33 protein-coding genes and 2 pseudogenes are annotated in these 41,148 nt (G+C 39.8%); 26 read left to right on the top strand and 9 right to left on the bottom strand.

Annotation, left to right across the window (positions count from 1 at the left end):
- On the bottom strand, positions 1-746 hold a 746-nt coding region (gene tsaD / locus BN67_RS04630), incomplete at its 3' end, for a tRNA (adenosine(37)-N6)-threonylcarbamoyltransferase complex transferase subunit TsaD (protein WP_019222975.1).
- 384 nt (positions 747-1,130) lie between these two features.
- Between tsaD and BN67_RS12655 the strand changes: the two are divergent.
- The 4 genes and pseudogenes from BN67_RS12655 to BN67_RS04605 all read left to right on the top strand — a co-directional run bounded on the left by BN67_RS12655 (position 1,131) and on the right by BN67_RS04605 (position 6,003).
- A pseudogene (locus BN67_RS12655) lies at positions 1,131-2,316 on the top strand (COG4223 family protein).
- Positions 2,317-2,327: 11 nt separating this feature from the next.
- On the top strand, positions 2,328-3,893 hold the full coding sequence (locus BN67_RS04620; RefSeq protein WP_019222974.1) for a heme biosynthesis protein HemY: 1,566 nt from the start codon (positions 2,328-2,330) through the stop codon (positions 3,891-3,893).
- 141 nt (positions 3,894-4,034) lie between these two features.
- Positions 4,035-4,781 carry a glutamine amidotransferase gene (locus tag BN67_RS04615; protein WP_019222973.1) on the top strand — a complete coding sequence of 249 codons (747 nt, stop codon included), beginning with the start codon at positions 4,035-4,037 and terminating at the stop codon, positions 4,779-4,781.
- 220 nt (positions 4,782-5,001) lie between these two features.
- Positions 5,002-6,003, top strand: coding sequence for a DUF2125 domain-containing protein (locus BN67_RS04605; RefSeq protein ID WP_019222971.1), 1,002 nt, complete (start codon positions 5,002-5,004; stop codon positions 6,001-6,003).
- Positions 6,004-6,551: 548 nt separating this feature from the next.
- Here the strand turns inward: BN67_RS04605 and BN67_RS04600 are convergent.
- On the bottom strand, positions 6,552-11,240 hold the full coding sequence (locus tag BN67_RS04600; RefSeq protein ID WP_019222970.1) for an NAD-glutamate dehydrogenase: 4,689 nt from the start codon (positions 11,238-11,240) through the stop codon (positions 6,552-6,554).
- Between the two features lie 248 nt (positions 11,241-11,488).
- Between BN67_RS04600 and BN67_RS04595 the strand changes: the two genes are divergently transcribed.
- From BN67_RS04595 to rpsP, 4 genes are all read left to right on the top strand, one after another.
- Positions 11,489-12,136: a carbonic anhydrase gene (locus BN67_RS04595; RefSeq protein WP_019222969.1), complete on the top strand. Its 648-nt coding sequence runs from the start codon at positions 11,489-11,491 to the stop codon at positions 12,134-12,136.
- Between the two features lie 226 nt (positions 12,137-12,362).
- A complete protein-coding gene (gene ffh, locus BN67_RS04590; protein ID WP_019222968.1) occupies positions 12,363-13,931 on the top strand; it encodes a signal recognition particle protein in 1,569 nt (522 codons plus the stop codon).
- A gap of 21 nt (positions 13,932-13,952) precedes the next feature.
- Positions 13,953-14,267: a chorismate mutase gene (locus BN67_RS04585; RefSeq protein WP_019222967.1), complete on the top strand. Its 315-nt coding sequence runs from the start codon at positions 13,953-13,955 to the stop codon at positions 14,265-14,267.
- A 32-nt stretch (positions 14,268-14,299) separates the two neighbouring features.
- Positions 14,300-14,674 (top strand): 30S ribosomal protein S16, encoded by a 375-nt coding sequence (gene rpsP / locus BN67_RS04580; RefSeq protein WP_019222966.1) that lies wholly within the window; start codon positions 14,300-14,302, stop codon positions 14,672-14,674.
- Between the two features lie 330 nt (positions 14,675-15,004).
- Here the strand turns inward: rpsP and BN67_RS04570 are convergent, their stop codons facing one another.
- Positions 15,005-15,220 carry a DUF1674 domain-containing protein gene (locus BN67_RS04570; protein WP_019222965.1) on the bottom strand — a complete coding sequence of 72 codons (216 nt, stop codon included), beginning with the start codon at positions 15,218-15,220 and terminating at the stop codon, positions 15,005-15,007.
- Between the two features lie 85 nt (positions 15,221-15,305).
- Here BN67_RS04570 and htpX point away from each other — a divergent pair, with 85 nt between their 5' ends.
- The 6 genes and pseudogenes from htpX to BN67_RS13555 all read left to right on the top strand — a co-directional run bounded on the left by htpX (position 15,306) and on the right by BN67_RS13555 (position 23,676).
- Positions 15,306-16,355, top strand: a complete 1,050-nt coding sequence (gene htpX, locus BN67_RS04565) for a zinc metalloprotease HtpX (RefSeq protein ID WP_019222964.1) — start codon at positions 15,306-15,308, stop codon at positions 16,353-16,355.
- 35 nt (positions 16,356-16,390) lie between these two features.
- On the top strand, positions 16,391-17,758 hold the full coding sequence (locus tag BN67_RS04560) for an RsmB/NOP family class I SAM-dependent RNA methyltransferase (RefSeq protein ID WP_019222963.1): 1,368 nt from the start codon (positions 16,391-16,393) through the stop codon (positions 17,756-17,758).
- A gap of 63 nt (positions 17,759-17,821) precedes the next feature.
- Positions 17,822-19,522, top strand: coding sequence for a heparinase II/III family protein (locus BN67_RS04555; protein ID WP_019222962.1), 1,701 nt, complete (start codon positions 17,822-17,824; stop codon positions 19,520-19,522).
- Between the two features lie 275 nt (positions 19,523-19,797).
- Positions 19,798-20,347, top strand: a pseudogene (locus tag BN67_RS14800) (integrase arm-type DNA-binding domain-containing protein); the annotation flags it as partial.
- Positions 20,348-20,646: 299 nt separating this feature from the next.
- Entirely contained in the window at positions 20,647-22,263 is a 1,617-nt protein-coding gene (gene purH, locus BN67_RS04535; protein WP_019222960.1) for a bifunctional phosphoribosylaminoimidazolecarboxamide formyltransferase/IMP cyclohydrolase, read from the top strand.
- Positions 22,264-23,523: 1,260 nt separating this feature from the next.
- Positions 23,524-23,676 (top strand): DUF1127 domain-containing protein, encoded by a 153-nt coding sequence (locus BN67_RS13555; protein WP_083871974.1) that lies wholly within the window; start codon positions 23,524-23,526, stop codon positions 23,674-23,676.
- A 274-nt stretch (positions 23,677-23,950) separates the two neighbouring features.
- On the opposite strand, the gene BN67_RS04520 is transcribed toward BN67_RS13555, so the two are convergent.
- Positions 23,951-24,727 (bottom strand): SURF1 family protein, encoded by a 777-nt coding sequence (locus BN67_RS04520; protein ID WP_026088169.1) that lies wholly within the window; start codon positions 24,725-24,727, stop codon positions 23,951-23,953.
- A gap of 293 nt (positions 24,728-25,020) precedes the next feature.
- Between BN67_RS04520 and rpmB the strand changes: the two genes are divergently transcribed.
- From rpmB to BN67_RS11585, 4 genes are all read left to right on the top strand, one after another.
- Positions 25,021-25,326, top strand: coding sequence for a 50S ribosomal protein L28 (rpmB, locus tag BN67_RS04515; protein WP_019222956.1), 306 nt, complete (start codon positions 25,021-25,023; stop codon positions 25,324-25,326).
- Between the two features lie 128 nt (positions 25,327-25,454).
- Positions 25,455-26,141, top strand: a complete 687-nt coding sequence (locus BN67_RS04510) for a queuosine precursor transporter (RefSeq protein WP_019222955.1) — start codon at positions 25,455-25,457, stop codon at positions 26,139-26,141.
- Positions 26,142-27,168: 1,027 nt separating this feature from the next.
- A complete protein-coding gene (locus tag BN67_RS04500; RefSeq protein ID WP_019222952.1) occupies positions 27,169-27,546 on the top strand; it encodes a DNA adenine methylase in 378 nt (125 codons plus the stop codon).
- Positions 27,547-27,655: 109 nt separating this feature from the next.
- Positions 27,656-28,450: a HaeIII family restriction endonuclease gene (locus BN67_RS11585; RefSeq protein WP_019222950.1), complete on the top strand. Its 795-nt coding sequence runs from the start codon at positions 27,656-27,658 to the stop codon at positions 28,448-28,450.
- Positions 28,451-28,488: 38 nt separating this feature from the next.
- Here BN67_RS11585 and cobT read toward each other — a convergent pair whose 3' ends face one another.
- The 3 genes from cobT to BN67_RS04475 form a co-directional block, all read right to left on the bottom strand.
- Positions 28,489-30,396 carry a cobaltochelatase subunit CobT gene (gene cobT / locus BN67_RS04485; protein ID WP_019222949.1) on the bottom strand — a complete coding sequence of 636 codons (1,908 nt, stop codon included), beginning with the start codon at positions 30,394-30,396 and terminating at the stop codon, positions 28,489-28,491.
- Positions 30,397-30,410: 14 nt separating this feature from the next.
- The gene (cobS, locus tag BN67_RS04480) at positions 30,411-31,397 is read right to left on the bottom strand and encodes a cobaltochelatase subunit CobS (protein WP_019222948.1); all 987 of its coding nucleotides are present in this window, start codon (positions 31,395-31,397) and stop codon (positions 30,411-30,413) included.
- Between the two features lie 183 nt (positions 31,398-31,580).
- Complete coding sequence (locus BN67_RS04475) at positions 31,581-32,201, bottom strand: J domain-containing protein (protein ID WP_019222947.1); 621 nt, start codon at positions 32,199-32,201, stop codon at positions 31,581-31,583.
- A 110-nt stretch (positions 32,202-32,311) separates the two neighbouring features.
- Between BN67_RS04475 and BN67_RS04470 the strand changes: the two genes are divergently transcribed.
- Positions 32,312-32,590, top strand: a complete 279-nt coding sequence (locus BN67_RS04470) for a BolA family protein (protein WP_019222946.1) — start codon at positions 32,312-32,314, stop codon at positions 32,588-32,590.
- Between the two features lie 15 nt (positions 32,591-32,605).
- On the opposite strand, the gene BN67_RS04465 is transcribed toward BN67_RS04470, so the two are convergent.
- Both BN67_RS04465 and BN67_RS04460 read right to left on the bottom strand, forming a co-directional pair.
- On the bottom strand, positions 32,606-33,574 hold the full coding sequence (locus BN67_RS04465; RefSeq protein WP_019222945.1) for a tyrosine recombinase XerC: 969 nt from the start codon (positions 33,572-33,574) through the stop codon (positions 32,606-32,608).
- A 3-nt stretch (positions 33,575-33,577) separates the two neighbouring features.
- On the bottom strand, positions 33,578-34,414 hold the full coding sequence (locus BN67_RS04460; protein WP_019222944.1) for a SapC family protein: 837 nt from the start codon (positions 34,412-34,414) through the stop codon (positions 33,578-33,580).
- A 130-nt stretch (positions 34,415-34,544) separates the two neighbouring features.
- On the opposite strand from BN67_RS04460, the gene rimM reads away from it, so the two are divergent.
- From rimM to BN67_RS04425, 7 genes are all read left to right on the top strand, one after another.
- Complete coding sequence (gene rimM, locus BN67_RS04455) at positions 34,545-35,111, top strand: ribosome maturation factor RimM (protein WP_019222943.1); 567 nt, start codon at positions 34,545-34,547, stop codon at positions 35,109-35,111.
- A 265-nt stretch (positions 35,112-35,376) separates the two neighbouring features.
- Positions 35,377-36,075, top strand: coding sequence for a tRNA (guanosine(37)-N1)-methyltransferase TrmD (gene trmD, locus BN67_RS04450; RefSeq protein ID WP_019222942.1), 699 nt, complete (start codon positions 35,377-35,379; stop codon positions 36,073-36,075).
- A gap of 215 nt (positions 36,076-36,290) precedes the next feature.
- Positions 36,291-36,731 carry a 50S ribosomal protein L19 gene (gene rplS / locus BN67_RS04445; protein ID WP_019222941.1) on the top strand — a complete coding sequence of 147 codons (441 nt, stop codon included), beginning with the start codon at positions 36,291-36,293 and terminating at the stop codon, positions 36,729-36,731.
- A gap of 493 nt (positions 36,732-37,224) precedes the next feature.
- On the top strand, positions 37,225-37,626 hold the full coding sequence (gene sdhC / locus BN67_RS04440) for a succinate dehydrogenase, cytochrome b556 subunit (RefSeq protein WP_026088168.1): 402 nt from the start codon (positions 37,225-37,227) through the stop codon (positions 37,624-37,626).
- Positions 37,627-37,644: 18 nt separating this feature from the next.
- On the top strand, positions 37,645-38,031 hold the full coding sequence (gene sdhD, locus BN67_RS04435; protein ID WP_019222939.1) for a succinate dehydrogenase, hydrophobic membrane anchor protein: 387 nt from the start codon (positions 37,645-37,647) through the stop codon (positions 38,029-38,031).
- A 4-nt stretch (positions 38,032-38,035) separates the two neighbouring features.
- Positions 38,036-39,880: a succinate dehydrogenase flavoprotein subunit gene (gene sdhA, locus BN67_RS04430; protein ID WP_019222938.1), complete on the top strand. Its 1,845-nt coding sequence runs from the start codon at positions 38,036-38,038 to the stop codon at positions 39,878-39,880.
- 14 nt (positions 39,881-39,894) lie between these two features.
- A complete protein-coding gene (locus tag BN67_RS04425; protein WP_019222937.1) occupies positions 39,895-40,674 on the top strand; it encodes a succinate dehydrogenase iron-sulfur subunit in 780 nt (259 codons plus the stop codon).
- Positions 40,675-41,148: the final 474 nt, after the last annotated feature.

The following is a 41,148-nucleotide window of genomic DNA, read 5'->3' as shown; positions in this document are numbered from 1 at the left end:
TCTGTCACGGCTGCTTGAAAGCTTGCTGCAATGTCAGCTACATCAACTTCTGTAAGAGGAGCCATAGCGGTTGCTGCCTGTCGAACAGCAGTTTTGAGGCCTGAAAAAGAAAAATCCAGCCGTTTTTCGCCTTTTAAAGGGCGAGGAAGAGGGATACGATTTTTATCACCTAATAAAGCAGCTTTTTCAAGGGCTGGACCTCCAGGATAAGGAAGGCCTAAGAGTTTTGCTGTTTTATCAAAAGCCTCTCCCAAGGCATCATCAATGGTGGTTCCTAAGCGTTGGTAGTTTCCCACTCCGTGCACAAGGATTGTTTGGGTATGCCCCCCTGAGACCAAGAGCAGTAAATAAGGAAAATGGACATTATGCGTGAGTACGGCTGTTAAGGCATGTCCTTCTAGGTGATTGACAGCAATAAAAGGCTTTCCTGTGGCAAGAGAGAGCGCCTTTGCACTCATAATACCGACCAAAAGTCCTCCGATCAAACCAGGACCACTTGTGGCTGCAATGGCGTCAATCTCTTTTAACTTCGTGTTTGCTTCTGTCAAAGCTTTCAGAATTAAACTATCAAGAATTTCAACATGGGCACGGGCGGCAATTTCCGGAACAACACCGCCGTAAGGTGCGTGATGATCAATTTGGCTCCAAACAATATTGGAAAGAATACGACTCTTTCCCTCATTGTTGTGTTCAACAACGGCAGCAGCAGTTTCATCACAGCTTGTTTCTATTCCCAACAGGCGCATTTCAAACAAGACCTTACGTTAAAGATTCCTTAACTGGGTACCACGGATAGGTAAGGATGCGAAGAACTTCTCTTGTCATTGATTCCTCTATTAAAAAATGCATCTTAGCATATTCTCTTAAATATAATGGCTCTATTGATGAAAAATGCAGCTGTATTTTTGAGTATAAAAGATTCGTATATTTTAAATTATTTTGCAATAAAGTCTATCATTGCTCTTAATTTGCCGATAAAGATGCTGTGTTAAAAATTTTAGTGATGTTCTATTCTTCGTAAACAGAGTTTAAAATAAACTACGTTATTTGAGAAATTCTTTATTTTTTAAAGCTTTTTTCATTTTGTTATTTTATCGTGGGAAAAAAATTGTGCGCAAAAAGTGGCTAAAATGGTAAATTCTGCAAAAGAAAAAGTAAAATCCCATTATTCTGGTAATCGTCGTAAAAAGCCTGTGATTGAACAGGAAGCTGTGAATCAGGATTCAGAAAAAATAGCGCAAAATTCAGCGAAGTTGGAGGCAATAGAAAAACAGGTTGAGCAAAGCACAAAAAAACAATGTATGCCTCATATGGTTTGGCTTTACTTGCTTCTTTCAGGAATTTTGGGTGCTCTTATTGCTTTAGGCATTTTTATAGGGCTTCAATGGGGGGGGCTTTCTTCCTTCTTCTGTGGAAAATAACGTTGGAGGGGAAAGAGCTTTGCAAATTGCTGAAACAGCAAAAGACCAAAGTAAAGAAACAATGGAGCAATTAGGGCGTGCCCTTCAAGAAATTGAGGCATTGAAAACAAAGCTTTCTTCTTTTTCATCACGACAGCTTGAAACATTGCAAAATGATGAAAAATCGCAAAAAGAGGTGAGAAGATCTTTTACTGTTTTAGAAGAAAAAGTCAGAGATCTTGAAGAATCTGTACAGGCTTTTGTGGAAGTTTCAAAAGAGATAGAAACAGCTTTATCCGTTGGGCAAAACAATGCAAATGCTCTTGCTTTGTTAAAGCAACGGTTAGAGACTATGCAAGAAGAAATGGTTGCGAAAAGCAATGAGAAAAAAGAAACAAATACCGCTCTCTTTATTGCAATTAGTTCGTTGAAAAATGCCATAGAACGTGGTGGGTCTTATAGTGAGGAATTAAAGCTGTTACAGCAACTCTTACCTTCAATGAAGGGGTTTGATTTATTGCAAAAGACAGCCGCTGTAGGTCTTCCAAATTTAGCACAACTTGCAGCGGATTTTGCACATGTTGCAGATACAATCGTTGCTACACAAAATCGTGTTGCCTCAAATGCTGGTTTTTTTGACAAAGTTTTCATGTGGATAAAAGGGCTTGTTGTTTCACGACCAATTGGAAATGTTGAAGGTATGACACTAGGAGCAATTGCGGCACGGATGGAAGTTGCTATCCAAGCAGGGGATTACGAAAAGGCTTTGAGCGAATGGCAAACATTGCCCCAAAATGCAAAAGATGTTTCACAGGGTTTTGTTCATCAGCTTGAAACACATATGGCTATTCATCAGTTTCTTCAGAAATTGTTGGTCTCTGTGCAACAAGAATCTTTTAAGGCAACAAAAATGTAAATAGGCTGAAGATGATACGTGTTTTTATTTATAGTTTTGTTGTATGTGCGCTTGGTTTAGTGTTTGGATGGGTTGCGCATTACAATGGTATTTTGGTCTTAACATTTTTGCACTTTCGGTTTTCGGTTTCATTGCTTACTGTTTTAAGTGTGCTTATTTTGTTTTTGGGAACTTTAGCGCTTTTAGGATGGTTTTTGCATATTCTTTTTTCTGTGCCTCATACTCTTTCCAATTATTTTTATAAGCGCCATAAAAAGCGCGGTTATGAAGCTCTCTCAAAAGGGATTCTTGCCGTTTTTGCAGGCGATGGTGTTGTGGCGCAACAAATGGGTGCGCGCGCCGATAAATATCTTTCAAACACATATGAGCCGTTGGTGAAACTTTTACAAGCGCAAACCTTATCTTTGCAAAATAATTCTGTTTCTGCCATCAACCTTTATGAGGAAATGAGAAAGGAAACATCAACAAAATTAGCTGGGCTTCACGGTTTGTTTCGTGAGGCTATAAAAAACAAAGCCTATGAAGCCGCATGGCAATATGCAGAAGAAGCCTTGGCTTTATCACCAGCACTTTCATGGGCGCATAAAGCTGTGCTTGAGCATTTGAGTGTAAGCGGGCAGTGGGATAAAGCACTTGCTGTTTTTGAACGCGCACAAAAAACTTTACCACGTTCAAAACGTTCAACGGTAGAGTCTCAACATACACAGGCTTTACTGTTAAGTGGGCAAGCCCTGCATTTGTTTGAGACACATCCTGCAAGAGCACGTGCAGATATTTTGAAGGCACAGAAATTAAAGCCTGATTTTGTGCCGATAATCGTGATTGCTGCTGATATCCTTTATAAATTAAATGAAACGCGGAAAGCGGATAAAATGATTATTGCAGCTTGGCAGAAAGAACCTCACCCTGACTTAGGGGTACTTTATCTTGAAAAAGAAGAAGGCGCTGTTTTGCGGTTGAAAAGGGCAAAAACACTTGCTTCTTATAATAAAGACACATTTGAATCGGCTTTTCTTATGGCTAAAGCTGCTCTGGATGCTGGTGAAGTGATACTCGCAAAAGAACAGGCACAAAAAGCACTGCAATATCATCCGCGAGAAAGTGTTTATCTCTTGTTGGCGGATATTGAAGAGGCTCAGGGAAATAATCAGGGGGCAGTGCGTCAATGGCTTTCCTTGGCACTTCGTGCTGAACGTGATCCTGTGTGGATGTGTGATGGTGCCATTTTTCCTTCTTGGTTAGCGGTTTCCCCAATAAGTGGACGTTTGGGTTGCTTTGAATGGAAAGCACCGCCTCGTGTGCCTCCCTTTACATTAGAAGCGACTCATATTACAGAGAGTGCCTATATTGTGCCAAAAAAACGAGATAAAGAGGATAATATGGGGAAAGGCACTGATGTTGAAGATAAGAAGCTTGAAAAAGATCTTCCTATAAAAAATTCTCTTTTACATAATGTGAAGACAGAAAAACAAGATATAAACACGTTAAGGCAGACGCACTTAAATGTTGATGATCCAGGGGTTAAAACAGAAGAAGAGGGGGAAAACGTATCGAAGAAGAAATTTCGACTGTTTTAAAGAGAAGTCTTAATATGAATGATTCGTGGATAGGCAGAATTGTTTTTTAAATTTGAACGAAGTAAATATTGTTTGCCAAAATTCTTTTCTTGCGCTTGAGAGATAAAACTTTACTTGGTTTTCAAAGTGATTGGTTAAAAAATGTTTTTAAATCAAAGATGTTTTGGTAAAAAGCAAATAAAGAGCAAACCAAGAATTGCAGTTGTGACGCATCGCCGGTCTACCTATACGGGTCGTTTGGGAAAAATTTTGCAACAAAGGGGCTTTGTTCTTGATGTGTACCGACCTATTTTGGGACAAAAACTCCCCGATACATTGAAGTATTATGCTGGTGTTGTCATTCTAGGGGGACCGATGAGTGTTAATGACAAAGAAGCATATATTAGTGAAGAAATTGATTGGATTTCTTTGTCGTTGAAAGAGAATAAGCCTTTTTTGGGTATTTGTCTTGGGGCGCAGATGTTAGCACGAAATCTAGGAGGATGTGTTGATACAAGAAGTGATGGAACTGTTGAAGTTGGCTGGTATCCACTTGAAGTTACTCCACAGGGAAAAGCATTGATGCATTGGCCAGAAATGGTGTACCATTTTCATGATGAAGGCATTTATGATCTCCCTAAAGAGGTAGAACTTTTGGCAACAGGTCAAACGTATCCTACACAAGCTTTTCGTTATGGAAAAAATGCATGGGGTTTGCAATTTCATGCAGAGTTCACACGTGCTATGATGAGACGTTTATTGGTACGTTCAGCACATAAATTGACTGAAAAAGGTGCTCAACCCGCTTCCACACATTTAAAAGGTCGTTTAATTTATGATCAGGCTTTGGGCCAATGGTTTGAAAATGCATTGCAACAAATCTTTTGTGTGCCCGTCATCCGTGCGTGAGGGTTAAAAGTTCTCATCATTATCATAAAATAAGGAAAGTTTTCATTTTGTCTCTATCGGCTCCATTGAAATCAATACAGAAAAGTCTTTCTTTGTGCTACCTGCTTTGTGGGTTGTTTTGCCTTTTTCTGGTTTTTATTTATAGCGCATTCTGGTTTTTTTTTCACATAAAATAGAAGACCGTATTTCTGGTCTTTTTGCAAAGGCCTCTGCTTATAATATGACAGTTGTGTGTGAGCAACTCCGCAAGAATGGTTATCCGTTACGTATCGGTATTGCTTGTGATCAATTTCAGTTTTCTTGGCCTTTGCGTGGATTTTCTTTGTCAACGGGGCGTTTGAGGGTTGATGCACCAATTTATGTACCTCGGTGGCTAGAGTTTAATGTTCATTCTCCTGCATCAATTATTTTTTCTGAAAAAAAGCCTATTGTGTTGCATTGGCGCAAGATGGTGATTGAAACAGAACCTTGGAAAATGGGTAAGACATTTAAATTGATGGCTGAAGGGTTTGAAGCTTCTTCCATGGCTTCCTCTCTTGAAGATCAGAAATTTCTAGAAAAATTGGGATCACAGACGAAAAATCAAGAGATAAGGCAAGATAATATTGAAGGGAAAGTATTTTTAAAAAAGACTCCGGACGTGGGGGGAGCTTCGTTAAATAATGCGCGTTTTTTTGGTAAAGAGAATGCGCTGCAAAAAATAGCGGCAGAATTTTTACGGCTTGATCTTAAACAAGAAAAGAATCATTTTTCAGGACATATCATTTTCGATGATTTTGATGCTTCACTGTTTTTTGCGCCTTATTTTATTGATTTTCCGAAAGTTGATGGCAACTTGAAATGGACTTTCAATAATGTGTTTCATCTGTTTAAAAATGGGGGGGAGAGTTGGAAACGGCGTTTATATGGGAAAAGTGGTTTTTTAAAATATAGCGAATTAACTTTTCATACAGGAGGTGGGGTGCGTGTTAGTGGGCCTTTTTCTTTTGATGATGAAGGATATTTGACTGCAGAATTTGAACTTGTCTTGGTACAACACACAAAGTTACTTACGACCATGCAACGCTTTTTCCCAGAGAAAGCTAACAATGTACAAGCTTTATTGTTTGTTTTAGATCTTATGCCTAGAAGTGCAGATGGCTACCCGATTTTACCTTTGTTGATTAACCATGGACAGGTAAAATTAGGTTTCTTAAAACTTGGTCACCTTGCACCACTCTAAGTCTAAAAGATAGGAATATATCAAAGATTGAAGTGTTAAAGTTGTGTCATAAACCCTGCTGCAATATTGTGACAGCTCTTGCACGAAGGGGGTTTATGAGAGGCATATTTCTTTCTATCTTCTATAGTTTTACCTTCACGCTAAGCCCGCTGATAGTGTAAAGCCAAGAGAACAAAATTGACTCAATATAAATAAATTTGAAATGAGAGAATCTTATGGGGATTCGGGGCTATGATTCAGGCTTGATAACGACAAATAATCGTTATTAATTAATATTTGATCCAAAGATAAAACGAGAAATGTTGAGCTCATTTTCAAAAGAGAAAACTGGTGCGGTTTGTTACATTGTTAATCTGGTCTTCTTTCGTTTTCTTTTAAGCTGCGAAGGACTCTTCTTTTTACCTTGTGTGCTATCTTTGAGATGTATTTTGACAATATGCGTGCAAGATTGACACCCGTCTCCCACCCTTGTTCGTTCTATGGGTGGGTGCGGTGTATTTTTTTAATTTGGCTATCTTGTTTCGCTCTAAGTCTCAAAGATTAAAGTGTTAAAGTTGTGCAATCAACCCTGCAGCAAAGGTAAAACGAGAAATGTTGAGATCATTTTCAATGAGAGAACCGATACGGTTTGTTACACTGTCAATCTGATCTTCTTTCGTTTTTTTCCAAGCTGCGAAGGACTCTTCTTTTGTTCCATAATTTTTCAGGATTTTGAGAACAATTGTTCGTAAGCTTTTGGCAATATTTTCTTTTGCTTGGTTTAAGGCCATACTATCATAATAATCAAGGACAGGAACTGTTCGACTTGCTTCATTAAGACGGTTGATACGAATCGTTTGAGCAAGTGAGAAATAGATCTCTGCGGTTTTAATAAGGTCGCTGTTACTCTGTTTTGCAATCAAAGAAATATCACAAATTATTGGAGCAGTTTCTAAGAGAGCCAATTGTTGTGCTAAAGTTTTGGGCGCTCCGTCTTCGCTATAACATATTGTTTTTTCTTTTATTTTTTGATTGATATCGTTATCGTTGGAATATGAGAGTAATTTTTCAATAACTGTACGAGCTTGTTTTATTGTTTTTACAAGTTCTTCTAATGGGACAGAAAGGTCCATATTGCATAACCCCCAATTTGTTGTCTCAAAGAGCATGGAGGTAATGGCTGCGTAGAACTTATTTTGGACAAAACCGGGTATTTTATTATCAAGTTTATCAATTTGATGAGACAGTTTAGCTATTTCAAAACCATCGCACAGCGCAATGAAAACGCGAATAACATCTTCAATTTTTTGCTCTGTTGCATCTTTTAGACGGCTAACAAAAGTAGGTCCCCCGCGATTTACAATATCATTGGCAAGTAGCGTTGCAATAATATGACGACGCAACTGATGATGAATAATTTCTTTCTCAAAGTTTTCTTGAATTTGCGTTGGAAAATAATGCAACAAGAGTGCATCAAAATAATGATCGTCAATAAGAGAGCTGTGGGCGATTTCTTCTTTTAGCGTTAATTTTGCATATGCTAAAATAACGGCAAGCTCTGGACGCAATAACCCCTGACCTTGTGTCATTCTTTGCCGCAAGATTTGCTCATCAGGAAGAATTTCAACTCTACGATCGAGAAGATTTTTCTGTTCTAAATCATGCATAAAGCGCATTTGATAAGGTAAATCAATAATACTTTGGTTTTCAGCTAATGAAAGAGCGAGAGGTTGCAAATAATTGTTACGCAAAACCAATTGTTCAACTTGTGAAGTCATTTTTTTCAAGAGCTCATTGCGTGCTTCACGGGTAAGCGTTTTTGCACGCAGTGCTGAGGCCAGAACGATTTTGATATTGACCTCGATATCTGAACAATTAACACCTGCAGAATTATCAATGGCATCTGTATTGCATCGTCCACCATTTAAGACATATTCAATCCGACCACGTTGTGTAACACCAAGATTAGCGCCTTCACCAATAATTTTGGCACGCACTTGTTCACCAGTAATGCGGATTGCATCATTTGCATGGTCTCTTACTTGGGCATCGGTTTCTGTTGTTGCACGGATATAAGTTCCAATGCCGCCAAACCATAAAAGGTCAACAGGTGCTTTGAGAATTGCAGAAATAATTTCAAAAGGGGTTCCTGTTTGTTTTTCAAAGCCAATGGACTGTGCTGCTTCGGGTGAAAGAGTGATCGTTTTCATTGTGCGTGAAAAAATACCACCGCCCTTTGAGAGTTTTGTTTTGTCGTAATCCTGCCAACTTGAACGGGGAAGTTTAAAGAGGCGCATACGTTCTGCATAGCTTTCAGCTATGTGTGGGTTTGGGTCGATAAAAATGTCACGGTGATCAAAGGCAGCGACAAGTTTTGTTTGTTTGGAAAGAAGCATTCCATTGCCAAAAACATCGCCAGACATGTCACCAACACCCACACAGGTAAAAGGGGTTGTTTGAATATCGTGATTAAATGATTCTCTAAAATGCCTTTTAACGGCTTCCCACGCACCTTTTGCTGTAATGCCAATGGCTTTATGGTCATAGCCCGCTGAACCTCCAGAGGCAAAAGCATCATCAAGCCAAAAGTGGTTCGCTTGGCTGATGGTGTTGGCGGTATCAGAAAATGTTGCTGTACCTTTATCGGCAGCGACAACAAAATAAGGGTCATGTTCATCATGACAGATGATATCGTGAGGAGGGCTTATTTTACCACTCACCAGATTGTCTGTAAGGGAGAGCAAGGCTGTGATAAAGTCAATGTAAGCTTGTCGTGCTGCTTCTATAATGATAGCACGATCGTTGGTTTGGGGAAGGCGATGAGGATAAAATCCACCCTTTGCACCGACAGGAACGATAACAGCATTTTTGACTTGTTGGGCTTTGACTAAGCTGAGCACTTCTGTACGATAATCGAGTGCACGATCAGACCAGCGAATTCCGCCACGGGCGATAGAACCAAAGCGTAAATGAACCCCTTCTACTTCTGGTCCGTAAACAAAAATTTCTCGATAAGGACGTGGTTCAGGCAAGCCTTCAATTTGGCGTGGATCCAACTTGGTTGCTAAAATACGCCGTGGGCTACCATCTGCAAGAGGGATAAAAGCGTTTGTTCGTAAACTTGCCTCGATAAGATTACGATAACGGCGTAAGATGAGATCATCATCTAAACCTGATACCGTTTGTAATTTTTCTTCAATGTGTTTTTCAATGATCTTTTGATTTTCTTTCCGCTCTTTTTCTGTATAGCTTTGATGAAACTTCAAATGAAACAAAGCATAAAGATCTTTAGCAATGTCAGGATAAACATTTAAAGTTTGGGCAACACGGTCTTGTGAATAAGGAATGCCAGCTTGTTGGAGATAGCGTCCATAATGGCGCAAAATAACAATTTCACGCCAATTTAATTCAGCTGTTTGGGTGAGAGCATTAAAGGCATCATTATCAGCATCTTGGGACCAAATTGCCTCAAATGTTTCTGCATGTTTTTGACCGTTTTTATTGAAATCAATGCACAGTTGGAAAGCGCTTTCTAGTTGCATGTCATGAAGATATACAGAATCTCCATTGTCATCTGGCAATTTAAGTGTTTGTTCAGCAATGACTCGGAATCCCATATTTTCTAAGAGTGGTACGCGTTTGGAAAGGGCAAGGGCTTCATGGCGGTGAAAAAGTCGGAGAGAAATATTTTGTTTTTCTTTGTTATGTGTGTTGTCAAAAGTCACAAAAAGCGGTTTTTTATTGTGAAGACTTAGAATATATCCGGCATCTTCAATGGCATTTTCAGCTGAAAATAAATCACGATAGCTGTTGGGAAACTGGCTGGCCAAGCGTGTTTGTTGCTCTGTTATCTTGCGGCTGAGGGCTATGGTTTGAACAGATTCTTCCCAACTTCGTGCAATAGAACGCACATGCTGCTCAAGCGTGGTGCGCTCAATAAGAGGAGCACTTTCACTTCCTTTGCGATGGATGATGTAATGGACCCGCGTAAGGGTGCTTTCCAAAAAGAGCGGATAGGATTCAAAAAAATCACCATTATAGAGCTCAACAAAATATTCACCAACTTTTTCGCGAATGTTGCTGCTATATTGGTCACGGGGGATATAAACAAGGAGAGAGACAAAGCGCCCAAAAGAATCCGTATGAGCAAGTACACGCAAACGTGGACGCTCATCGAGTTGCAGGATCAGTTTGGCATTTTCTGTTAATGTCTCAATGTCAGAGCGAAACATTTCATCTCTTGGATAGGTTTCTAAAACACTAAGGAGTGCTTTTCCAGAATAGTCAGTGCGATTGTATCCGAGTTGTTGAATAATGATTTGGGCTTTTTCTTTTAAAAAAGGGATTTGCAAAATAGAGCGCGTATAAGCTGAGGAGGTAAACAGTCCTACAATGCGTAATTCTCCACACAGCTTGTCTTCTTTATCAAAGATTTTAAAACCAACATAATCAAGCCAAACAGAACGATGCACTTTTGAACGGCTGTTGGCTTTTGTTACAATAAAGAGGTTATCATTTTCCATAAAAGAAAGGATTTCTTTGGGAGGTTCTTCAACGTTCGCATCGGCAATAATACGAATAGAGGCATCGGTGAGAATCCCCAGTTCAATATTGCTTGTTGTAAAGGATTTTGTGGGTTTTTGGTCTTTAATGAAATTATAAGTGCGCATTCCAAGGAAGATGAAATTATCGTTCATCAGCCAATGAAGAAACTCAATGGCTTTTTCGCCCTCTTGTTTGTATTGGGTGGGGAGGCTTGTTTGATAGGTATGAATATGCTTTTTGACTTCTTCAAGCATAGGTTGCCAATCTTGTACAGCGGCATTGACCTGCTCAAGAACCAAATTCAGTTCGTCTTTCAGTTTTTTGATCTGTTGTTTATTTAAGGGCTCAATATGGATTTGCATCAAGCTAATGCGTTGTCCCGAGTCCCGTTCAAGAACAGGGTGTGCAATTAAATAGATGTGGTTTTTATGCTGATTAAAAACATTTAAAATGGAATCAAGAAGGAATGGTTTGTTATCGTTGACAAGCGTAATAACCGTTATAGGCTTGTCACTTCGTGTTAAATTTTGTTCGAAGCAGATGGTTGTTTTGCCTGTCTTATGAAGATTGAAAGCATCAATGGCGGTGGTGGTGGCTTTTTGAAGTTCTTTTTTTTCATAATAGACAATATCTTCTTTATCTGTATGCGCAAAAAGAATTTGTTCTATTTCCTTTTGATTGCTTTTACTCTCTGACTTTTGTTGTTTTAACACAGTGATTGTCCCTTTTTTCTCTTGCTGTTCTTTTTATATTTTATAAAAACAAGTTTTTATGATCTTTTCTTCAATGTAGCACCTTATTTTAGGTGGGAATAGTTATTTATTTTTGGGAGAATAACGTCGTTTCTTTCCTTTTTATAGTCATAATCTACACTTGTGAGGAAATGTCGCGTATCTATGATTCAGGATATTTTTAGTGTTTATGTTAATAGTTTGTTTTTAAAAATGAAAGTAAATAAAGAATGACGCGTTTACCTGCAAGACTTTTAAACGGTTATCAAACCTTTTTAAGAAATAATTTTGCTTATAAAACAGAACGTTATCAGCAATTAGCGATTGAAGGACAAAAGCCTGAAACTTTGGTGATTGCTTGTTGTGATTCGCGGGCAATACCAGAAACAATTTTTGATGCTAAACCAGGTGAAATTTTTACTTTGCGTAATGTGGCAAATTTGGTCCCTCCTTTTTCTCCTGATAATCAATATCATGCAACCTCATCAGCTATTGAATATGCCGTGCAATTGCTTGAAGTTAAGCATATCGTTGTTTTTGGTCATGCCCATTGTGGGGGAGTAAGTGCTGCTTTTAAGGGGGTACACAAGTCTTTATCGTCAAATGATTTTATTGGTCAATGGATTAGCCTTTTAGCGCCGGCAGTGCGAGAAATTGTTGGGAATAAATCCTTGAGTGTGCCAGAACAGCAGGTCGCGTTAGAACAGCTTTCTATCCATCATTCCTTGAGAAATTTAGAAACATTTCCGTGGATCAAGGTACGGAGAGTTCAGGGTATTTTGACATTACATGGGGTTTGGTTTGATATTTCAAGTGGTGAATTATGGAGCTTAGAGCAAGAAACAGGTCGCTTTGTACGTGTTGAGGATGAGAGCTAAAAAGCCTCTTAATTTCTTGTCTTTTTGAAGGTATTGTATGATAAACCTTGACAAAGAGAGGCTTTTATTGTTTGAAAGAGTGAGCTTTCAGTAACAGAATTGACTTGGAGCCGCTGACTGAGACCCCAAAAAGGGTATAAAGAGATCTCAGAGGTCAACACCCGACAACGCGATGCGTCCTCGGGTGCCATTTTGGTTTTTTTGTTATGTAGCAATGAGGTGAGTAATGTTTGAATCCTTACAAGAACGGCTTGGTTCCATACTGGCTCATTTGACAGGGCGTGGTGCTTTGTCAGATCAGGATGTGGCAACGGCGCTACGCGAGATTCGTCGCGCTTTATTGGAAGCCGATGTTGCACTTGATGTTGCACGTTCTTTTACGGATAGGGTTCGTGAAAAAGCCGTTGGGGCTGAAATTGTTAAATCAATTAAACCAGGCCAGATGGTTGTTAAAATTGTCCATGACGAATTGGTGAATATTCTTGGAAATGAAAGCATTCTAAGCGATTTAAAAGCACCAGCGCCTGTTGTTATTATGATGATTGGTTTGCAAGGTTCGGGAAAAACAACGACAACCGCAAAGTTGGCTAAGCGTTTAACAAACAAAAATAATAAAAGAGTTCTCATGGCATCGTTAGATACGCGTCGTCCTGCGGCACAGGAACAACTGCGCCAATTAGGAGAACAAGCAGAACTTGCAAGCTTGCCTATTATTGCTGGGCAGTCTCCTGTCGATATTGCAACACGTGCACTACAAGCGGCCAAATTGGGTGGTTATGATGTGCTGATGCTTGACACCGCAGGGCGCAACCACATTGATGAAGCTTTAATGCTTGAATTGGCTGAAATTAAAGCTTGTGCGAATCCTCATGAAATTATGTTAGTTGCTGATAGTCTTACTGGGCAAGATGCTGTTCATCTTGCGCGTTCTTTTGATGAGCGTGTGGGCATTACAGGAATTATCTTAACACGTATGGATAGTGATGGCCGCGGTGGTGCGGCTCTTTCTATGCGTGCTGTTACAGGAAAGCCCATTAAAGCAATTGGAACTGGTGAAAAAATAGATGCTTTGGAAGAGTTTCACCCCAGTCGTATTGCCGATCGTATCCTTGGAATGGGTGATATTGTTTCTTTGGTTGAAAAAGCTGCTGAAACGATGGATCATGAGAAAGCTGCTGCTTTTGCAAAAAAAATGCAGGCTGGAAAGTTCGATCTGAATGACCTTGCAGAACAATTGCAAAAGATGAAAAAACTTGGAGGAATGGGCAGCATCATGGGAATGATGCCAGGTTTGGGTAAGGTAAAAGATCAAATTGCTGCTGCGGGGCTTGATGATCGTTTGTTTAATCGTCAATTGGCTATTATTTCATCAATGACACCTTTAGAGAGAGCTTCTCCAGAGCTTTTGAAACATAGTCGTAAACAGCGGATTGCCAAGGGATCGGGCACGACGGCTGCGGATATTAATAAGCTTTTAAAAATGCATCGCCAAATGGCTGATATGGTCAAAGCTATAGGAGGCAAAGGCAAAGCCGGTTTGATGGGAAAAATGCTAGGAGGACTTGGCTCTAAGATGGGTTTGGGCGGTATGGGAGCTGCTGGTGGTGATTCTCAGACTATGCCCGATTTGTCGGGATTGGATCCAAAAAAATTGCCAGTATTACAAAAACAAATGGGAAATGCGCATGGAGGAGGAGTGCTCCCTGGTCTTCCTGGTCGTGGTCCCGTTCTTCCTGGGCTTTCTCATGGTCTTACCAATAGAGAAAATTTTCCTCAGCCTCCTAAGAAGAAATGAGATATAAAGAGGGAAGAGAGCATGAGACAGGAAAAAATATTGGATGAATTGGCGCATTTACGGGCATCTATTGATAATTTTGATGCAACGTTGATTCATATTTTGGCAGAGCGTTTTCGATGTACAAAAGAAGTTGGGCGTTTAAAAGCCCGTTATGATCTGCCTACAGTTGATCCTTTGCGTGAGCAAAGTCAAGTTGCTAGGTTGCGGCAGTTAGCTATAGAAAGTCAACTCGATCCCGATTTTGCTGAAAGATTTTTTAAGTTTGTTGTTACAGAAGTTGTGTATCATCATGAGGTGATCGCTGAAGAGCAAAAACAAAGTAACTCAATTTAAACGAGAGCCAAGACTGATATAGGAGATAAAATATGGCATTAAAAATTCGTTTGTCCCGTGGGGGTTCAAAAAAGCGCCCTTACTATCACATTGTTATTGCGGATGCTCGTAGTCCGCGTGATGGACGTTTTCTTGAACGTGTTGGTGCATGGGACCCAATGTTGCCTAAGGATGGCTCGCGTGTAAAACTTAATGAAGAGCGTATTCAATATTGGCTTGGCCAAGGAGCGCAGCCAACAGACCGTGTGTTACGGTTTTTGGATGCCGCTGGTTTGAAAAAGCGTCCAACCCGCAATAATCCACACAAAGGTGAACCGGGAAAAAAGGCGCAAGAACGTATAGCTGCTGCAAAACAAGCAGCAGAAGATGCAGCTGCTGCAGCAGAATCAGCAACAGAAGAAGCATAATTATTCTGAAATCTTAACGATGCTTTTAAGAAGTGTTGAGAGGGAAGAAGGGTTATTTTACATTTTTGATCGGTAGAATGGATCTCTTTTAAAAAGGTCTTTGCTTTTTAAAGCCAACATTTGTCTTTGATAAAAGTTAAGGGCACGGTATTTCATTTCCCAGTCTCCATAGCGTGAGGTTTTTTTTACGACCGTGCCTCTTTTTAAGGGATTTTTTTGTTTTATTGCTTATATGCTTTTATAAAGCAGAATAGTTATTCTGCATTTTTTATAGGTAAAAACGGATCTTTTTTAAAAGGATATTTGCTTTTTAAGCCAATATTTTTCCTTTTAGAAATCAATGGCACGTCCTTTAATTTCCCAGTCTCCATAGCGTGAAGGGTCTTTACCGCCGCGTCCACCATTTTCTACGGGCTTTTCTTCATTTGTTTTATTTTTACGCCTTTCTTCAGCTTCATTTAGCGCACGTTGTGCTGCGGGAGAAAGGGGTTGCTGTTGGTGCGTGGTTTCGTTTTGTTTGTGTATTTTTTCGTCTTTTTTGTCCATTTTACACCTCTATTCCATTGAAGAAGCAGAAAGAAAACACCATCATATAATATCGATTATATTTTATCATGGAGTTTTTTGAGTAATGAATATCATGCGTACAGCAATGCTTTTAGCTTTTATGACCGCTCTTTTTATGGGAGTTGGTTATCTTGTTGGAGGGGGCAGTGGTATGATCATTGCCCTTTTGATAGCAAGTGGTCTCAATTTTTTTTCTTATTGGAATTCGGATAAAATCGTTCTGCGCATGTATGGTGCGCGTGAAGTTGATCAACACTCCTCACCCGTTTATTATAAGATTGTAAGCGATCTAGCAAGGAAAGCTTCTCTTCCTCAACCAAAAGTTTATGTTCTAGATAGTGCGCAACCTAATGCTTTTGCTACGGGGCGCAATCCTCAAAATGCAGCTGTTGCTGCAAGTGCTGGATTATTAGAGCGGTTAAGTGTAGAGGAAATCGCTGGTGTTATGGCGCATGAGCTCGCACATATTGAGCACCGTGATACGTTGACTATGACGGTGACGGCAACGATTGCAGGAGCCATTTCAATGCTTGGGAACTTTGCTTTTTTTATGGGTGGAACGCGTGATTCTTCTGAACATTCTCATGGTATAGGAGCAATTGGAGGGCTGATAGCGATGCTTGTTGCACCTTTTGCGGCTATGCTCGTGCAAATGGCTATTAGTCGCACACGGGAATATGCTGCTGATCGACGTGGTGCTGAAATCTGTGGAAATCCATTATGGTTGGCGTCAGCATTGCGTAAAATTGCCGATGGTGGATATAGAGAATATAATGAAGAGGCAGAGCATAATCCAGCAACAGCTCATATGTTTATTATCAATCCTTTGAGCGGTAAAGGCGCTGATAATCTTTTTTCCACACATCCGGCGACGGCAAATCGTATTGCTGCTCTTTATCGACAAGCGGAAGAGATGAAAGGGGAAATGGTCAAGAGTATGGAATGGGCGAAAGAGAGTAATTTACATGAAGAAAGAAGAAATTTAAATGATGAAAATTGGGCTTATTATGCACAAAATAGGAGATCAGATTATCAGGAACAAAGGGATTTTCAGCGTGTTAAGAAACGCCCTTCTTGGCTTCGTTATGATGATTCTAAAAGGTCTCAGCCATAATATTTTTCAGGGAATGAAAGCATAAAGGTGCTGCTTTGAAATATAAAAAAGCGGGGCGTGTGTCCGAAAAAGATGTTCCGGGATTAGGCGTGCGGCGGGTTTGTGTGCGTCTTTTAGGGGCGGTGCTTGATAAGCATGCATCTCTTTCAGGGTTAACAGATAATGAATATGGACATCCACAATATTTAGAGTTTTCACAGAGGGACCGTTTGTTGTGCCGCGCTATTTTGACAGCAGCATTGCGTCATCGGGGCCAGATTGTCGCTGCTTTATCATGCTTTTTAAAACGTCCTTTACCTTCACAAGCACTCTCACTTCAGCATCTTTTACATATGAGTGTGGCACAAATTCTTTATCTTGATATTCCCGATCATGCTGCGATTGATTTAGCTGTGCGTGTGGCAAAACTTGATCCTCGTATGCGTCGGTTTTCGGGGGTGGTCAATGCTCTTTTACGGAATGTTGCACGCGAAGCGGAAGTATTGCGTCAAAAAGCTCCCAGCATTGAAGGAATTCCAGAATGGTTTGGAAAGCTGTTGGTGTCGACTTATGGAAAAGAAAAGGCTGAACAGATTTTAGAAGTTCAAGCGCTTGAACCTCCCCTTGATTTGACAGTCAAATCCGATAATGCGGAATGGGCTAAACGGCTTGGAGGCGTTGTGCTGCCTAATGGTTCTGTTCGATTGAGTCGTTTGGAATGTTCTGTTTCTGATTTACCAGGCTATAGGGAAGGGGCTTTGTGGGTTCAAGATTTTGCGGCGGCATTGCCCGCTTATTTGCTTGGCAATATTCAGGGAAAACGGGTTGCTGATCTTTGTGCAAGCCCTGGGGGGAAAACAGCGCAATTGGCTTTGCAAGGTGCTGATGTGACGGCCGTTGATATATCTGCCAATCGGATAAAGCGTTTAAAGGAAAATATGGAGCGTCTTCATTTCTTTGTTCATACTTGGCAAGGTGATGTGAGAAATTTTCATCCCGAACAGTCTTTTGAGGCCGTTCTTCTTGATGCTCCTTGTTCTTCTACAGGCACAATACGGCGTCATCCGGATATTTTGTGGACAAAATCGATGAGCGATGTCACCAAGTTGGCAGCGTTACAATATGATTTGCTTGTTGTGGCAATTGCTTTGGTGAAAAAAGGGGGGCGCATTGTTTTTTCCAATTGTTCATTGGCAAGAGAAGAAGGTGAAGATCTCATTGAAAGAATTTTATTAGAACGCAAGGATGTTGTTTTAGAGCCTATTTCTTCTCAAGAAATAGGTGCGCTGGCGCATTTGCTTTCTGTTAAGGGAACTTTGCGCACAACGCCTGCGGATTTTTGCTGTCAAAGTGTTGAAGCTGAAAAAAATATGTTTTTAGGAATGGATGGTTTTTTTGCTGCACGCTTGCGGAAAGTGGTTTGATTAACGGTTCATTTACGCAAATGGTCGAGATTGTGCATGATTCAGCATGTACGGAGATGAATTGTGGCGATTGCGGTAAAAGGTCCTCAGGTCAAGGTATCAGATTTTATGTATATGGCGCATCAATTGATACGGCGTCTTTGGGTTGGCCCCTTGTTTCGTTGGCGGTTTTCAGGATTTCGTCCCCATAAAATTTTAGCACATCCCGTTGATTTGCATGTGGCTGATCCAGTCATGGCGCATGAATTTTATCACGGTCGTTTTGCTTTTGCTGGTCATACTGTTCATGCTGGTGCTCTTTCCCCTTTTTCGTTGGTTCCCCCGACGCTAGAATGGGAAATAGCTCTTCATAATTTCCACTGGTTGCGCCATATGACAGCCGCCGAAAGTGATTTGACTGCTGCGCATGCACGTTCTCTCTTCATAGATTGGCTTGATCATGGTGGTAAAAGAATAAAGGGGCTTGCTTGGAGTGCGCCGGTTGTTGCACAGCGTTTGATTTCGTGGATTTGTCATTCGAAAATGTTGTTGCAAGGGGCAAGTGAGCGGTTTGAAAAACGCTTTTTACGTGCACTTGGTTTTCAGTTTCGTTATTTGTATACAACGATTGGGAGTATGGAAAACAATGACCAACGTTTGCAAGCTGCAGTGGCTTTGACATTTGCGTCTCTTTCTTTGCCCATTTCTGCCACAATGAAAAAAAAGGTGCAAAGCTTTCTTATAGAGGAGCTTTCACAGCAGATTTTGGTGGATGGTGGACATATTTCGCGTAGTCCTATCATCTTGCTCAATTTGTTATCGGATTTGTTGTCTTTACGTCATCTTTTTATGCACAGCAATGAAACGGCACCACGTACTCTTGTTGATTCTGTTGAGCGTATGTTGCCGGCTTTACGGTTTTTTATCCATGAAGATCAAACATTGGCGCGTTTTAATGGTGTTGGTCCTCTTGTTTCAAAATGCTTATCGGAACTTTTAAAGCTTGATGAAACTGCAGGGCATCCTTTTAGTTATGCGCGTTATTCAGGGTTTCAACGTTTACAAGCCAATCAAACGACAGTGCTTGCCGATACAGGGAAATTTCCACCACGCTCTGTTGCCGAACATGCTGGGTCGGGATGTTTGTCTTTTGAAATGTCTTCACAGGGAAGTCGCTTTATTATCAATATGGGTGTTAACCCCTATGGGCGTGAGGAGCATCGCCATTTAGGGCGTGTGACCGCGGCACATTCAACGGCAACGGTTAATGATTGTTCGGTAGGTATGTTTTATAAAAAAAAGAAAAATGGTGCTTTACTTTTGTTTGAGGGACCCAGCGAAGTTAAAGTGCATCGTGTAGAAAATTCAGAAAAAATTGGTTTTATTGCAAGCCATAATGGCTATGTGCAACCTTTTAATCTTATTCACGAACGCGGTCTTGTTTTAACGACAAATGGAGCAATGATTGAAGGGTTTGACCGCTTTTTCATGCCAAAAGAAGGATTCTCAAAGAAACGGGCAGCCATGCAAAGTGAACAAAATAAGGTTGCTGTTCGGTTTCATCTTCATCCGCAAGTTGAAGTTCATTACGATGGCAGGCGCGTGTGTTTATCTGTGGAGGATGGGCAAGTGTGGTATTTTATGTCGCCTAACGCTGATATTTTTCTTGAAGATTCCATTGATTTTGCTGAATTAACAGGTCCGCAACGTACACAACAGATTGTTTTGTATTTCCGTCCTGCAGTTCAGGAAAAAGTTCTTTGGCGCTTTATTCGCCATTCGTGAGAGAGCGTTTGATTCTTTGGCACATGGATAAGTATGCGCTCTTCTTTGGTGTGTTAAAAACAAAATATTTTCTTTTTGGTAGGGTATTTTAAAATAGTACAATACATTGATTTATAAGAATAAATTGTCGTTTCTTGCCTTGAATCATAACCCCGAATACCCATAAGATTCTCTCATTTCAAACCTCTTTGATATTGAGTCAATTTTGTTCACTTGGCTTTACACCGTAAGCAGGATTGGCATGTGGATAAAAATGAGTGAGGAAAGAAGGAAAAATGCCTCTCATGAACCGCCTTCATGCAAGGATTGTTGGCAATGCTCATGCGCTAGTAAAGTGAGTGATGGTGCCGGCTTTTCAGCTTTATAAACGTGAAGATGTTGGTACTCAATGGATCTATCGCTATACAATTCATCCACACCGCCGCGAAATGAGCTTAGGGGTTTCTAAGATATGTCTCTTTAAAACAAACCCGTGAATATGCAACGTGGATGGCGTTCTATTTTGCGTGAAGGGTGTGACCCCATTAAAGAACATAAGAAACAAAAGCATGAGGCAATGCATACCTTCATTCTCTTAAAGATATTGCTTTAGAGGCTTTTGAAAGCCGTAAAGCCGCATTCAAGGGTGATGGGTAAGGATGGGTATTGGTTTTTATTTTTACAACTTTATGTGCTCTCCAAATGAGGTTGTCTTCCCATTTCATAGAGATTGTATAAGCAGATATATGCAGTATGTTTGCTCCCATATGGCATACAAAAGCTGCAATAGCAGAGAAAGCGCTCATTCGTTTTAATCTTAATCTTTGTTTCAAACATGCTGCTGCATGAGGATTGGATGTTGATTTACAGACAACAGCCAAAGCACGTACCCTCTTAGTGTGTTATGGATATGGGCTTGTTTTGTATTTCTGCCCTGCAGTTCAGGAAAAAGTTCTTTGGCGTTTTATTCGCCATTCGTGAGAGAGCGTTTGATTCTTTGGTACATGGCTAAACATGGGCTCTTTTTGATGTGTTAAAAACAAGAGATTTTATCCTTTCAGTATATTTTAATCATGGCATGTGCTATAAACACAAAAGCTTATTTCGTTTGATTTTGACCATTTCATTTTAGGATTCTTCTTATTATGGGCATTGTTGCAAAAAAATTTCCCATACCTGATCTTCATAGGGTTCGTCGTGTTCTTCTTTCTGTATCTGATAAGACAGGTGTGATTGCGTTTGCACAAGCACTTCACGCCTATGGTGTTGAGTTGATTTCGACAGGAGGAACAGCAAAGACCTTAATGGCAGCTGGTTTACCTGTAAAAGATGTTTCTGAAGTTACAGGATTTCCAGAAATCATGGATGGACGCGTCAAAACATTACACCCCTTGATTCATGGTGCTCTTTTGGGAGTAAGAGAGAATCCTAGCCATAAAGATGCTATGGAAAAGCATGATATTTATGGAATTGATCTTCTGGTGGTGAATCTTTATCCCTTTGAAGAGACGGTTCAATCTGGTGCTGATGATCAAACGGTTCTTGAAAATATCGATATTGGCGGACCCGCAATGATTCGTGCAGCAGCAAAGAATCACGCTTATACCGGTGTGATAACTGCGGTAAGTGATTATGATTTGGTTTTGGCTGAATTAAAGCAACATGATGGGTGTTTAAGTTTGTCTTTGCGCCGTCAGTTAGCCATGCGTGCTTATGCACATACAGCTGCTTATGATACGGCAATAGCAGCGTGGTTTGCGCAGAATTTAAAAATTGAAACACCAGCGTGGCAGAGTTTTTCTGGTCATCTTGAAGATGTTATGCGTTATGGGGAAAACCCACATCAAAAAGCAGCATTTTATCGCAATAGCGAGAAGCGTTTTGGTGTTGCAACAGCAAAACTTTTGCAAGGTAAAGCACTTTCTTACAACAATATGAATGATACAGATGCGGCATTTGAACTTGTAGCAGAATTTGATCCTCAAAGAAGCGCCGCTGTTGCTCTTATTAAACATGCTAATCCTTGTGGTGTTGCAGAAGGGAAGAGTTTAAAAGAAGCTTATTTAAAAGCGCTTATGTGTGATAACGTATCTGCGTTTGGTGGGATTATAGCGTTAAATCAGCCTCTTGATGAAGAATGTGCAGAAGAGATTATCAAAATTTTCACAGAAGTGATTATTGCGCCTGAGGCAACAATGGCTGCTCGTGAAGTGATTGCAAGGAAAAAAAATCTTCGTTTGCTTATAACGGATGGTCTTCCTGATCCACGTGGTGAAGGGCTTGTTGCTAAAACGCTTGCAGGGGGCGTTTTAGTGCAGTCGCGTGATAATGTGGTGGTTGATGATCTTAAGATGCAGGTGGTAACAAAACGGGCACCAAGCCAAGATGAAATGCGTGATCTTCAGTTCGCTTTTCGTGTGGTCAAACATGTTAAATCCAATGCTATTGTTTATGCAAAGGATAGTGCAACAGTTGGGATTGGCGCCGGCCAGATGAGCCGTGTTGATTCAGCAAAAATCGCTGCCTCTAAGGCTGAAGAAAGTGCACAAAGGGCAGGCTTAAGAGAATCGCTTACGAAAGGATCAGTGGTTGCCTCGGATGCATTTTTTCCTTTTTCAGATGGGTTGCTTGCAGCTGTTGAAGCTGGTGCAACAGCCGTGATTCAGCCGGGAGGATCCATGCGCGATGAAGAAGTTATTGCTGCAGCGGATGCCCATGGTTTAGCAATGGTTTTTACAGGTGTGCGGCATTTTCGCCATTAATGATTTTAATGCTTCTTTTGAATAAGGACTCTTTCGAATAAAAGCTTGTGATTTAGCATGCGCTGTTTATTGCGCAAAAAGTTTGTAGTTACATAAACCGTTGCGGGAATTGGTGGAACGAATCTGTGCGATATTCTCTTCTACAGTTGTCAATGTCTGCTGCGGTTTTTGTATTGAGACGATTCATGAGGGGTATTTTTATTCTTTCTAAAATGCTTTTATATTTCTTTCTCTTAAAGACTTGCTGGGGAAGGGTTTTGATAGAGCTATGATGAAAAGGGTTTGAAATGAGCGTATCTTATGGACTCTGTATTTGCGTTTAAGAAACAAAATAATAAATTATCATTATAAATTAATGCTTTATAACTAAGGTTATTTTACTTGGAGTCTTAAGTCTGTGATAAAGAATATCAAGACTGATAAGGAAACTATTACCGCAGTTGATCTTCATGGTTTGGTTTTTATGGAGAGAAGCAGTTTTCACTATGAACGCTTTTTAATGGAGGCTTTCTTTGAAAGAGATCCGTTTTGTTGGTTCAAAATGTGCAACAATTATTTTGCTCTATAAGAATTTTTAAAAACATCTATGCGATAAAATGAAATAAATTTTTCAATAAAAAAGCATGGTGATAAAGACTTTTCACGTAGAACAGAACGCCACTCACGTTGCATGTTTACGGGTTTGTTTTAAAGAAACATGTCTGGGAAGCCCCTAAGCCCATTTCATGGCTGTGTGGGTGAATTTTATACCGATAGTCCATTGAGCACCACCATCTTTATGTTTATAAAGGTGAAAAGCTCGGCGCCATCATTCACTTTACCAGCGCATGGGATTGCGACAGCCCTTGCATGAAGGCTTCATGAGAGGCATTTTTCCTTCTTTCCTCACTCATTTTTATCCATATGCCAATCACTGATAGTGTAAAGCTAAGTGAATAAAATTGATTCAACATGAAGTGGTTTGAGATGAGAGAATCTTATGGGGTATTCGGGATTGTGATTCCAGGTAAGAAACGACAAGTTATCCTTATGAATCAATGTGTTATATGCCTATAAAGACTCAGAAATGAAAGATTGTGTCATTTATTTTTAAAAAGAAACAGTGGTATTTCTAAAAACAAATATTAGTAAAAATCAAATACTCATTCTAAATATGATTTTCTTATGCTGTATATGTATGCCTGTTTTGAAATTATGGCACATCTTTTTTTTCAAATTTGTTTTATTTTATGTTTTTAAGGTAAATTTTGAGTAAAAAACATGAGTATTATGCGTTTTTATGATAATTGGCGTCGTTATCGTCGGACAGTGAACGCGTTGAGCCGCCTTTCAGCAGACGAGCTCAATGATCTTGGCATTTGTCGCGGTAATATTGATTCGATTGCACGCCGTTATTCTCGTAAGTGTTCTTAAGATTTGTTTAAGAGCACTTTGTTATGAAAAGAGAGCAGGTGCTTTTTTCTTCATTTCGGCTACAGTAAGAGAGCACTTGAAGAGGAGGCTTTATGTATTTTACCGGGCTGGCATGGGCTGTTTCAAAGAACAGTACAGGGTGTGGTTCGTGAACTCTCTTGTTCATAAGCTCTCTATAGAGAGGTATAATGTGTTGGAGAATATGGTTTCTTAAAGCCAGATGAGACCGTGTTTCTTAGAAGAGTTTCGCTTTCCAGGAGAGTTTTTGTCTTTTTTAGCTTTTTTGCTGCAGCAGAAAAAGAGAGGCTCCTAGAGCACCAGCAGCTAAGATAAACCATGTGATAGCATAGGCAAGATGACTGTTTCGAAAGTGCACAGTCGTGAGACCAGGAATGGGAAGAAATTCTTGTGAGGCTGTTTCTTTTCCTGCATCAATAAAATAAGGGGCAACAGAAGACAATCCAAGTTTTTGTGCCATGGCAGGAAGATCACGCGTATACCATAAATTGTTGTCAGGATTATTTTTGCGTGGGAAAAATTCATTTTTTTCACTCATGCGTAATAAACCGATGATTGTGGTTTGCTTTGGATCACTGGTAGAATTTGGGCTATAATTGTGTGATTGTTCAGTGTTTTGAAAATCATGGCGTGCATCCATGGGGATAAAACCACGATTCACAAAGGTGAGTGTGTTGTCCGCTGTTTGTAAAGGGGTCAAAACCCAGTAGCCAGTGGTGTTTTGAGCAATCGCAGTGACGAAAATATCTTTATCCCTAAGAAACTTTCCTGTGATCATGACAGGTCGATATTCGTCTTTTTCAAAAGTAATATGCTTCCATTGATCTTGGTCTGGTGCTTTTATCGGAGGTAAATGTACACGCTGATTGGCATATGTGATGAGCTTTGTTTTCCAATTTAGTCGTTGAATTTGCCATACACCTAGTGCGCAAAAGAGAAGAAAAAAACATAGACATAAAATGCTGAACAAGAGTGAAGAAAAACGAATATGTTTTTGTTGGAGCTTTGTCATGGAATGATTTATTGTACTCATGATGAACGCTTCCTTTTAAAAGATTAAATATGTTTTTAGCACGGTGGATATGAAAAAAAATGTTTTGGATGTTTTTTACGGAACTTTATAAAAAAATGAAAGAATTCACCTATAAAGGATGTAAAAAGCTTTACATAAGGAGTTTACAAAAGACTTGACCTTTTGTGAGAGACACCCTATTAGAAACACAACTTCTCAACGATGCCCCTTAAAGGGGTGGTGTGCTTTTTTGCATTCATTCCGTTTTTCGGGTGTTGGGATTAAAGAGTTTCTTAGAGTTTAAAGGTGGATCCATGTCCCGTGCTTGCGAATTGACAGGAAAGACAGTTCTCTATGGCAATAATGTTAGCCATGCGAATAATAAAACCCGTCGTCGTTTTTTACCAAACCTTTGTAATGTGACTTTAATTTCGGAAGTGTTACAGCAAAGTTACCGTTTGCGTGTTTCAGCGAATGCTCTGCGTTCTGTTGAGCACCGTGGTGGTCTGGATAGTTTTTTGGTCAAAGCTGATGATAAAGAATTGTCGCAACGTGCGCGTTTATTAAAACGTCAAATCGTTAAGAAAAAAGCTGAACAAAAAGTTGAGCAAACAGCATAATTGTCTTTGTTGCTTCCAAAGCTGGATGATTTTTTCTTTATGCCAGTTTATGCTAGAGGTATCTTTTTTAAAGCTTTTGAGTTTTTGATTGCTGTATTTTGTTGGTTCCATTCCCCAGGTTAAAAAAAATGTTCTCAATACGCGATCCTTTATTAGAACGGCAAAAAAAAAGGCATATTGTTTTTTCTATTCTTGCAATGTGCTTGGTGGTGGTTGCTTCTAATATTTTGGTGCAGTATCCTGTCTATTGGTTCGGCTTGAATGAATTGTTGACGTATGGTGCTTTTACCTATCCATTTGCGTTTCTGATCAATGATTTAACAAATCGTTTTTATGGTCCAGCTGCGGCGCGGCGTGTAGTTTATGCTGGTTTTTTTGCTGGTGTTGTCGTTTCTTGGATTTTGGCGACACCACGGATAGCAATTGCTTCTAGTTGTGCATTCCTATTTGGGCAGCTGCTTGATATCTTTGTGTTTACTCCTTTGCGGCGGAAAACATGGTGGAAGGCACCTTTGGCCGCAGCCTTGGTGGGGTCAGCTTTAGACACTGTGATGTTTTTTGCTCTTGCTTTTTCGAGTTTTTTTGCCTTTGTCGATCAGATAACAGGTTATGCTGATAGTTCACATGTAGAAAGTGCTGTTTTCTTGGGGATTGATATGCCCGTTTGGCTCTCTCTGGCTTTGGGCGACTTTTCAATAAAAATTATTATGAGCCTGTTTATGCTTATTCCTTATGGAGCAATCCTTAGAGTCGTGAGAATCCCCCTTTACCAAGGTTACTCAAAAGATGATTCGTCTTTTGTTGGGAATCAATAATCATTTTTGTTTTGGCTAAAGGAAAGATGATAGTGCTCTATGTTCTGTAAGGGCACTATTGGAGAGGCTTCGATTCATAAGGGGCATTTTGATCATTTCTCAGATGGTATTTATCTATACATTATCTTTGATGTGTAAGGAAATGCTTTTGACTGATTCAACATGAGGTGATGTGGGATAAGAGTATCTTATCAGTATTAAAAACAGATAGTAAAGCTCTTGTAGAAGCCAAAAAATGTCTTTTTAGGAGCTATGGTTTCTTACAGATGATTATTTGAGCGATAAGAAGCTTGGTTCTTATAAAGATAAAAATGGTTCGATACATGCTTGGGTGTATATAAATAGAAAAGTAAATACCAATTGTATTAAATCCTTTTTGGTAGTTTTAAGGTGTGGCTATACTGGTATTTATCATTATTTTAGTAGCCAATGTTTGCATAGGTATGTTAATAAATTTATAATCTTTTATAATCCGATCTCGATAAAACTTGGCAAACGCTTCGAGTGTTTATTTCAGATAATTGTAAGTTAGAAAATGCAATACTTGGAGCTGATAGTATGAACAAAATGATAAATCAAATAGATCATAGAGAGGTTTTATTTGATAATTTGGTATTAACTTCCTTGAAAAAAAGAGAAAGCTTATTGAGCTATCTATTGTAAAATCACCTCTTCGTTATCCGAGAGGGAAAAGTCGTGCTGTTCCTATGATTATTAATAACTACATCAGGAAACAAAAAACTTTATGTTCTCCTTTGGTAGGAGGAGGTTCAATTGAATTAACCTTAGCAAAAAGAGGAACAAAGGTTTATGCTTATGATGCTTTTAAGCCGCTTGTTATTTTTGGCAAATGCTTTTGAGAGATGCTTCAGCTCTTGCAGAAAAAGTGAGAGAATATGAAGATATGACTCCTGCAATGTTTTATAATCTCCAAAAAACTTTTGGGAATATTAAAAATCAATTAGAGATTGCTGCCGTTTTTTGCTTTTAATCGCTCTTCTTTTTCTGGAACAACACTTTCGGTGGTATGTTTCCAAGACATCTCCGATTCAATTATCGTTCTATTGAACGGCTTAAAGATTTTAAGATTGAAAATTTCACAGTGGAACACAGAGATTTTACAGAAAGTATTCCTAAACACTTTAACGATTTTCTTTATTGTGTTCCTCCGTATTTTATTAATCAAAAACTTTACGGTCACAAAGGCGATAAAGATAATTCTTTTGATTATCAAGCTCTTGCTGATCTTTTGAGAAAGCGTCAAGGATGGGTTTTATCTTATAATGATTGTGTGGAAGTTAGAGAGCTTTATAACGGCTATACAATGCTCAATCCTGAATGGACTTACGGTATGGGAAACAATAAAAAATCAAATGAACTCGTAATTTTGAGTAAGGATCTTTAGGAAATCGTCTGAATCAGGTGGAAAATGGAAAAGCCTTTGAATATGCTTTAGCCATGGGTTTTAAGAAAGCAACAAAGGCTCCCATAGAGTTTATTCATCTTTTCAAATAGTGGAATCTTTTTATAATTTATTGAATGATATTGAAAAAAGGCTCTTAAATCTTGCTTCTATTGAAGCAGCTGTTTTCTTACAGTTACATGATAAAAATATTAGAAATACGAAAACTATTGTTCTTCAGGAAGATTCTGTTGGGATCAAAGGAGATGTCCGTGATATTATTTTAAAAGTTCCTGAAAATCCTATTGGTATTTCTGCAAAACATAATCATAGCGCTATCAAACATCCTCGTCTTTCTAGTAAAATAGATTTTGGTAAAGAATGGACAGGTTATCCTTGTCGCAGCTTTTATTTTAATGAAATTAGACCTATTTTTGATTATTTAGCAGAACTTAGAGATAAGAAAATGCTCTTTAGAGACATAGATGATAAAGAAAGTAAAATTTATCTTCCAATCTTAGAATCTTTCTCTAAAGAACTTCAAAGGCTTTGTTTAGATTATCAAGATAAATTTGTGAAGCTATTGTTTCAGTATGTTATAGGTTCTTATGACTTTTATAAGATTATGATAGATACAAGGTCTAAACAAAAACGGGTGATTATTCAGTCTTTTAATTTGAATGGTACTCTAGGATATGGTCATAAATGGAGAATTCCAAGCAAAATTTTATCAGTTGCAATAAAACCAGAAAGTAAAAACAAACTTATTATAATTTTTGAAGGTGGATGGAGCATTTCTTTTGGAATTCATAATGCATCAAGTAAAGTAGAAGCTTCTTTAAAGTTCGATATTCAATTTGTAGGATTATCTTCTCAGGTTGTTAGCCATCAAATTCCGATGGTCTAATGATAGAGGTCATTTTTTTAAATGTAAATGTTGCTGATTCAAAAAGAATTCTTCTTATAAATATGAGATTTGTTGTCACTAAAGAGTGCTTCTAATTGTTTTGTTATGGCGTTAGCGAGTTCTTCAGCATTCATAATTGTTACAGCACGTTGATAATAGCGTGTGACATCATGACCAATGCCAATTGCAATAAGTTCTACAGGCGAATGTGTTTGGATCTCTTGAATCACTGCGCGTAAATGTTTTTCAAGGTAATTGCTGGAATTAACGGAGAGTGTTGAATCATCAACAGGGGCACCGTCAGAAATAACCATAAGAATGCGGCGTTGCTCACGTCGTGATAAAAGGCGTTGGTGTGCCCAAATTAATGCTTCACCATCAATATTTTCTTTCAGCAATCCTTCTTGCATCATGAGACCTAAATTGCGTCGTGCACGGCGCCATGGCGTATCAGCACTTTTATAAATGATGTGACATAAATCATTAAGGCGTCCAGGATGAAGCGGCTTGTTTTGCTTGAGCCACTTTTCGCGTGATTTTCCTCCTTTCCAAGTTTTTGTGGTAAAACCTAAAATTTCAACTTTGACACCACAGCGCTCAAGAGTTTGTGCTAAAATATCCGCACAACTTGCTGCAACAGTAATGGGGCGCCCGCGCATTGATCCTGAATTATCAATAAGAAGTGAAACAACAGTATCCCGAAATTGGGTATTGCTTTCTTTTTTAAAAGAGAGTGGTTGCATGGGATCAATAATCAGACGTGGCAGCTTTGCTGTATCGAGATATCCTTCTTCAAGGTCAAAATACCAATTACGGTTTTGTTGTGCCATGAGACGGCGTTGCAAGCGGTTTGCTAGCCGCCCAACAATATTTTGGAGATGATTGATTTGTTTATCAAGATAACGACGCAAACCATCCAGTTCACTTTCAGAACAAAAATCTGTTGCTCCCAAAACTTCATCAAATTGACGGGTAAAAATCTTATAATCAGCAAGTTTTTCCATTTGTTCTGAAACAGTGAAAAGGCGTTTAGGTTGATTCGACTTTTCTTGCCAAGAGCTTCTTTCTTGCTCTTCTTCAGACTGATCGTCGCTGCTTGATTGTGTCGCTTCTGTTTTTCCTTTGTCTTGCGCATCGCTTTCTTGTTCCGTGGTTGTTTGTTCTTTATTTTGGGCATGTTTTTCGTTTTCTTTCCCCTCTTCTGTTTGACTTTGGGAATCATACTCGTCTTTTAACTTTTGGTTATTTTCACTTTCAAAAACGTCTTCAAGTTGCACTGTCATTTTTAATGCAATAAGCAGTTGACGAACAGTCCTTGCAAAAGCATGTTGATTGTAAATGTAGCGTGGTAGTTTGTTCAGCTCGCTTGCGGCTTTTTCTTCGATGATATGATGCCATAATTCCAAAACAGGTCCCGCTTCTTTTGGGGGAGGGCGTTTTGTTATTTTTTCACGTAATAAAAGCGCAATGGCTTCTTGGATGGGCGCTTCACTTTGGCTGCTAATCTCTTGATAATGGGCGCGCTGATATTTATCGGCGAGCATGGTATCAAGATTTTGTGCAATCCCTTCCATGGATAAAGTACCAATTGCCTCAACACGTGTTTGCTCGAGCGCATCAAAGACGGCACGTGCATCCGATTCTAGAGGGGAAAATTGTGTGTGAATGTCTTTATCATGCCACGCTGTGCGGAGAGCCATGGAATCGCCTAATCCACGCGTGATCGTGATATCTTTCTCTGTTGCATTGTGTGGTAGTTCGGGTAAACGCGCGTGATTTTCGCTCAAAGAGGGTTTGTTATGACTAAAGACGACTTCAAGAGCAGCAGTGCCAGAAATTGCACGGATACAGTTGGAAAGAGCTTTTTTAAAGGTTTCACTATCAAGAGTATTTTTAGGAAAGTCATTTGTCACAGTGTTGTTGTTATCGCCAACGTCTGCAGTCATAATTGAGGTATTCCTTAAGGCAAAACACCATGAATAAGCGATTCGGGAAGCTCTTGTCCAAAGGCGCGTTGATAAAATTCTGCTACAGTGGCACGTTCAAGTTCATCACATTTATTGAGAAATGTGAGCCGAAAGGCAAAGCCAACATCTTGAAAAATTGTTGTGTTTTCTGCCCAAGTGATCACTGTACGCGGGCTCATGACTGTTGAGAGATCGCCATTGATAAAAGATTTGCGGACCATATCAGCAACATGGACCATTTGTGAAATTGTCTGTTTTCCTTCAGTCGTCTGAAAAGATTTGACCTTTGAGCAAACAATGTCCACTTCTTTATCATGTGGTAAATAATTTAATATCGTTACAAGAGACCAGCGGTCCATTTGCGCTTGATTGATTTGTTGTGTCCCATGATAGAGCCCTGTTGTATCACCAAGACCAATGGTGTTTGCTGTCGCAAAAAGACGAAATGCCGGATGTGGAGAGATGACACGGCTTTGGTCAAGCAAGCTTAGTTGTCCAGAAGATTCAAGAACACGTTGGATAACAAACATAACATCAGGGCGTCCTGCATCATATTCATCAAAAACAAGAGCAATGTTGTTTTGATAAGCCCATGGCAAAATACCTTCTTTAAACTCCGTAATTTGTAAGCCATCTTTTAAAACAATGGCATCTTTTCCCACAAGGTCGATACGGCTCACATGACTGTCGAGATTAATTCGGATACAAGGCCAATTGAGACGTGCTGCAACTTGTTCGATATGTGTCGATTTCCCTGTACCGTGATAGCCAGAAACCATAACACGGCGGTTAAATGCAAAACCTGCTAAAATTGCTAAAGTTGTTTGCTGATCAAAAAGGTAATCGGAATCAACAGCGGGAACATGGGGACTTGTTGTGCTAAAAGCAGGAACTTCTATGTCTGTATCAATATGAAACATATCGTGGGCACAAACTGTAATATCCGGCACATTTTCAACTGTAGGTTTTTTTTCTGTCATTGCTTTTTGGGAGGGAAAGGACGCTATTTATTTTCATTCATAAAAAACGATACAAGAGTTAGAACATTTATGCAATGCCCTATCATAAAGCCTTGGATATAAAAGAGGTCTTTTATGATACATTGCGTTTTGCAAAATGACGATTGTTAAAATGAAAATGTATTTGTATCGCTAGAAGTTTTCTTAACACAAACCAGATTTTTTGAGCAAATTATAGGCGTTGAGAACATCACGAAAACGCTCTTCTGAAGAACGGCAGCCACCATTGGAATCGGGGTGGTGTTTTTTTACCAGTTCTTTATATTTTGTTTTGATCGTGTCCGATGAAGCATTCGCTGGTAACCCCAATGTTTCAAAAGCTTTGGCTTCTAAAGGTTTTAACTTTCGTGAGGAATTTTGGGTTGAATGACGCTGGGTAAACAGTGTGAATGGATCGCGCATACGATTTTGATAAGCTGCTGTACCAGAGCGAATCTTTGCATAATGCGCAGCTGTTTTTTTGGAAGTGCCATTGCTTAAGTCTGTAGGCCATGTTGGGCGGTGCCCCGTGAGGGCATCTTTTTGGAACTTTGCAATATCTTTATCACTCAGACCAGAGAAATAATTAAAATCTTTATTATAGGCGCGCACGTGATCGATGCAAAAATGCAGATACTGCCCTTCATGATTTCGACCTGCCGGTGCTTTATGCGAGGCGGCTTTTTCACAACCTTGCCATTGGCACTGTTGCACTTCTGGCGCAGCCTTTTGCTTTTTATTGGAGCTAATGCGAATTGAGTCGAATAATTTAGATGTTGTTGTCATGTTTATAGATTTATGAAAACTCAATTGATTTGACAAGAATTGACTTTTGAAAAATTTGTTTTCACATTTATTTGGTAATGAGAAAGGTATATTTTGTGAAGGAATAGAAAATGTCTATCACAGTTCAAACAATGATTCAAAGCAAACTTCAGGAAGCTTTTCATCCGCAGAAACTTGAAGTGATCAATGAAAGCCACCTTCATGAAGGACATCCGCATAATGAACACGCTTTTTATGGTAAAGGAGAAACGCATTTTCGGGTGAAAATCCTTTCTTCTTCTTTTTCAGGTATGTCGCGTGTGGAAATCCACCGAGCGATTTACAAAGTTTTACAAAAAGAGTTAGCAACCTGTGTTCATGCTTTGGCACTTGAGGTTGAATCTGTTTAATTTTTTCAGTTTTTTTTAAGAACGCGGATGTGCTTTTTTATAAATTTCTAAGAGGTAATTTGTATCAATATGGGTGTAGACTTGAGTGGTGGAAAGACAAGCATGGCCGAGAAGTTCTTGAATTGTGCGTAAATCGCCTCCACGTGATAAAAGATGGGTGGCAAAGGAATGGCGCAGTGTGTGTGGAGTTGCGGTTTCTGGTAAACCAAGATGCACACGCAAATTTCGCACAGCGCGTTGAATAATAGCTGGCTGTAAAGGTCCACCTCGAGCGCCGCGGAACATGGGGTGGTTCTCTTTTAGCGGATAGGGGCAGCATTGAAGGTAATTTTGTACAGCTTCATGCACAACTTTGATAAGAGGAATAAGCCGTGTTTTCCCCCCTTTTCCCGTCACAAATAAACTTGTTTTTTCTGGGTCAGAAAATTGTTCTGGTGTGAGGCTTAAGGCTTCAGATATCCGCATTCCACAGCCATAAAGAAGGACTAAAACCGCTGTGTTGCGGGCAATGATCCATGGTTCATTTTCCTGTTGATTTTCTTGTTTGACGATATTGAGAGCTGATTTTATTTCCAAAGGTTTTGGCAATGATTTGGGCTGTTTTGGGGTTCGAACAAGTTTTGCAGCAGGAATATGAACAATGCCTTGGCGAGAGAGATAGTTGAAAAAAGAACGCAACCCCGCCATACCCCGGCTTAAAGAGCGCGCACTTATATTGCGGGTGCGGCGATAAGCTAGGTAAGCACGTAAATCGGTAACGCGCAAATTGGCAAGGTCATCAAAGGTTGGCTCATGACTTAAATGTTGACAAAGAAAAGATAAAAACTGTCGTGTGTCACGTTCATAGGCTTGTGCTGTTTGTACAGCCATGCGACGCGTTTGTACAAGAGTGTCTAACCAATTTTTCCGTGCAGCTAAAACGGCAGGATCTGCTGGAATGAGAGGGACATTTTCGTTTTTTCTCGTGTCATCTTTTATCGGCATTTCTTAATTGAGCGTTTCTTTCTTTTGAAATTCTCCATCTTTATGTTCTTCATCATGAGCATAGCCATTCTTTTTTTCTGGTTGCTCTTCATGATTAGATATTTGCTTTTCACCTTTTAGAGAGAGTATTTTTAAAAGATTATTTGCAGACATTAGGTGTGCAAAAATCAAACCTAGAAAACCATTCTTATGAAGTTTAGCAAGCTGGGAGGCGGATAATTTATTCAGTTTTTCTTTATCAACAATCCAAAAATGTTCTAATTGTGCTGAAAGACCTTTATCATTTTTCACATTGATAGATTTTTGGCTTAAAAGATCCATATCCACGAGGGCATCAATAAACTCAGCGGTTTTTTCCATAGCGACTTTAAAGCTTTCCAGAAAACGAATCCGTTCTTCCATAAAAGGAGAAACAGATCCATCGGAATTGAAAAGTTCCGTACCTGCAACTTCATTAAACATGCCTGATTGTTGATCAAAGCAAACAGAAAGTTCTTTGTCATCTTGAAGTTGAGCAAGAACAAAAGGATAGCGACGGACAAAAGCGGGAACATAAGTGTTTTTTTGCCAACTTTTATCAGAGGTGATATAGTCATTTTCATCGTTGGAAAGGCCGACAAGAGCAGCAGATGTATAGTGCCGTTTCTTTTGTTCATCTTCCGCACACATAAACAGAATCGGGTAGTCTAAAGCAGCTTGAAAATATTCACTACTGGCTAAAGGAACCCAGTGTGTATCTTTGGCAAAAGACATATCACTTGGAGGAGCATATTTGAGGTTTTTGTGTGACACTTTGTTGATTGGGGTGATATTTTTATAAAAAAGCATAACATTTGCCATAAGACTTCTCCTTGTTATTAATTTGTTTTTGTTACCAAAAAGTCTTTTGGAAAGATTTATAATATGGCAACAAGATTAAAAGAAAATTACGAGACTGAAGGATTCGTTTTTAAGAGATAATGTTTTTACAATGGAATATAATAAACAAAAGCCAAAAAATAAAGTCTATCTTGCCATTATTGGTCCCGCTCATGGTATAAAAGGAGATGTTTTGGTTAAGGTTTTGGGTGCTGACCCACAGCGTCTTGAAACCTATGGTGTTCTTTATGATGAGAGGGAACGTCCTTATGAAATTGTTACTCTTCGCGTACAAAAAAAGAATGCGATAGTGCATTTTAAAGGGATTGAAGATCGTAATGCCGCTGAAGCTTTAAAGGGCATTCATCTTTATGTTGCACGTGACCAATTGAAAGATGATTTGGCTGAGGATGAATTTTATCAGGTCGACTTAGTTGGGCTTCGTGTTCAGGATTGTTTGGGCCAAACTTTGGGTGAGGTGAGTGGGTTCTTTAATTTTGGGGCTGGTGATTTGCTTGAAGTGCGCTTGAATATGCGCAAAACGGCGCTGATCCCTTTTAGCAAAGCTGCAGTGCCAGAAATTTGCATTTCTTCTGGTTTTCTTGTGGTTGATCCTATGGCTGCTGGTTTGCAGAATGATAAGAAGGGAAATAAGGGCGATAAGGAAAAAATAAGGTAGAAAATCATTTGGATTAAGAGAATCAGGGGTAAGATGTTGTGTCTTAAATACGTATTTTAGCATTTTAAGCCTGAATTTTTCTGGTCGTTTCGGTTATTCTTTAGCAAGATTTAGCTTTAGCGTTAGAAGTATGGTCGCTTGAGACAATGCAGATGAGGAATTTTGTTTTAAATATTATGCCATAATTGCTATAATATTGGATGTGGGATCGGTGAGTGCGGGTTTTTCCAGTTTGTCTATCAAGTAAGGATGAAAGAATAAAAATATGGGGTTTCAAGCACGCATTTTAACACTTTATCCTGAAATATTTCCTGGGCTTTTAAGTTATTCTTTAGCTGGGCAAGCCTTGGCGCAAGGGATATGGTCGCTGGAAATAGTACAGATTAGGGATTTTGCTTTGGATAAACACCATAGTGTTGATGATACACCGGCTGGTGGTGGTGCTGGTATGGTGATGCGCGCAGATGTGTTAGCGGCTGCACTTGATAGCTGTCCACATGATTCGCCAAGATTGTTGATGAGTCCACGTGGAAAGATTTTTAACCAAACCCATGCCCGCTCTTTAGCCTGTAAATCAGGAATAACATTGGTTTGTGGACGTTTTGAAGGTGTGGATGAGCGGATAATAGACGCGCGGGAATTGGAAGAAGTGTCTGTTGGTGATTATATTCTTTCAGGGGGAGAAACAGCAGCCATGGTTCTTTTGGATGCGATTGTACGTCTTCTTCCTGGAGTGATGGGGAATGAGGCTTCTGCAAAATGTGAAAGTTTTGAAAATGATTTGCTTGAGTACCCTCAGTACACACGTCCTTCTCTTTTCGAAGGACGGGGTATTCCGCCAGTGTTAACATCCGGTCATCACAAAGCTATTGCGGATTGGCGTCAACAGCAAGCTGAGTTGTTAACACGTCAACGTCGTCCTGATCTTTATGCGCGTTATGATAAAAATCGTCAGAAAACTTGATTCATTTTGTAAGGTGGTGTATTGCATGACACTTTCTCATGCAGAGAGTTTTTCTGTGAAGGGTTTTCTATAGTTCCAAAATTAAAATGAAGGAATGGTGTATTCGCTCCTGTGTAAAGCATAGCCTAAAGAATTTCTTTTTATATCAAGAGGGCTTTTTTGGGTAAAAGTTGAGCGCTCTGACTGTTCGATAAAGAACATGAAGGATAAAAGAAATGAATATTATCGCACAGCTTGAGGCTGAACAATGTGCAAAAATTGAAGCAAAACGCCAGCTTCCTGCTTTTCAGCCGGGAGATACCGTCCGTGTTATGGTGCGTGTGACTGAAGGTACACGTACGCGTGTTCAAGCCTATGAGGGTATTTGTATTGCACGTTCAGGTGGTGGATTGAATGAGACTTTTACAGTGCGCAAAATTTCTTATGGTGAGGGCGTTGAACGTGTCTTTCCAATGTATTCTCCCTTAATTGAAGCTGTTGAACTTGTGCGCCGGGGTAAAGTGCGTCGTGCGAAACTTTATTACCTTCGTGGTTTAAGAGGTAAAGCTGCACGTATCGCTGAAAAGAGAGATTACCGGAAAAAAAGCGAAAAACCTGTTGAGAAAGTAGAAGAAAAAGCTGTTTCAGGAGAGGCTGTAACACAAGCCACTGAATAGAGTGCGTCAAGACTGTTTTGTTCGGGGGGTATGTAAAAGCGGTTTTTATGCCGCTTTTTTTATTATTGATGATTCGTATTTATAAATAAAAAATGGCTTTAAAGATGATTCAAAATTATCGTGTTTATGAACTTCTATGCCTTATTTTTCTGCTATGGTGCCTGTGTTTAGAACTTTAGAAAGTCTATCGTTGCTGTTTAGAAATAGAGTTATGTATCCTTGAAAAAATGCATGTTTATATGAGAGAAATGGTGTTAGACCTTTGACGTGAAGATAAAATTGTATTAGAGTGAAGCCAGTTTTATGGTTTTTAGCTGTGAAATGATCGGTTTTTTTTATGCGCGACCTTTAATCCGTTATTTGAGACAACCGACCTGTAATGTGAGTATCTTTGAGATGCCGAACAAGTGAAAATGATAATGCACAGGGTTGTTTTGTGCGAATGTTGTCGCTCATGATACTGTTGCGGTGTAAAGTCAGGTCAGGGTATTTTATGACAGAGATAATTAGGATGAAAGAGCGCCCGCGTTCTCCTTATGTGAGTATTTATCGTTGGCCTATCACTATGGCGATGTCAATTGCACATCGTATTACTGGTGTGGCTCTTTATTTTGGAATAGTCTTGCTCGCTGTTTGGTTAGTTTCAGTGAGCTGTGGGGCTGAGGCATTTAGAATAGTTCATGGGATTTATGCTTCTTTTCCAGGACTTTGTATTCTATTTCTTTATACCCTTGCTGGTGTTCATCACATGGTTGGTGGTATTCGTCATGTTGTTTGGGATATGAAACCTTGTCTTTTGGCTAAAGAAAAAGCAACAGCGACCGCTTGGGCAACAGTGTTCATTTCTCTTATTATTACTGTTGCAATTTGGATTATTGGGTACAGCCTTAGCTAATTGGGGGTAGAGAGAGGGATGAAGAAAGATTTTCGAACAGATCTTGCAAAAGCACGTGGGTTTGGAAGTGCCCATGAGGGAACAGAGCATTTTTGGATGCAACGTCTTACAGGTGTTATCAATTTACCGCTTTTGATCTTTTTCATTGTTTTAATTATTTCGCTTGTTGGGGAGGATTATAGTGTTGTGCGCGCACGGCTTGCACATCCTGCCGTTGCTATTTTAATGGGGCTTCTCGCTTTTTCGGTTCTCTATCATATGAAGCTTGGAATGCAGGTTGTTATCGAAGATTATATTCCACGTGGAAGTTTCAGGGTATTATTCTTGGTATTAAATATTTTGTTTTGTTTTGTTTTGGGCGGTGTCATCACTTTTGCCCTTTTGAAAATTGCATTGGGGGGCTAACGATATGGTACGCACAGGATCATCACTTGGTGCTAAGTCAGGTAACGCTCCTTATCATTATGTGGATCATAAGTTTGATGTTGTTGTTATCGGTGCCGGTGGTGCTGGTTTGCGTGCAACACTTGGTATGGCTGAGCAGGGGTTAAAAACAGCCTGTATCACAAAAGTTTTCCCAACGCGTTCACATACCGTCGCAGCACAAGGGGGGATTGCAGCCTCACTTTCAAATATGGGGCCCGACAATTGGCAATGGCATTTATACGATACCGTCAAGGGTTCCGATTGGTTGGGTGATACCGATGCAATGGAGTATTTGGTGCGTCATGCACCGGCTGCCGTCTATGAATTAGAACATTATGGTGTGCCTTTTTCGCGTACGGAAGAAGGGAAAATTTATCAACGTCCCTTTGGGGGGCATACAACACAGTTTGGTGAAGGTCCGCCTGTTCAACGTACGTGTGCAGCCGCTGATCGTACCGGGCATGCGATTTTGCATACGCTTTATGGGCAGAGCTTAAAACATAATGCACAGTTCTTTATTGAATATTTTGCGCTTGATCTCATCATGACGGATGGTGTGTGTACAGGTGTTGTGGCATGGAATCTTGATGATGGCACAATCCACCGTTTTTCTGCAAAGATGGTTGTTTTAGCGACGGGCGGTTATGGACGTGCTTATTTTTCCGCAACATCAGCGCATACTTGTACGGGCGATGGCGGTGGCATGATTGCACGTGCTGGGTTGCCTCTTCAGGATATGGAGTTTGTTCAATTTCATCCTACCGGTATTTATGGTTCTGGCTGTCTCATTACAGAAGGAGCGCGTGGTGAAGGAGGATATTTGATCAATTCTGAAGGAGAGCGCTTTATGGAGCGTTATGCGCCTTCCTTTAAAGATTTGGCTTCACGTGATTTGGTGTCGCGTTGTATAACAATTGAAATTCGTGAAGGGCGTGGTGTGGGACCCAAAAAGGATCATATCCATTTGGTTCTCAGCCATATTGATCCTGCTATATTGCATGAACGTTTGCCAGGAATTTCTGAATCGGCACGAATCTTTGCAGGTGTTGATGTCACAAAAGAGCCTATCCCTATTCTTCCAACGGTTCACTACAATATGGGAGGGATTCCCACAAATTACTTTGGCGAAGTTCTTAATCCAACCTCCGATTCACCAGATCGTGTTCAGCCAGGCTTGATGGCTGTGGGTGAAGCAGGCTGTGCTTCTGTTCACGGTGCAAACCGCTTGGGATCAAATTCATTGATTGATTTGGTTGTTTTTGGCCGTGCTGCAGCAATTCGCGCCGGTGAAGTGATTGATCGAGATGCGGAAATTCCACCTTTGAATGAGACGGCTGTCGACGAAATTATGACACGTTTTGATCGTTTGCGTTTTGCGCAAGGTGAAATTCCAACGGCTGTATTGCGTGAAAAAATGCAACGGACTATGCAGGAAGATGCTGCTGTTTTTCGTACAGAAGATTCGCTCAAACAAGGGTGCCAGCGAATAGGTGAAATCTGGGGTGAACTGTCTGATCTTAAAGTTACAGATCGTTCATTGATATGGAATTCTGATTTGGTCGAAACATTAGAACTTGAGAATCTCATGGCTAATGCCGTAACAACGGTTCATTCGGCGGAGGCGCGTTTAGAAAGTCGTGGTGCTCACGCGCGTGAAGATTATCCAGATCGGGACGATAAAAATTGGCGTAAACATACGCTGTCGCATTTATCAAAAGATGGTAAGGTGACTTTATTCTATAGGCCTGTTCATGTTGATCCATTAACATCTGAGGTGGATGGTGGTATCGATTTAAAACGCATTGCACCTAAAAAACGTGTTTACTAAGGGGAGAAACAATTATGGTACAAATAAGACTTCCCCAAAACTCTCAAGTGAGAGTGGGAAAAGTTTGGCCTAAGCCTGAAGGTGCTACAAAATTGACGGAATTTCACATTTACCGTTGGTCACCTGATGATGAGGAAAATCCTCATCTGGATACCTATTATGTTGATCGTTCTGCTTGTGGTCCTATGATTCTTGATGGGTTATTGTTCATTAAAAATCACATTGATCCAACTTTAACACTTCGCCGATCATGCCGTGAAGGTATTTGTGGTTCGTGTGCAATGAATATTGATGGAACAAATACGCTCGCTTGTACCAAGGGGATGGATGATGTAAAGCATCCTATTAAGGTTTATCCCTTGCCCTCCATGCCTGTTGTAAAAGATTTGGTTCCTGATTTAAAACATTTTTATGCGCAACATCGTGTGATTGAACCTTGGTTGCAAACCGTTTCACCTGAGCCTGCCAAGGAATGGTTACAAAGTTACTCCGATCGCCAAAAGATCGATGGTCTTTATGAGTGTATTTTGTGTGCATGCTGTCAGACATCATGTCCAAGTTATTGGTGGAATGGTGAGCGTTATTTGGGGCCAGCTATTTTATTGCAGGCTTATCGTTGGATTGCTGATTCACGTGATGAGATGCGTGGTGAACGTCTTGACAATTTAGAGGATCCTTTCCGTCTTTATCGGTGCCACACGATTATGAATTGTGCGCAGACTTGTCCAAAGGGGCTAAATCCAGCTAAGGCAATTGCTGAGATTAAAAAATTAATGGTTGAGCGTCGTCTTTAAACATTCGCTGATTCATGGGAGTGAAGTGAGAGATGAGAGGTTATAGGGGATTTTGTTTCTTTTGGATTTTGTGGCTTAGTCTCTAAAAGCCTATCAGCTTCTTATGGGCGATAAAATGATTATTATTGCTTTTAAAATGAGAGAGTTTTTAGGGTAAAATGAATCTTTAAGAAAAAACAGTGTTCTCTATAATAAAGCCAATAGCACATGTGTCTATTTTTCATTGAATTTGGGTTAGAATTCGCACTTTAATATATGATTCAATCAGACCGTCTTTATCAGAGATGCTTTTGTCTTATTGGAGTACGAAAAATAAAGGATAATGTGAAATTATCATGTATATGAGCATTGCAATGAAATGCAAAATAGAGACCATATAGTGTTTTTAGGATTGCATTATTCATTGTGTAAAAACAAATTTACAATTCTTAAAATGAAGGAGTATAAAATTTCTCTGTTGTTTGGCACGGTGTT

Origin of the sequence: Bartonella rattaustraliani AUST/NH4, assembly GCF_000312565.1 — a bacterium.
GTDB lineage: Bacteria > Pseudomonadota > Alphaproteobacteria > Rhizobiales > Rhizobiaceae > Bartonella > Bartonella rattaustraliani.
The sequence above is the reverse complement of the archived record's forward strand: the minus strand, read 5'-3'. Positions and strand labels throughout refer to the sequence as shown.

Coding starts and splice junctions, on each gene's coding strand:
- BN67_RS13555 (WP_083871974.1), top strand. CDS start 23,524: ATGAGTATTATGCGTTTTTATGATAATTGGCGTCGTTATCGTCGGACA.
- BN67_RS04570 (WP_019222965.1), bottom strand. CDS start 15,220: ATGGACAAAAAAGACGAAAAAATACACAAACAAAACGAAACCACGCAC.
- rpmB (WP_019222956.1), top strand. CDS start 25,021: ATGTCCCGTGCTTGCGAATTGACAGGAAAGACAGTTCTCTATGGCAAT.
- rplS (WP_019222941.1), top strand. CDS start 36,291: ATGAATATTATCGCACAGCTTGAGGCTGAACAATGTGCAAAAATTGAA.
- htpX (WP_019222964.1), top strand. CDS start 15,306: ATGAATATCATGCGTACAGCAATGCTTTTAGCTTTTATGACCGCTCTT.
- BN67_RS04585 (WP_019222967.1), top strand. CDS start 13,953: ATGAGACAGGAAAAAATATTGGATGAATTGGCGCATTTACGGGCATCT.
- sdhC (WP_026088168.1), top strand. CDS start 37,225: ATGACAGAGATAATTAGGATGAAAGAGCGCCCGCGTTCTCCTTATGTG.
- rimM (WP_019222943.1), top strand. CDS start 34,545: ATGGAATATAATAAACAAAAGCCAAAAAATAAAGTCTATCTTGCCATT.
- BN67_RS04475 (WP_019222947.1), bottom strand. CDS start 32,201: ATGACAACAACATCTAAATTATTCGACTCAATTCGCATTAGCTCCAAT.
- sdhD (WP_019222939.1), top strand. CDS start 37,645: ATGAAGAAAGATTTTCGAACAGATCTTGCAAAAGCACGTGGGTTTGGA.
- rpsP (WP_019222966.1), top strand. CDS start 14,300: ATGGCATTAAAAATTCGTTTGTCCCGTGGGGGTTCAAAAAAGCGCCCT.
- BN67_RS04465 (WP_019222945.1), bottom strand. CDS start 33,574: ATGCCGATAAAAGATGACACGAGAAAAAACGAAAATGTCCCTCTCATT.
- cobT (WP_019222949.1), bottom strand. CDS start 30,396: ATGACTGCAGACGTTGGCGATAACAACAACACTGTGACAAATGACTTT.
- BN67_RS04460 (WP_019222944.1), bottom strand. CDS start 34,414: ATGGCAAATGTTATGCTTTTTTATAAAAATATCACCCCAATCAACAAA.
- BN67_RS04615 (WP_019222973.1), top strand. CDS start 4,035: ATGTTTTTAAATCAAAGATGTTTTGGTAAAAAGCAAATAAAGAGCAAA.
- BN67_RS04605 (WP_019222971.1), top strand. CDS start 5,002: ATGACAGTTGTGTGTGAGCAACTCCGCAAGAATGGTTATCCGTTACGT.
- cobS (WP_019222948.1), bottom strand. CDS start 31,397: ATGACAGAAAAAAAACCTACAGTTGAAAATGTGCCGGATATTACAGTT.
- BN67_RS04500 (WP_019222952.1), top strand. CDS start 27,169: ATGTTTCCAAGACATCTCCGATTCAATTATCGTTCTATTGAACGGCTT.
- BN67_RS04510 (WP_019222955.1), top strand. CDS start 25,455: ATGTTCTCAATACGCGATCCTTTATTAGAACGGCAAAAAAAAAGGCAT.
- BN67_RS04620 (WP_019222974.1), top strand. CDS start 2,328: ATGATACGTGTTTTTATTTATAGTTTTGTTGTATGTGCGCTTGGTTTA.
- BN67_RS04425 (WP_019222937.1), top strand. CDS start 39,895: ATGGTACAAATAAGACTTCCCCAAAACTCTCAAGTGAGAGTGGGAAAA.
- ffh (WP_019222968.1), top strand. CDS start 12,363: ATGTTTGAATCCTTACAAGAACGGCTTGGTTCCATACTGGCTCATTTG.
- BN67_RS04520 (WP_026088169.1), bottom strand. CDS start 24,727: ATGAGTACAATAAATCATTCCATGACAAAGCTCCAACAAAAACATATT.
- BN67_RS04470 (WP_019222946.1), top strand. CDS start 32,312: ATGTCTATCACAGTTCAAACAATGATTCAAAGCAAACTTCAGGAAGCT.
- BN67_RS04595 (WP_019222969.1), top strand. CDS start 11,489: ATGACGCGTTTACCTGCAAGACTTTTAAACGGTTATCAAACCTTTTTA.
- sdhA (WP_019222938.1), top strand. CDS start 38,036: ATGGTACGCACAGGATCATCACTTGGTGCTAAGTCAGGTAACGCTCCT.
- purH (WP_019222960.1), top strand. CDS start 20,647: ATGGGCATTGTTGCAAAAAAATTTCCCATACCTGATCTTCATAGGGTT.
- trmD (WP_019222942.1), top strand. CDS start 35,377: ATGGGGTTTCAAGCACGCATTTTAACACTTTATCCTGAAATATTTCCT.